The following is a 57,671-nucleotide window of genomic DNA, read 5'->3' on the forward strand; positions in this document are numbered from 1 at the left end:
ACCGGCACCCGCGGTCAAGATCCGCATGTCCCGCCGTCCAATGGGGTACTCGGCACCGGCGTCACGCCGGTTCCAGGCTCTCGACAAACTCCTCCGTTTCGGCGTCCGGCGGCAACGGCTCGAACCGCTTTCGTGCCCCGAACATGCGCAGTGCGAGGTAGACGATGGGCACAATGCCGCCGACGATGAACAGCACGTCACCCGGCAGACGCAGCCACTCGAAGACACGCACCGCATCCCGCTCGAAGAACGCTGCCGCCCGGGCCTGCGCGTAACCGGAATTCACGGCGTCGTAAAGCTGAATCGCTCCGATGGGGAAGAGATTGACAAAGAGCATCCAGGCCAGGCCGATGTTCAGGCTCCAGAAGCAGAGCTTCATCGCCCGCTCCCTCCCCCGGTCACGCGGGAGAAAATAGCTCGCCACGAACATGAAGAACCCCACCGCAAGCATCCCGTACACGCCCATCATCGCCCCATGGCCGTGATTCGCCGTGAATTGCGTGCCGATCTCGTAGTAGCTCACAATCGGCAGATTGATGAGAAACCCGAAAACGCCGGCGCCGAGGAAGTTCCAGAAGCCTACGGCGATCAGAAACAGCACCGCCCACTTGTGCGGAAACGTCTCGCTGCTGACGTCAAACACGGACTTCTTCGGCTTGGGACTGCCCAGCCGCATGAACCGCCACGCCTCGTACGTCAGGAGCACGAGCGGAACGACTTCCATCGCCGAGAAGAAAGCTCCCAGCGCCATGTGCACCGCCGGGGCGCCGCTGAAGTACAGATGATGCATCGTACCGATGACACCGCCGACCGAATACAGAATGATGTCGAGATAAATCACCCGCGTCGCCGTCTCCATCCGAACCATGCGAAGCAGAACGAAAATGTACGCCACCATGATCGTGGTGAAGAGTTCGAGAAAATCCTCCACCCACAAATGGACCACCCAGAAACGCCAGAAATCGGCCACCGCAAAGTTCACGACTTTGCCGAAGACCATTCCCGCGGAATAAAAGAGCGGTATGGACAGCGCGCTGTAAATAAACAACCACGGCATGTTGCCCGGGTGTTCTTTACGCAGGCGCGGCCACATGCCGCGCAGCAAGATCACCAGCCACAGCACCATGCCTGCCGTCAGAAGAATCTGCCACATTCGACCCAGGTCGACATATTCCCATCCCTGAGCCCCCACCCAGAACCACGGCCCTTTCACCGAGATCAGGTCTCGCAGGCTCGCCGCCTCACCCAGCAGACTCCCCACCACCACCAGCACCAGCGCACCGAAAAGGACAATCGCCAGCTTGTCCTGGTGCTTGGGCTCACGCCGCGCGATCATCGGCGCCAGGAAGATTCCCATGGCCAGGTATGCGGATGCAACGAAGAAGATGGCGAGTTGCAGGTGCCACATCCGCGTGAGGTTGTAAGGAAACCACGAGGCGATATTGATGCCATAGAAGCCTTCCCGTTCGACGTGGTAGTGGGCGTTCGCACCGCCCAGCAATCCTTGAAAGAGGAAGAGCCCCGCCACGACCAGGAAATACCATGCGGTCGCCCGCTGCGCCGGTGTCAGCCGCACCTCGTGCGGGGCGCGGAACTTCACCGTCTCCCCCGGACCCTCCTCCGATCGATGCCAGCCCAGAACGTCATAACGACCGAACACAAAGAAGATAAGCCCGATGCCGCCGAGCAGTGCGATGAGACTGAAGACGCTCCACAGCATGGCGTCGGCCGTCGGTCGATTGCCCGCGATCGGAGCGGGAGGCCAGTTGTTCGTGTACGAGTAGTTCTCCCCGGGCCGTTTGGCAGTCCCCACCCAGGCCGCCCACGAGAAATACGCCGCCAGATCACGGACCTGATCCTGGTCCGCGATGTGCGGACGCCGCAAACCCTCCTGCTGCTCGGATGGACCGAACCACGTCGCGTAAAACGACACCATCTGCTCGAAGGCATACGCCTCGGCCGCCGTGTACGTCAGCGCTTTCGTCTGCTCATCGTAGCGGTTGGCCTTGAAGTCCTCCTGGACCCTGGCTCGGTCCGCTGGCGATGGCTCGCCGCCTCCGGCGTAGAATGCCAGCATGGCCTCGCCGGCCTGTTCGATATGCTGCGCGGTAAAATCCGGTCCCAGGTAGGCACCGTGGCCGAACAGCGTGCCGTACTGCATCAGTCCGTATTTCTGAAACAGGTGCTGACCGGCCATGATGTCCTCGGCCGAGAACAACACCTTGCCATTCGGATCGACGACCTGCTCCGGGATGGGCGGATGCTCCCGTCCGATCTTGACGGCCAGATAGCCCAAGACGGTGAATCCCGCGATGAATGTTGTGACAGCCGTCACGGCCCAGCGCGGTGAAATCACCATCTGGTTCATTGCACGACTCCTTGAAGACTTGGGAACAAACTCGGGAGGGACTGTGGCTGCTTGATCGAAAAAAGGGCGCGGACGTCGAATGGAGGCGCGCAGGTCCGATGCGCAGGCGTTTGGTCAGGACAATCTTTCATGACTGCCGACCTTGTCTTGACAAATTTTCTTTTCCAATCGTCGCTGTAATCAGCCGTACAGCACGAATTGATTGCAGAGTTCCAGAACCTCGCCGCGGACTTTCTTGAGGACGTTCTCATCCCCGCCGCTGCGCAGGGCGCGATCGATAAGTCCTGCGATGGCCGTCATTTGCGGTTCTTTCATCCCCCGCGTGGTCACCGCCGGTGTGCCGAGGCGCAAACCGCTTGTCTGCGTGGGTTTACGCTCGTCGAAGGGAATCATGTTCTTGTTCACCACGATGCCCGCGACGCCCAGCCACTCCTCCGCTTGCTTGCCCGTTACATCCGGATAGGCTGGCCGCAAGTCCAGCAGCATCAGATGGTTATCCGTTCCACCGGAGACCAGTCGATTCCCCTTCGCTACCAGCCCCTCCGCCAGCGCTTTCGCATTATCCAGAATCTGTTGCTGGTACGTCCTGAACTCGGGCTTGAGCGATTCGGCGAACCCAACTGCTTTGGCTGCAATACAATGCATCAGCGGGCCGCCCTGAGTCCCCGGAAAAACACGGGAGTCGATGGTCTTGGCGAACTGCTCCTTGCACATGATCATGCCGCCGCGCGGACCGCGGAGGGTCTTGTGCGTCGTGGTCGTGACGATGCCCGCCGTCGGGACAGGGCTGGGGTGAAGACCGACGGCCACCATTCCGGCAATATGGGCAATGTCGGCCATGTGCACCGCGCCGACCTCTTCTGCAATTTCTGAGAACTTCTGAAAGTCAATCGTGCGAGGATAGGCCGAGGCGCCGCTGATAATCAGCTTGGGTTTGTGCTCGCGGGCGAGGCGCCGGATCTCCGCGAAGTCGAACTGCTCGGTTTTTCGATCCACGCCGTAGGCCACGATGTTGTAGAGCAGGCCGCTCATGTTCACCTTGAGCCCGTGGGAGAGGTGTCCGCCGTGGGCAAGGTCGAGCGAGAGGATCGTGTCGCCGGGCTGGAGGACGGCCAGGTAGACCGCGGCGTTGGCTTGACTGCCGGAATGCGGCTGGACGTTGGCGTGGTCGCAGCCGAACAGCTTCTTGGCCCGCTCGCGGGCGAGGTTCTCCACCCCGTCCATGTTCTCGCAGCCGCCGTAGTAGCGCTTGCCGGGATAGCCTTCGGCGTACTTGTTGGTGAAAACCGACCCCAGCGTCTCCAGCACGGCCTGAGAAACGTGATTCTCCGAGGCAATGAGCTCGATGGTCTCCTGCTGCCGCCGGACCTCGTCCAGAAGGAACGGCATGATTTCGGGATCGACGGAAGCAACGGTCTTGAAGGTAGCGCGGTTGGCGACGGTCATGATGGCGTCTCGGCTTATGGGCTGGCGGCTCCGGGCGGTCTGCTCACGACCTCCGCCGGGCCGGAACCTGCTGCACTTGGGAAAATTAGAGAATAGCCCGCCCGCGCGGGCGGATCAAACGGGGCGAGTCGCCCCGGACGACCGGTCATGCAATCGCGGTGCCGCGCTGGAGAATGCGGAATGGGAGTGGGAAGCGACGTCAGGGCGGCTTAAAGAGCATGGCGGCGCTCGATCGGCTCCGCCTTCCGAGCTTGGCCATGCCACCCGACCGTGGGGCGGCCGCAGGCTGTTCAGGACGCGTGTTGTGGCGGATACTGGATGGAAGAAGCCACGAAGCGACGAAGCCACGGAGCCACGAAGGGAAGAGAAGACCGGCACGGAGGCACGAAGGCACGGAGCAGCAAGAGGCCACGGAGGCACGAAGGGGAAGTGGAAGGCAATAGGCAATGGGCAACAGGCAACGGGGAAAAAGCACGTGGGCACTGAACTGGGGGAAGGCGGCTCAGAGCGGTCGCTTAACCGCGCAGAACCCCGCCTGTCCATCACGAATAAACAACCGCAACTGATGGGGAGACATGGCATGACTCGGCAGCATCTTCGGCTCGCACTTGCATTATTGGGATCGGTGGCTTTTTGCGGCGCGGCTTCCGCCCAGACGGTTCCATGGGTGGTCTACGACGATCCCTTCTCCACGTCCGTCTGCGACGTGGTCAACACGTCCGAGGCCGAGCTCGTGGTCATTGCGGAGGCCGATCCCGGCGTGGACCGCTTCGCCATCGTCACCGGCTCGGACATCATCCTTCAGGACACGGAGGTGCTGCTTTCGGGCGAGGTGCTCTACCTGGGCCAGCCGGCCGGGACGATCGCGTTCGCAACCGACGGCGACGGGCTTCGCTCGCTGTGGTGGCTTTCGCTGGACGGGCGGGTGATCCAGGTGAACACGCTCTCGCGTCCGGGCGAGCCGACGGTGACGGACACGCGCCCGGAGGACTATCGCGGCGTGCCCTGCGACGCGTGCGAATTCTGGGACGACCAGAGCGTGTGTGTGGACTTCGACTCGGACGACGATGGGGTTCCCAACGACGAGGACAACTGCCCGCTGACGGCCAACGCCAACCAGCGTGACGGCGACGATGACGGCGTGGGCGACGTGTGCGACAACTGTCCGCAGGTGCCTAACAACAGCCAGGCGGACATCGACCGCGACGGATTCGGTGACGCGTGCGACGCGGTGGACGACCGGCCGGCGATCCGCCTGTGCGGCGCGGACATCGTCGTGGGGATGATGATGAGCGTGCTGGGGATGGGGGTGCTGGGGTTGAGGAGGAGGAGGTAGAGCGTCGCCAATCGCGAGGTGGAGAGACGGCGAGTCGGGCGGTAGCGGCGAAGGATTTCACCGAGCTTGGCGATACGAACGAATTCTGCCGTGAAGAAGTCTACCTCAGATTTTCGCTCGCTGGTTTTTGTTGAGCACTCAACTCTTACACGGATAGATTACGACTCAATTGCGATGCTTCTGCTGTTAATCGGATTGATCGCCGGCTGTCCGAGAAGTGGCCACGATTCAGGCTTATCGCGACTCCGCGAAGCGCTGAAATCCCCTGGACAATTCTCCGCACACGAGCTTGCCCAATACTGCGAAAAGGCGGGACCACAGGGCGCTGAGATTGTTCGATCTGCGGTTCTTACCGCCGAGAATGCAAATGACAGGCACCTTCTTCTAAGGGCACTCCTGAAGTGCGACGTTGACGGGCAACTTCCCTTCGTAATCGGGAAATTGGCGCGCCCACGGCCGAGTCAGGGCACCGTTCAGAAGGTAATGGAAAGGTGCCTGGTTCCCGCGTCGCGGCGATTTCTCCAAGAACGCGTGACGACCGCTACAGGCGATGAGTTGGTGGTAGTGCTTGGTGCGCTCGCGCTCGTCGCGGACGACCGGGAATCGCTGGAACTGGCAAAACAACAATTCCATCGACCGGATCTGGATCCTGAGACAACGATCGCGGCCCTGCACTTCCTGGCACACGCCGCGCACTTCAACCGGGATGAAAGCGCTGCTAGCGAAGTCCGCGGTTATCTTTATTCCGAAGACGGTGGAATTCGAATGCACGCAGTTCTCGCTCTTTCCATGATTCCAGGAAAAGAAGCTGATTCCCTGCTGGCAGAGGCGCTGTCGGACCCTGCCCAAGGATATGCCGCCGCATTTCGCGACGGGGTCCTGAAGAATCGGAAGAGCATGTTGGAAACCGAGTCATACACTCCTCCAGGATGGGCGGCTGCGGTTCAGGGGAAGGACAAATGACAAAGCTCTACTTCGGCGGCGTCTGTGGGAATTCGGCAAAGTTCGGCCGACCAACCAGAAGCCGGTGTTTGCGCTGAGATAGCCGGCGTGCAACTCGCAGGCAAATCGGACCAGGTGACCCGACGCATCCTGCGCCAGCGGCTGTTGTTCATGGTGGCCGCGGGCGCTCTCGTGACTTGTATTCGCGCTGCCCTGAACGAGACGCCGTTGGGGGCGCATGTGTGGGCCGTAACCAGCGCCCAATTGGTATGCCTCGTCGCGGTAACCATCGTGGGCTCCTGGCCGCTCACTTCCTACCGAATCGCCGGGCAGATGGGGTTGGCGGGCGTGATCGGCTTCACTGGCACGGGCATTGCTATCTCTTGGTTTCGGGATTGGCCCTCCTATCCCATTGGGTTCATCGTCATCGGTTTGTTGACCACATGGCTGGCACTCTGCACGGTGGTTGTCGGTCTCGTGTGTCTCGCGACCTTGCTTCGTCGCTGGTACTGGCCGGTTTACCCCGAAGGGCATTGCCAGAAGTGCGGATACAACCTGTTTGGCCTGGAAGAGCGGCGGTGCCCGGAATGCGGAAGGCCGTTTGAGGCTGACGTTTCAGGGAATCGGCGCGAAGAAGGGAGTGGATTAAGTGGTCAGTAACATAGTCTATACGGCTGCTATTGGTGTCATTTTACTCGCGGGATGCGATCGAAACCCGTATTCGGGTCCCCCCGGTCAGCAGTCGCCACTCGCTCTTCGGTATGAGGCCGGGCTCGCGGAGGCGGAGCGGCAGGCCGCAGAGAGCGCCAGACAAATGAAGATCGTGGAGGAGCAAGTCGATAGATACGACCAGCTACTTCAAAAATGGGAGCGCCAAGAGGAGAGGATTAGCCAGCTAATTGATCGATGGGAGACTACGCTGGAGCGAGTCAATCGAATCTTGGACGGAGTCGAGACAGCGCACACATCAGACAAATAGGAGCGTGCAACGAAGAATGTTCGGGGGAACTACTGGAAGATTGAATGCGTCTCGCTCGTTTCACTTGATCGCAATCTCGGCCGCCGCAATGCTATTGTGGGGGTGCGCGACGCAGGAGGCTGGATGTCGGCAGCGGGTGTCCGGGTCGGCGCCTGGGTTGGAGAATAGCTCGGCGGCCAAGAGTGGAACGACTCTGCGCATCCTCTGCGATATTCCTTCCGAGATCGGGCCCGATGAGCAGGTCTATGCGGGGAGGATCGACTGGGCCCACGGCAGCGAGTCATTTGCGTTCCGGCTGTCGCGGGAGGACGTGGACATTCCGCTGGCCGGGGTGGTGACGTTCGAAGAGCCGGTGCACGTTTACCTCTTCGTGGACAGGAAGCCGCCGGGCTCGAAGAAGTTCCACGAAGGAGAGTGGTCCGCCTGGGTGCGGTATCCCTGGGCACGCTCGGTAGCATGCTACGATCGATTGTGCGTACGCCTGTCGGGATTTCGGGATGCCCAAGAATGGGCATGGAGCTTCCGGCCGTGAGACTGGATCGCAGGCAAGAGGTGCATCGAGATGCACCCCACGCTGGATTCCGGCGTTCGCCGGATTGACGGCGAGCAAACCAGGCAATCAGGACGCAAAGAGCATGTCCACGGGGCGTGGACATGGCACTCGAATAAGAGGTGCGTCGGGGACGCACCCTACAAAGACTATCCGCACGGCGGGCCCTGCTTGGAAGAAGCCGCGAAGCGACCTTTGACGAGGACATCAAGGACAGGCTCCGCCACGAAGCCACGGAGGACGGAAGAGGAACGGAGAACCGAGATTCGAATACAGCGCATTAAACTGAAATAGTCCAGCGAGTCCAAGCCATGGCAACAATCACGGAAATATCGGCCGGGGTGCATCGGATCAGCGTTCTGTATCGCGAGATCAATCTGCAGTTCAACCACTTCCTGGTGGTTGATGACGAGCCGCTGCTCTACCACACGGGCATGCGGCGGATGTTTCCCGAGGTGGTGGAGGCGGTGAAGCGGATCATCGATCCGGCGAAGCTGCGCTGGATCGGATTCAGCCACTTCGAGGTGGACGAGTGCGGGTCGCTCAACAACTGGCTGACGATCGCGCCACATGCACAGGCCGTGTTGGGCGTGGTGGGATCGATGGTGAATCTGAACGACTACGCCGATCGGCCGCCGCGGGCGCTCAATCAGGACGAAGTGTTCAGTACGGGGAAGTTGCGGTTCAAGTATCGATCGACGCCGCATCTGCCGCACGGCTGGGACGCGGGCGTGCTGTTCGAGGAGACGCAGCGGGTGCTGTTCTGCTCGGACCTGTTCACGCACAACGGGGACGTGGAAGCGATTACGGAGTCGGACATTCTGGGGCGGACGCGGCAGTCGCTGGTGGATTTCCAGGCGGGGCCGCTGATGGACTACATGCCCTATACGCCGAACACGCGGCGGTTGCTGGAGGGGCTGGCACGGCTGGAACCGCGCGTGCTGGCGACGATGCACGGTAGTTCGTTTGCGGGAGATGGCGCGAAGGCGCTGATTGATCTTGACGGGGTGATGAAGGAGATGCTGGGGAAGCCGTCGAGGTGAGGAAAGCACTGTTCAAGAGCAGTGGCACACCGAAAGAGAGGCTGCGGGGCGGGTCCTGCGGGAGACGAAGCCACTTTGATGAACGTTGCCGAGTCAGAAGCCAAACCGGCATTTGAGTGTTGCGTGCGGTGTCGGTACTCTCTAAAAGGGCTGCCTGCCCGGCATGCCTGTCCGGAATGTGGCCTTCGCTTCGATGAGAAGTGCGCCTTATATCGAGCCACCAACGCTCGACAGGTACTCATCCTCTGGTGTGTAATCCTCGGCGGGGGCTGGGTAAGCCTGCGGAATCTCCCCGCGTTCTTCAAGTCGGGCAGATTATCGGCTTGGGACGCCGTGGGCGCGATTGCGGCCGCGCTTTGGATCGTCTTCGTGGTTGTCGGAGTTCTGTTCGTGTTCCGCCGTTATCGCCAGGGGTACAAGGTGGCCGTCATGACAGACGGTTTGATCGTCCATCTCCCCGGATTTTCGGAGAACCTGGTTCCCTGGAAGGACGTTCTCAGTGCTTCCATCAAGGATCGGCCCACGGCCAAACGGCTGGGCGTCAAGATCGAGCTCAAGGATGGAAAGAGACTGGAGATTGGTGGCATGGTGAACCTGTTTCCGCATCTTGACGTTGCGAAACGGTTCGTTGAGCAAGTTGAGGCGAGAGTCTCCGGCCACGAGATTTCTTAATCAGCATCGTGGCGCCTCGCGTACCCGTTCAAGAGCACACGTTATGGCCACGTAAGTCGAATTCTATCTTTGCCGTCGAGCCGAAAACGGCGCCGCAACCATCAGTGCTGCGGATGGCGGAGCGTCAATCCCAGTAATAGCTTGATCCGATCGTTGCGGACGCGCTTGCCGCGCGGGGAGGTGTTGCCGTCCGTCCAGGTGACGGGCGGCAGGCCGGCGGCGGCGAGGAGGCGATCGTAGTATTCGCGGCGGAGCATGGGGCGATCGCCGGAAAGGTTGAGCACGCCGTGGTGGTCGGTGTCGAGCAAGGCCACGAGTGCCGTGATGATGTCATCGCGATGGACCATGTTGACGTAGGCGTTGCCGTCGTCGCGGGTGGCGCCGGCCGCGCTGTGGATGCGAGCGAGGTGGTCGCGGCTGGGGCCGTAGATCCCGGTGAGGCGGACGACGCTAACGCTGAGAGGACGGTTTGCGGGTCGGGCGGCGGGGATGCCCAGCAGGACTTTTTCCGCTTCGACGAGGACTTTGCCGCCCTCGCGGGCGCCCTCGGCCGGGGAATCTTCGTCGACCCAGGAGGCGTCATTCTGGGCGTAGACGGAAGTTGAGGACGTGTAGATGAGACGGCGGACGGGGGCGTCGGGCAGGACTTCGGCGAGGCTCTGGGCGGCGCGGAGGTAGACGGCGCGGTAGTCGGCGTCGTAAGCGCCGGCGGCGACGGTGAGGAAGACGGCGTGGCGGTCGGCGAGGAGGGAGCGCATGGCGGCGACGTCGACAACGTCGAGCACGGCGGGGCGGAGGCCGAGGGCGGAGAGGTCGGGTAAGCGGTCGCGCGAGCGGGTGGTGGCGAGAACGTCGTGACCGGCGGCGGCGAGATGTTTACCCAGAGCCGAGCCGACGTATCCGCAGCCGATGATGGCGATGTTGGTGGGCATGGTCATGCTCCGCTTGTTTGAGTGTCGTGTCCGTGGCAGAGAAGTGGCGCGTCGGGGGACGCGCCCCACTGAAGCCACGCGGCCCAGAGTTTGCTTCGCGCCGCGCGTTCGATGATACACGTCCAATGGTAAAGGCACGCGAACCGCGTGTCATGCGACACGCGAACCGCACCATCTACATTCCGCTGTGCATGGTCGGGCCGGGAGGTTGGGCGACGATGATTTCGGCCTCGGCATTGAGCATCTGGCTCCAGCGGCGGTCGATGCCCTTTGCACCGGGAAGGCCACGAGCAAGGCTGATGAAGCTCTCGTAGTGGCCGGCTTCTGAGGCGTAGAGCCCGCGGTAGAGGCGGGCGAGCTCGCGGTCCGGGCAGTGTTCGGCGAGGAGGGCGAAGCGTTCGCAGGAGCGGGCCTCGATCAGGGCGCTGATCATGAGGCGGTCGATGAGCTCCTCCGGACCGCGGCCGCGGCGGACGAGGGCGTGGAGGTCGGCAGCGTAGCGGTTGCGGTGCATGCGGGTCAGTCGTCCTCCGCGACGGGCAAGGAGTCGGACAACGACGGCCAGGTGCTCGACCTCGTCGCGGGCGACGGCGGTCATGACCTTGACCCAGTTTTCCGGCGGATTGGGCTCGGGCCAGCGGTTGAGCAATTCGAGGGCGTTGGCGGCGGCCTTCTTTTCCAGGTGCGCATGGTCGTTGAGAAGGAGGAGCGGCTCGCGCAGGACACCGGCGGCCCATTCGGGAGGAGTGACGTAGCGAAGGGGAAGGTCGACGGCGATTGGCTGGTGCGTTTTGCTCATAGGGCGATTCGGAATCGGGCGCCAGGGACTCAGTTTTCTACGGCAGGTTCATTCTAACAGCCTGGCAAGATCGGCTGCCAGTCGTGGATTGAGGCGTTGGAGCGTAGGGAGAATCTTCCGGGCCTCTTCGTACCGCCCGAGGGAAGCCAACGTTCCACCCAGGTTGTACCAGGCGGTGGCAAAATCGGGGTCGAGATCGACTGCGAGGCGGAATGCGGCGACCGCCTCCTTCGGTCGTCCCGTGGCGAGCAGCGCGGAGCCAAGGCTGTTGTGGGCGTCGGCCTGGTTGGGGCGGAGGCGGATGGCTTCGCGCAAATGCACGATGGCGTCTTGCGGTCGGCTTTCCAGCAGATCGACCATACCAAGCCCGAGGTACGCGGGCGCGAAAGCAGGGTCGAGCTTGATTACGCCGGTAAAACCACGTCGCGCTTCCGGCAGGTCGCCGGCATCGAGTCTCGCGCGGGACTCGTTGTAGTAGAAGCGGATGAAGACAGGATCGGCGGCGTAGGCCCGGCCGGCGAGTTGCACGCCCAATTCGAACAACAAGGCAAGACTCATGGCGGCGCAGAGCAAGTCGAATGCGCGGAAGCGCAGCCCGGCGATCCGCAACGGTGATAACTTGGCGGACAGCGACGTGGCAAGCCAGAGCAGCGCGAATACCACGGGCAAGACGAGCGATAGCAGGAAGCGATCGCCGTAGGCCACCGGAACGTACCAGGCATACGCGAAGAGATAGCCTGCGAGCATCACGCCGGTGAACACGGCCGGGAAAGCGTACCTGGCGAGCCACGCACGAACTCTGCCCGGACTGCGGAACCCGAGGACCACGGCGGCCAGCGCCAGAACAAGCAGGTACTTGAGCCATGCGCTATGCAGGGCCATCGCTCCCAGCGTCTGAAGGCCATAGGCGAGGCGGTGAACCATCTGGCCAAACGTGTGTGTCCGCCAGTAGTTGAGTGGGCCGGGAATGCGATCGGAGGAAGCCTCGGGATAGTGCTCATTGATTTCATAGGCTCGCGCGAACTGCTCGGCCTCGGTCCAGTTGTCGCACCACATGAAAAACGTCGAATTCACGTTGTAGAAGACTTGGCCGAAATGCGTGTAGTTCGCGAATAGGTACGGGGATGTCAGCAGGAGGAATGTGAACTTCACGACCAGCGCCGCCAGGAAGGACTGAAAGCGCGAGGGCCTTCGAAAGAGAGAGTGGCGTGATGTATTCCGCGCGTCCGTGTCGCGAGCCTGGGTCTTATCCCCCTCGCGCGTCGGAGAGGACGCCGAAGTCGAGTGAAAATGGCGGACAACCGCGCGAAGCACGAGCGTTACAACAAGGGCGATCCAGAGGGGTGCGGCCGATGACTTGGTCAAATAGGCCAGGGCGAGCAAGACACCTCCAACCACCGCCCATCCCAATTTCGGCCGCAGGAGCAAGCGGCAGAAGACAAGCCAGGTCCCAAAGAAGAGCGTGTAGAACGCAAGTTCGGCCTGGACGAAGGAAGCCTTGGGCAGGAAAATCGTTACGGCAGTGAGCAGCCCGAAGAGCGTCGCGGCGGCGGGCGGAAGCGTGGCGTACGCGACCGCGCCGATAGCCAGGAGGAGCACGGCGGAAATCAGAATGGAGATCGCCGTGGCACGACGGAAAAATACCGTTAGATCGGTGTCATAGGCCATCGCGGTGAGGGCGGGGATCAGCGGCATGCGGTTGCGATCGCCGAAGTAATCGGTAATGCCTTCCTCCGCTATCCCCTTTGCGTAGGCCAGGTAGGGGAATTGCCCGCCGGCCGTGGGGCTGAGGTTGAGGCGCTGCCGCTGGAGGAACGCGGCGCCCAGAAACGCGCCGCCCGCAGCGCACCAGAGAACGACCAGCAGAACGATGACCCGTGAAGACCGCATGTACGTCGCCCGCGTGTAAGCACGCATCGTGCGGCGTTGGCGCCGGGCCGTCAACGGCGGACAAGGACGCGTCGTTCACGGGCCGGTCCTGGGGCTGATCGTCGGCCGGACCGCGTGACATTGCAGGATCAAAAGGGAGTGCCTCCGGGGAACATCAGAAACGGAGCTTCGTCATGAAATTCCTGTTTGGATCGGTCGTCGTGATCGGTTTGGCGCTGGCGGGCGTGTACTATGCGGGCGGATTTGCCACGTTCGATCCCGATGAGCAGGGGCGTCAGGTCCGCGCCTCCATCGCGCCGGGAATGTCCTGGGAAGCGGTCGTCGACACCGCGGGCGAGCCGAAGCATTACCAGCCGATCCTTCGGTCGGTTCAGAAATTCCCCGGCGGCGGAGAAGTCGAATTCTTCAAGCCCGGTCCCAAGAATCCGTTCCGTCGCGAATCGGTACAGTCCCGCGTTCAGGAAGGCAGCCTCCCCCACGGTTTTCTCATTGCCTATGTGTATTCGGCGTCAACGGCGTTCACCGTTCGCTTTGACGGGTCGGGTGCGGTTCATTCGATCGACGATGCAATGACGATGAACGATCTCCTCCAAATGCCGCGCGATTGATCGCGCCAAGCTGCGTGTTCCCAGAATGCTTCGCCAGCGGACGGCCATCCGAGCACGGACAGGTTTGCTGGACAAGTCTGACGCGCCCACTAGACTGGCCTTGCGGTACGAACCGACCGCGGGAGCTTGGCCTTGGATTCCACGGACAAACCGACTCGAACCGTTCCCCGACGGATGAAGGGGTTCCGGGATATTACCGCGGGGGAGATGCTCGCCCGTGAGCGCATGATCGGCCGCATTCGGGAGGTGTACGAGCGCTACGGATTCGTACCCCTGGAGACACCGGGGCTGGAATACGTTGATGTGCTCGGGAAGTACCTTCCCGAAGCGGATCAGCCCGACGGAGGCATTTTTGCGTTCCGCGACGAGGATCAGGAATGGGTCGCGTTGCGCTACGACCTGACCGCGCCGCTCTCCCGATACGTGGCGATGAACCCCGATTTGCCACTGCCATTCCGTCGGTATCAGATCGGGCCGGTGTATCGCGTCGAGAAACCCGGGCCGGGGCGCTTTCGCGAATTCTACCAGTGCGACTTCGACTCGGTCGGCACGAATTCGATGCTGGCCGACGCGGAGTGCTGCATGGTCATGTGCGATACGCTGGAGGCGCTGGGCATCCGCCGCGGTGACTACCGTATCAACATCAACAACCGCAAGGTGCTCAACGGCGTGCTGGAGGCGATCGGCGGCGGCGCGGATCTGTCCGAGCGCGGGTCGCTCAATGTTCTTCGGGCGATCGACAAGCTCGATCGCGTGGGACTCGAAGGCGTGCGACAATTGCTTGGCGCGGGTCGGCGCGATGAATCCGGTGACTTCACCAAGGGTGCCGGACTGGAAGGCACACAGACCGACGTGGTGTTGCGATACCTTGCCGTCCAGGGCGCGAATCGTGCTACGGTTTGTGACGAGCTCGAGCGTCTTGTTGGCGAGAGTGCGGTCGGCCGGGAAGGCGTAGACGAATTGCGCCAGATCGGCCAGGCGCTGCATGACGCGGACTATCGCGAAGACCGTGTGGTCATCGACCCGACAGTCGTTCGCGGACTGGCCTACTATACCGGACCGGTGTTCGAAGGCGTGCTTACCTTTGACATCGTGGATGAATCGGGGGCAAAGCGACAATTCGGCAGCGTGTTCGGCGGAGGTCGCTACGACGATCTCGTCGAACGGTTCACCGGCCAGCGCGTGCCCGCGACCGGCGCGTCGATCGGCGTTGATCGCCTGCTTGCGGCGCTGGTGGCCCTCGACAAGGTCGAGATGACCACGGCCACGGCTCCGGTGCTGGTAACCCGCCTGGACAAGAGCATGACGCGGGAGTACCAGAATATCGCCTTTGAGCTTCGCTCGGCAGGCATCAACGCGGAGCTATACGTCGGCACGCAGGGCATCGGCAAGCAGTTCAAGTACGCCAGCGACAGCGGAAAAACGGTGGCCGTCATCGTCGGTGAGGACGAGTTGAACTCAGGGCAGGTGTCGATCAAGGACCTTCGCCTGGGGCGGGAGCTGGGGGCGCAGGTCGGTGCGGATCGGCGGAAATGGCTCGAAGAGCAGCCGGCGCAGTTTTCGGCCCCGCGCGGCGAGCTCGTGACGGCGGTGCAGCGCGTGCTGGGGCGGTACTCGATCGGGTAATGCGCATGTATCGAATAGCACGGGTCCGCATGCGGTTCCCAGCCGGACTGGTAAGATCCTTCTGTGCGGCTTGAATGCAATTGGTTCCACACCTCCCTATAGATCCCTGAGAACGACTGATGAATTCATCGAAACCGGTAAGCCTGAACCTGAACGTGCGGGGGATGGGCGCCTCGGCCACCCTGGCCATCAAAGAGGTTTGCCGCCGCCTGCGCGGGCAAGGTAAGCACATCTACGACTTCGGCCTGGGACAGTCGCCATTTCCTGTACCGGGAACCGTCGTGGATGCGCTGCGACACTCGGCCCACGAGAAGGATTATCTCCCGGTGCAGGGCCTACCGGCACTGCGCGAAGCGGTGGCGGAGTTTCATCGACGGAGGGACCACATCGCCGTGGACCCGTCGCGCGTGCTGATCGGTCCGGGCTCGAAGGAGTTGATGTTCCTCCTGCAGCTCAGCTTCTACGGGGAGATCGTACTGCGAACGCCGTGTTGGGTTTCGTATCTGCCCCAGGCGCGGATTATCGGCCGGCAGATCAATCTGATGCACACGAGTTTCGAAACGGGATGGAAGATTCGCCCAGAGCAGCTTCTGGAGCGACTCGAAGGGGAACAGGACGATCTCCGCCCGCGTCTGTTCATCCTCAATTATCCGAGCAATCCGACCGGGCACACGTACACGGCGGACGAGTTGAAGGAACTGGCCGAGGTTGCGCGGCGATTCCAGCTCATCATTCTTTCCGACGAGATCTACGGGCAATTGCACTATCAGGGCGAACACGTATCGATCGCTCGGTTCTACCCGGAGCGGACCATCGTCAGCTCGGGGCTGTCCAAGTGGTGCGGCGCGGGAGGTTGGCGCCTAGGGACGTTCACGTTTCCGGAGGAGCTTCAGTGGCTGCTGGAGTCGATGGCGGCCGTGGCGAGCGAAACGTACACTTCCGTTTGCGCGCCGGTGCAGTACGCCGCCGTGGAGGCTTTTCATTGCGGGGTTTCCGTGGAGCGCTATCTATGGCATGTGCGCCGGATTCTCTCCGCGATGGCTCAGCGATGCGTGAGCACCCTTCATGACGCCGGGATTGCGCTGCATCCTCCGGCGGGATCATTTTACCTTTATCCGGATCTTTCGCCGCTGAAGGAGCGCGCCGCCGCACGGGGGATTCGCAGCGGCGCGGTTCTCTGCCGGCGCCTGCTCGAGGAAACCGGCGTGGCCGTGCTTCCGGGCTCATCCTTCGCCCGGCCGGCGGAGGAACTCACGCTGCGGTTGTCGTTCGTGGATTTTGACGGCGCGTCGGCGCTGGCGGCCAGCGAGAACGTCCCCCTTGACCAGCCGCTGCCCGAGGCCACGCTGGAGCGCTGCTGCAGAAATGTATTTGAGGGTGTGGAGCGCGTCGCGGCGTGGGCGAAGGCGCTGTAATCGGGTCTTGCCCCTTGTTGGATTTGGACGACGACGATCCCCTCTCAACTTGAATCAACATGTTCCTGACGGCCTGGTCCATCCTCTGCGAGTCGGCCGTGTTCATTCTGTTCGGCTTTCTGCTGGCTGGACTCCTGGACGCAGCGCTGACCACGGCGCGGGTGATTCCCTTGTTGTCTCGCCGTCGGGCGCGGTCGGTATTCTGGGCGACCATCGTAGGACTACCGCTGCCGCTGTGCTCATGCGGCGTGCTGCCCACGGCGTTGACATTGCGGCGGCGAGGCGCCAGCAAAGGCGCCACGCTTTCCTTTCTCATTTCGACACCGGAGACGAGCGTTACGTCGGTGCTGCTGACGTACGCCCTGCTCGGACCGGTCATGGCGGTGTTCCGGCCCATTGCGGCGTGCGTAACGGCCCTGGTCGCGGGACTCATCGAGAACGCCCGGGGCGGGGAGGAGGAGACCAAGTCATCCGTTCCTGTGGCGGACGTACCGCCGGCTATGGTCTCGCTTACCGTCATGGGACAGCCGGCGCCGCTGGAAGAGACCTGTTGCGCCACGGAGTCGAAGCTGGCCGAAGCGCCGGCGGGCGAAAGTCTGCGAGGGCGAATCGACAAGGGCATGCGATTCGCGTTCGTCGACCTCTTCGACGACATCTTCGCGTGGGTGCTCGTGGGGATTGTGGTCGCAGCGGCGATCCAGGTATTTCTGCCGCCTGACGTACTCCAGCGCATCGCGGGCGGGCCGTTTCAGGCATCGCTGCTCATGGTTCTGATCGGCGTTCCGCTGTATGTTTGCGCGGAAGCCTCCACCCCCATTGCCGCCGTACTGATCGCCCAGGGGCTTAATCCCGGCGCGGCGCTCGTCTTCCTGCTGGTCGGACCGGCCACCAATATCGGGTCGCTGGGCGTGCTGCGCAAGGAGCTGGGGACGCGGACAATCGTCATCTATCTGGCCTCCATCGTGGTCGTTTCGCTGCTGATGGGCGGTGTGCTCAACGACACGCTGGCCAATTCAAGCTGGGACCTTTCGATCCGTCCACTCGACGAGCCGCTCGTCCCCGCATGGCTCAAGACCGCCGGGGCGCTGCTGTTCCTGATCATGGGCCTCGGAGCCGCGCGGCGGCAGCGCTATCTCTCCCGGCTCAGTTCCTGGCTGAGCGCGAGGCTTCCGGTGCGATTCACGCCGAGGCGCCTGCTGGGAATCGCAATCGTGGCCCCGCTCGCCGGGTACGCGCTCTCCGGCATTTTCGTAGTTCGCGCCGGCGAGTCGGGCATCGTGCGTCGCTTCGGGGCGGTGCAGCGGATTGGTCTGGAGCCCGGTCTGCACTTCGCCTGGCCATACCCCATTGACCGGGTGAATAGGGTGAGATCGCTCGAGACGCGGCGCCTGACGCTGGGTGTACCGCTTGAGCCGGATTCGGGTGCCATGGACCTCACCGAGGGCTGGCAACTCGTCGGCGACGAAAACATCGCCGACGTTCAAGTCGCGGTGCACTGGGGCGCCAAGCCGGACGCCGTCATCGACTATCAATTCGCCGTGGCGCAACGCGAAGCACTGGTTCGTGGCGTCGTGCTGGCTGCGATTCGCGAGGTGGTCGGCGGTCTACCCGTGGATCGCGTGCTCACCGTGGGGCGCGGGCAGGTCGAGGAAGACATCGAACGTTTGAGCCGGCAGCGATTGGAGGCGTATGGCAGCGGAATTCGCATCGACGCCGTTCGGATGCTGGATGCGCACGCGCCGCCCGATGTCCACGCCGCGTTTCGAGATGTGGCCAGCGCGCTGGAGGACCGCGCAACCTACGTCGATCAGGCGCGGACGATGGAGGCGCGGATCCTGCCGCTGGCGCGATCCCAGGCTGTGGAACGGCGTGAGCAGACGGCGGCACAGGCCGATTCCCTCGTTCGCTCGGCACGAGGCGAAGCCCATCGGTTCCTAGCGTTGCTGGAAGCCTATTCCCGGGCACCGGAAGTCACGCGGCGGCGCCTGGAGCTGGAGACGCTGGAGAGCGTGTTGCCCGGCGTTCGCAAATACATCAAGCCGCCCGCGGATTCCGGCGGCGAAGTCGAAATATGGTTCGTTGAGAAGGGCGAATTGCGTCGCGCTCAACCGTTCATGGAGAATTGAGCGAAACGCGGGAGGTAAAGGGCCATGCGCATCATTGTTATTGCGGCGATCGTTGCCGGGATCCTGGCTGAGTCCGTCTCCTGCTTCTTTGTCGTCGACCAGACCGAATATGCCGTGCAGATGCGCTTCGGCGAGCCCATCCGTTCGATCGTCGAGCCGGGCCTGTACGTCAAGGCACCGTTCCCTGTCGACAGTGTGCGGCGGTTCGACAACCGTTTGATGATTCTGGAGAACCCCGGACCGGACCAACCCGATCGGGAATATCTCACGCAGGACGAACAGAGCGGCATCGGCAAGAACGTGGTCGTGACGACCTATACGTGCTGGCGGATTCGCCACAGCGGAGACGCCGTATTGCGCTTCCTGGAGACCATGGGTGATACCGAGTCGGCTGCGGCGCGCATCGGCGATATCGTCGTGTCAGAGCTCGGAGCCGCTCTGGGTCGAAACGACTTTTCCGTGCTGATCTCCACCGACTCCGCCACGCGGCGCTGGACGCAATTCGCAGCGGGGCTTCGCGAGGCCTGCGCCGCGCGGCTCGAGCAGGCCTACGGACTCGATATCGTGGATGTGCAGATCCAGCGGATCAACTTCCCCGAGCAGAACCGTCGAAACGTCTTCGAGCGCATGCGCGCCGAGCGGGAGACGATCGCCGCACGGTACCGCTCCGAAGGCGAGGAGCAGGCGGCGGGAATCCGTGCCGCGGCCAATCGTCAACGGACGGAAATCCTGGCCGCCGCCTACGAAGAGGCCCAGCGGGTCCGGGGGCAGGCCGATGCCGAAGCCGCGCGAATCTATGCCGAAGCATACGGGAAGGATCCCGACTTCTACGCCTTCACACGGACGCTCGAGGCCTATGGCAAGACGTTGACTCAGGGAACGGTGGCGGTGCTCTCCGGCGGCAGCGCGTTTCTGCGACTGCTCAACAGACCGGGTGACGCGACGTCATCCAGCGCGCCGGCACCCGACGCAACGATGTCGAGTGAGGCGCGGCGGGCGAATACCGACAGGCAACAGGAAAAGAATGAGAACGTGACGCGATAACGCGATTGTCCCCCATGGAACCCGTAACATCCAATTCGGCAGCGCGGATTTCCTGGAGGCGGTGGGCGGTGGTCGCCGGCTTCGCAGGGGTGGTCATCTACGCGCTGAGCGGCACCTACTTTGTGGAGCCACATCAGCGCGGGGTGGTTCGCTGGTTCGGGCGCATTCCGCCGGCGTATCGCAGCGTGCAGCCGGGTCTGCACTACGCCCTGCCGTGGCCTTTCTGCCGGGTGGACACGCCGGCCGTGACCGAGGTTCGTCGCCTCTACGTTGGCCTGACGCCCGACGAACGGCAGGAAATCACGAAGGGTGAACCGGACGCGATCGAGCGCAGCCCGGACTCGGATATGCTCTCGGGCGACGTCAATATCCTGAAGGCAAACCTGGTTATCCAGTACAAGATACACGATCCCCCCGCGTTTCTTTTTTCGACGGACGATCCCAATCGTATCGTTCACAACACCGTCCGGGCCACGCTCGTTGAGTCGCTGGCGGGCATGTCGGTGGACCAGTCGCTGACGGTGGGGAAGGCCGCCCTTCAGGCCGAGGTGCTGACAACGGCCCAGGCACGTCTTGATCGCTACGGCATGGGCGTGCAACTGCTCTCGGCCGACGTGGAGACCATTGAACCACCCAGGGCAATCATCGACGCCTTTCAGGACGTGGTCAGCGCCAAGAAAGACGGTGAGAAGGCCGTGGACTACGCCGTCGCGGAGGCCAACCGGATTCTCCCCCGGTCACGCGGTGAAGCGGCGCAGACGCGGGAGGAAGCGCTTGCAAACGCCAAGGAGCGCGTCAGCCGCGCACGGGGAGACGCAGATCGCTTCGAGAGCATCCTGGTTGAATACCACCGCAGCCCGGGCATTCTGCGGCAGCGAATGCTCCTGCAGACGCTGGAAGAGATCCTACCGAAGATGCAGATCTATATTCTGGATGAATCGCCCGGAGATGCGCCGAGCAGGGTCCGGATCATCGACACGGCAGGTTAGCCGAGATCCACTTTCGCGAAGAACGCCATGATCCGGAAACCGCCTATTACGCTCATTGACCTGGATATTCAGGCGGCGTCTCTGATCCTGGCCGATCCCGCCCGATTCGAGAGGAGCTGTCATGTCACATTCGGAGACTTGAAGGTCACCTGCCGGGAGATTGCCGACCAGACAGCCATCATGTTGACGAGATCGCCCCGGGAAAAGCCGTGGGGTGCGTATTGGGCCGTCAACGCCGTGGCCCGGCAGGTTGTCGGAACGTGTGCATTCAAGAACGGTCCGGATGCTCAGGGAAACGTGGAGATCGCCTACTTCACACTTCCACCCTTTGAAGGCCGAGGCATTGGCACGGCCATGGCTGCGGCGCTCGTCGACGTGGCGCGGCACGCACCGACCAGACCTCGCGTCATCGCCCATACACTCCCCGAGGAGAATGCATCGACGAAGATCCTGCGCAAGCTCGAATTCACGCTGGAAGGAACCGTGCAGGATCCCGAGGATGGAGCGATCTGGCGATGGGCGCTCAAATGACCCGGGTCTGCGGAGAATCAGCCTGTCGCATCGCTGCTCTCGAAGAAGTGGTGTACAAGGCGATCATCGTCGAGAATGAATGAACCCCGGAAGGTCTCTCGGCGAAGCATCCGCGGCATCCAGAATCGGTCATCGGCCCACATGGCGTCGTAAGGAATTTCACCGAGATTTACCCACATGGGCGATGCCTCCTCCGTTTCACAAGGTTCGCCCTCCACGCCGTCTCCACGATACACGTGCACGAGCATGGAGAATCCGCTGGTAAACTGAAATCGAAGATCGCCCGCCCACACGAGGCCGATGGGCCTGGTCAGCAATTCCTCCTCGAATTCCCGGGCGGCGCATGCCAAGGCATCTTCGCCGTCTTCCACGCGCCCACCGGGTCCGTTGATTTTCCCGGCACCAATGCCCCGCTTCTTGCGAATGAGCAGGATTTGCCCGTCGCGAACGATGAAAACCAGTGTGGCCACTTCCTGCGGCGACCAGCCGGTCCAATCGAAGGTTGCCCGGTCGGCCGATTCGATCGGCGCCATCATGCCCTCGCTTTCGTCTGGGCGGTGAGCGGCAGTTGAATGTCCTCGATATACCCGCGCTTGAGGAAGTGTTCCATCGCCTCGGCCACGCTGCGGAAGACCTTCGTGGCCGTTTCGGTAACGAACGGCGACGGCTCAGAAGGCGACCGCCAAACCACGAACACTTCCTTGGTGCATTCGTGGGCGTGCTGCAACTCGCGCTCGACGCCGGAAGAAAGGCAGGGCCTGCCATCCGTGAACGCCGGAATCAAGCTGACGATCATGTCCGACTGCTCGATGAGCTTGAAGTCGCGGGCGTAAATCTGGGCGTCGATATCCTTGGCCACCTGCACGACATCGGCGACGCGATACGTCATGTCCCGGCCGTTGATGTTGACGGTCATCGTCTCCTTGCCCTGTGCGGCGGCTTCCGAGGCGGCTTTCTGGAGGTGACTGTCTTCCAGGTCGGCCGGGTCGAAGGCGACGAAATGCTCGGCCATCACGCGCCGGAATTCGTTGACCTCCTCCCGAAGATGCGGATTCGACATGATGTGGGTCATGGGGAACGACGGGTACACCTTGCGGTGGCGATGGAAGATCAGGCGGTACAAGGCAAGCATGGAGAGATCTTCCTCGCCGCGGGCCAGGATGTAGAACGAGCCGTGGCCGCGGATAACGTTGGCGAGGACTTCCGTCGCGAGAATCTCCTCCTCGCGCCAGACGAGGATGTCCTTGAGCGTGTGACGAATGTGGTGCTCGCGGTCGAGGCGCTCGTGCACTGCATCCACGTTGTCAATCAGGGTGACGTAGAGGTCGGCGTCGAGCTGGAGCATCTGGTCGTGGTCGAACGCGGGAAACAGGCCGTGCTTCCAGCGAAAAGCCGCGTGCGTGTTCACAATCACCGTTTCGTGCGTGTGCACCTGCGAAAGGACTTCCTTGAATACCGACCGCCGCAGCGTGTTCAGCCTTCCGAGGGAGACGTCCAGAATCCGGCCCGGTGCGACATCCGGCGCTTCGGCGTACATCATGTCGCCGACGTTGAACAGCCGGGCGGAGTGGCCCCGGCCCGCGGCGTATTCCACCAGCCGCTCGAGGAAGGGCTTCTTATCGACGCCCACCGGACCGGTGACGACGACACGGAAGTTCTCGTGCGAACCGGCACGGAAAAGGGGCGTCCTGGTCATGATTCTCTCCAAAGCGCAGGCCTTCGCGCCAAACGTATAGTCAACCGTTACTCCTGCCTGAGTCGGGTTCCGGAGAGCATACACTTCACGCGGGTTCCGCTTTCAGGCTCTCGCAGGAATGAGGCGTTGCCGCTCGTGCTTTGGCGGTTGACCGGTTACCGCTGGGCCAATTCACGAACGCGATCGTATTTCTCCCGATAGAAACGCCGCCAATCCCGCACAAGGTCGCGCGTGGTCCGCCCGCCTTCATTCAACTTGGCGGCGACCTCGCCGGTTTTCTCCTCGGACACGGGCATGCGCCGCCATTCGGCCATCGCATCCTCGGGGAATCCCGCGGCGATGAGAGCCCGCCACGCCCGCACGAGATCGTCGTGCTGATCGACGATGGCCGCACCCATCAATTCCGAGACCAGCAGCAAACGCGCGCTGTGAAGCGACGGATCGAATTTCTCCATGGGCTTGGCCTGGGTGTAGTCGAAGAAGCGATCCGCGGGAATCGACGCCCGGAATCGTTCAAAAAGATCGGGGCGGACCGACGTGCGATATAGATTATGCTTCAATGGTCCACCCGAGGTTCCGGGAGGAAGCACCCACAACTGCTGCCCGGCGTCACTCAGGGTGAAGGCGATAAAGTCCTCGGCGAGTTTCCGGTGCGGCGGATTGCGAAGCAGCGAGATAGGGTCGGGCGTCACGGCCGTACCGCCTTCGGGAAGGACGTAACCCAGAATGTCCGAACCAGCCTGTTCGATCCGCGCATGCGCGTAGAAATCGATGCACGGGCCCGCCAGGGCGTTGCCCGTTCCCACCTCGTTGGGGACTCCGCTGCTGCTGTCGGCGATCAGGCGCGAATTGCCGCCCATTTCCATGAGCAGCTCGAAGCCCTTTTCCCAACCGTACTGCTGGAGCACGGCCTCGTAGCAGACTTGCACACTCGCCGATTTGCGCGGGTCTGCCAAGACCACCCAGCTCTCCATCCGCGGATCGGCCAAGTCCGCCCAGGCGTGAACCGCCGGCAGCTTGTTGGTCTCAAGTCCGCGCTTGTTCACCAGAATACCGAACGTCGACAATGCCGTAGCGAACCACCGCTTGTCATTATCCAGCAGGTGGTAACCGCCGATTTCCTTGGGGATCGGCTGAAGCACCTTGTCGTCAATGTTCGCAGACGAGAGGTAGCCGCGCGACGCCGCCAGCAAGTGGTCGGCCATGCCGCCTCCGAAAAAAACATCGATTCCGAAGGACTTTCCGGGATCGGTCCTGTCCTTGGCATCGAGCAGTTGGATCAGCTCGCTGGTGCCCTGCTTGATCCATCGAATATGGACGGGCCTGCCAAGGTATCGATGGAAGCCGGCTTCGAACTCTTCCTGAATGTGAATGTTGTGCGGCGTAATGACGACCAGCTCATCCTCTTCGGCCCGGGCGGCACCGACGGCGGCGCACAGACAGAGCAAGCTTAGCGGAATAATTCTGTTCATTCAGCAATCTCCCTGATGTATTTCAGGATGGCGGCAGCAGGACAAGATCATTCGGGTCAACGGTCCACGTTGTGCCGTTGATGTCGGCGTCCGTCAGGGGTGTCGCCGATTCCGGCCGGGTCACCTTGAGGTCGGTGTCCCCGCTCCGCAACATGAGGATCGACGCCGACCCGAGATAGGTCCGCCCATCGAGAACCGCGCGGAAGACATTGATCGCCGACTGACCGTTCAGCGGCACGATGGATTCGGGTCGAACGGCCAGAATGCACTGCTTCGCCGGCGGCTCTCCGCCGTTGCGCGCAACAGCCAGCACGCCCATCGGCGTGCGGACCTTGATCCACATTCCCTCGGCGTTCTCCACCGTGGCCGGCACCAGGTTCACATCACCGAGAAACTCCGCCACCATCTTCGACGCGGGTCGTCGATAGAGCTCCCGGGGCGCGCCCACTTGCGCGATTCGGCCCGCGTTCATGATCGCGATTCGATCGGCTATGGACAAGGCCTCTTTTTGGTCGTGTGTAACATACACGGCCGTGACGTCCGCCTCCTTGCAGATCGCGCGAATCTCCATCCGCATATCGTCACGGAGTTTCGCGTCCAGGTTGCTCAGGGGCTCGTCGAGGAGCAGGATGCGCGGGCGCACCGCCAGCGACCGCGCGAGCGCCACACGCTGCTGCTGGCCGCCCGAAAGCTGGCTGGGGCGCCGAGCCCCCAGGTCGCCCAGTCGAACCGTTTCGAGCGATTCCTGCACCCGTTGGCGGATTTCTCCCCGTGGCATCCGCTGGGATCGCAGACCGAAGGCGACGTTTTGCGCCACGGTCATGTGAGGCCAGATGGCGTAATTCTGGAACACCAGCGCCGTGGGTCGGCGCTGCGGAGGCCAGCCGGTCACATCCTGATCGCCCATGAGAATGCGCCCGCGGTCCGGCTGGGCGAAGCCGGAGAGCAGGCGAAGCAGTGTCGTCTTCCCGCAGCCCGACGGACCCAGAAGAAAGAAAATTTCCCCCGGCGCAACGGACATGGAGATGCCCTCCAGAACGCGCGTCGTTCCGTAGGACTTGTTTACTGCTTCGACCGTAAGGGACACACCCATCGAATCTGCACTCCGACCGGTCCACTAAATGCGGAACAATGCGCCCAGCCGTTTCCCCAGCAGGAAGGTCCCGCCTCCGAACGTCACCGCAAGCAGAATCATCCCCACGACGCCCAGCGCTGATGCCGTTTGCACGCCGTCCTGCGGAATTGCCGCCAGCGCCCAAATGGCCTTGGTCATGGGATAGGACGACGGATCAAACGCCAGGAGCAGACTATCGGACACTTCCAGCATCGAACGGCTGAAGACCAGCAGCGTGCCCGCCAGGAGATTCGCGGCGAGCAGGGGAATGACGACCCGGACCAGCGTGCGAACCTTTCCTGCGCCGAGATCGGCCGCCGCTTCTTCCATCGCCTGGGGAAGCTGCTGCAATCCGGCGCTGCACGCCCGAACGAGAAACGGCAGACGCCGAATCGCGTAGGCGATGGCCAGGATCGTTATGGGGCTGTGCTCCAGCGGGTTGAGGAACGACAGCGGGCCGGTCTGCGTAATGGCGAAGTATCCAAAGGCCATGACCAACCCCGGAACCGCCAGGGGCAACATCGCCAGGGAGTCGATAAGCCGCGTGAGCGGGCTCGCGTGCCTCACAACGAGATACGCGATGGTCAAACCCAGCACCAGATCAATACCCGTCGCAAGAACGGAGTAGGCGGCGCTGTTCGCGATACTCTGGGCGGCCATCGAGCCCACCGCCGACTCCGATGCCGTGGTCATGTTGCGGATCAGCTCAGCATAGTGCTCGAACGTGATCCATTGGAGATTGGCTTCGATAATGCCTGATCGCGACAGGCTCGTCAGAATCACGCCGACATGGGGAATGACGGCGAATACAAAAACGACCATAAACGGCACGGAGGCGAGGACAGCGCGCCAGCCGGAAAGGCGCCGCAGCGGAACCGCCGTCGTCCCGCGGGACATGGACGCATCCGAACCGCCGCCGAAGAGAACCCGCCCCACAAGATAAACGCCTACGCTGACCACCATGAGGACAACGACCAGCGCGTAGGCGTCGCCTTCCGGACGGGTCGTCTGTAACGCGTCGAAAACCTGCACGGCCGTCAGTTTCCGAATACCGAGCATCAGCGGCGTGCCCAATTCGGTGAACGACCAGATGAACACCAGGGCACAGCCGGCAAACGCGCCGGGGCGAACGAGCGGAAGCACGATCGTCCACAGACGGCGAATCGGGCCGGCACCCAGGTCCTTCGCCGCCTCGCGCAGCGCAGGATCAATGTTCGCCAGCGCCGCCATCAGGTTCAGCAGGATGATCGGATAAAGATAAAGACTCTCCAGTACGACGCACGTCGCAAACGGATAGGCCATGAAGTCGATGGGTGATCCGGGATCGATGATTCCCCACGATGCCAGCAGGGCGTTGATGCCGCCGTTGCGCGACAGCAATCCCTTCGCACCGATAGCACCGACGAAAGGCGGAAGAATCAATGGAATCTGGGCCGCGGCGGTAAGGAGCATTCGCCCGCGGAATTCGTAAACGTCCGCGATCAGGGCCAGGGGAAGCGCCAGAACCAACGAGAGCAACGTCACCGACGCCGCGATGATTAAACCGTTGACCAGCCCTTCCCGATAGAGGGGGTCTTCGAGAACTACCCGGAACCAATACAGCGTGAACTCGCCGGCGTCCTCGAATCCGCGGCGTACCACAGAGACAATCGGCACGATCAGCAGCACCACCAGCACCGCCAGCACGAGCAGCGAGACGAAGTGATGCGAGCGAACGCGGAGTGCCATGGCGGGCCCGTCAAGACCAGAGAAACGTGGAAAGAGAAAGCCGGCACTCGGCGACCGGGCACGGCCAACAAGAAGAATTCGCCGCAGAAAGGTACGGGATTCGGATAAGCGCCGCAACCGTTCGTACGTAAAGCGGGCAGCCACCTGCGCTCCGCACAGTTCGCTCGCCTCCCGGAATCGGGTGGCATGAAACAATAGGGGCGGGACGCAGCCGGATCCGGCCGCTCCCGCCCCCCGATTCTTAGAAAGCTAAGCTAAGACCCTCGGGCTCTTAGACCTCGCTGCGGCCGAAGGCCACCTTCGAAGCCACCAGCATGCACAGCGCCAGGACCATCAGGCCCCACTCCGAGGCGGCCGGGATCGCCCCGACACAACCGGGAGCGAACACCGCATCGTCCGCGCCGTTGCACTGGTCAACGCAGTTGATGACGCCGTCGCCGTCGTCATCGCCCGTCGCGCCCTGCTGGCCGTCATCGGCACCGGGGCACTGATCGCAGCCGTCCGGAACGCCGTCACCGTCGGCATCGGCGTTGTCGTCGAAGCCGGGGCATATGTCGCAGGCGTTGCCATTGCCGTCGCCGTCGCTGTCCGTCTGCGAGGCATTGGCATTGTCCGGGCAGTTATCGCACACATTCCCGACGCCGTCGGAATCGGCGTCGGCCTGATCTTCGTTGGTCGTGATCGGACAATTGTCACAGACATCGCCAAACGTGTCACCGTCGGCATCGGCCTGATCCTCGTTGTCCACGGCCGGGCAGTTGTCGCAGGCGTCGCCGAGCGAATCGGCATCGCCGTTTTCCTGGCCCGAATTTGCGATCAGATCGCAGTTGTCGACGCAATCGGCAACGCTGTCACCATCGGAGTCGGTATCAGGATTGCCGCAGCCGCACTGACCGGGTTCGGTCTTGAACTCGTCCGCCGGGCAGCCATCGCACGCGTCCACCGAGCCGTCGTTGTCGCTGTCGGCCTGGTTCTGGCAGAATTCGCCGTCGCCGAGGTAGCTTCCGCCCGCATCGGTGCAGTCATTCACGTCGATATTCGCACAGGTCGCATCGGGCAGGCAGCAACCGCCGCAGCCGTTGGCCACGCCGGGCGTGTCCTGAGCGCCCGTCGGGGCGAACGGGCCGATGATCCAATTGCCGGTCGTGTCTTCGCAACGCAGCACGTGACCGGGAACGAAGGAGCCGTCCGGACCGACCACAACGACGCAATACAGCGCATCGCCCGGGAAGCCCTCGAGCAGCGAGACGCAATCGAGGATGGACGTCCACGGAGCCACATCGAGAATGCCGTCATCGTTCGTGTCCAGATCGTCGCCATCGGCACCGGTGAATCCGCTGACCAGGAGGTGCGTTACGTTGTCTGAGTTCTCGAAATTCAGACCATTGCTGGCCGACGAGAGAACGAGGTCCGGAGAACCGCCCAACGTAAACGTATCTTCAACGGCCAGGAAATGGCCGTCAGCGGGAAGGCTCAGACCCGTCAGGTCCACAACAGCTTCAATCGTGCCGCTGCCACCCGCGCCGTCTCCGATGACGATATACGTCAATCCGTCCAGATTCGTTCCCGGAGCGCCCGAGAGCTCGAAATACTCGTCGTCGTCGTTACCGACCTGATCGATACGCATCTCGTTGATGACCACGCCCGAGGGGGCCGGACAGCCGGCGTCACAGGTCGAATCATCGCCCTGATACGAACCGCCGCTGGCGACACAGGCCGCCGCCGTCACGTCCGCAACGCAAGTGCCCGTCAGGCAGCAGGCGCCGGTCGGAACCGTGCAGTCAACCTGAGTGCAATTCATCCCGGGGGTGAAGACCTCGGTCGCGCCGGTGCAATCGGCCGTCAGCGTCTCGACGCAATTGCCCGTCGCCGTATCGCAGCAGGCGCCGGCATCGATCGTGCAACCCACCGCTCCGCAATCGGTTTCACCGAATGTCCAGACGTCAAAGGGATCGGCGCAATCCGCGGCGAGCTCCAGCGTGCAAAGCCCCGTGAACAGATCACAGCAGGCGTAAGGAACCGGGGCACAACCCGGATCATCGAACGTGTGGGTACCGGGGAACGTCACGGTGGGAAGGTCAGCCTGGGTGACCGGGTCAAGGGCGTTGGGTCCACCGAAAGTCCACTCGGCCGCGTTGAACACGCCGGCGTTGCCCGTCAGCACGTTGGCGTTGCGCCGGGCCCAACTATCCAAGTACTCCCAAGCCGTCCCGGTACCGTCAACGCCGATCTCGCCGAGCTGGTCGACAATGGTCGCGCCGTCGAACAGCACGATCGTGTCGTCACCGTTGATCGATGCGCCAGGCGTGAAATCGTCGGGATCGAACCCGTACGTGTTGAAGAACACGCCGACGCCCGGGCCGTCACCATTCTCGTACGAAGCGACGTAGGAGAAACCGGGCGCCAGGACGCCCGCCAACGGATAAGTGTTCGTCGCCGTAGTCCCTCCGTTGTTGTAGTTGACCAGGCTGTACGTCGAAAGATCAACCGGATTGCAGCCGACGTTGGTCAGCTCCACAAACTTCGGCAAACCGCCCGACAGGTTCGCATCAACGACTTCGCTGATGATCACCTGCCCGAACGACGGTGCGGCCAGCGCAGCGCAAAGCACCGCGCCTGCAAACGCAGTCGCCCGATTTCCGTACTTCGAACCCGTCCCTTGCATTAGAACCCTCCCTTTTGCTGACGCCTCGGTCCCCAATCGTGAACCAGCTACGAATCAGTAACGCTTGCTTGCCGGGGGAAGCCTCTTTGAACAGAGCGGCCGCGCCGTGCCAACAGAACACGCCGTCGCTTGCGCCGCTCATTCATCGTCGTTGGATGTGCCCCTCCGGATCGCTCTCTTCCGCGCCAATTCCAAGCGCCTCGCGAGGCGCTGGAAAAGAGACTCGGCGCGCGCCGCGCCTAGCCGAGCCATCAGTGTACGAAAGCGAGGCGGGCGGACAAAGTTAAAGCTGTGTAAAAAATGCGCTAGCCTGGACGGCTTGAAGCCAAGATCGACAGATTTCACCCCGCGATTGTGAGTTGTTGAGATGGAGAAATCGGTCCGTTCTCCTTAGCGCAAGATTTACGTGAGATTAGTAATCACGTCATATTCCCCGCTCCTGTGGTCGCTACACTACTCGCAATTGTGCGCGGCCGTGGTTGCGGTCAACGACGGTACGCGCGCCGAGTTTCAGATTGCCTAAACATGTCGGGAAAAATCCGAGTCATCGGCGGAATCGTCCTCGCCGTCGCGGTAGCGCTGTTGCTCGTGTGGTGGTTGAGCAAGCCTTCGACGGGACTGCCGAGCCGCTTCGAGTTCGTATGTGTCGAGACGGGCAAGGTCTACAACCTTACCCGTGCGGAAGCCGCCGGCGTTCTGCCGCTGAAAAACCCCGATACCGGCCGGCGAAGTCTTTTCCCTTTAACCGTGCGCGATGGAAAGCAGTTCATCGACCAACGTTACCGGGACTCTCTGGAGCAGATGAAGGATGAGAACAAGTTCTTCGATACGACGACGATGGCACGCAAACAGTAAGTCGGCGCGACCGGCCCCGCGGTATACTACCGCCTTCACCCTTATCGAAGTTCTGGTCGTCGTCGCCATCATCGCGTTGCTGGTGTCGATCCTTCTGCCAAGCCTGCAGGCTGCCAGGGGCTACGCCAAAGAAGTCGTGTGCGGCTCCCAGGAGCGCATCTGGGGCGTGGGTCTGGGCAACTATTCCTACGTATCGAAGGACTGGATTCCGGGCGTCAATACGTCGGGCGTCGCATTACGGCGACTCCAACATTCGCCCGCGGACGCATTTCGAGAGGGAATCCTGCCCGTTCAGAGTTTCGATTGGATGACACCGCTTCTCGACAGCCAGGAACTGCCCTCGCGCCGCGCCGATCGCTTTGCCTTTCTTTTGGATCAATACAAGTGCCCGGCGCTGCTGGATCTGCCGTCCATTCTGTACGGGTCTGCGCCGGACAAGGATGACTTCGAAGAGATCGAGCACTGGTCACCCGTCAGCTATCTGATGCCGGCGTTTTTCCAGTACTGGGGTGAAAAAGAGAAAAACAAGGAACTGGCACGTAACGCTCGCCTCGCGGCACTGAAGGTCCTTTCCCTTGTGCCGCCCGAGCCTACCCAGGACAACGTGGAGATGCCCACCTACGTCTCCAAGCTGAATCGAATCGGAACGCCGGCAGGCAAGGTGTTCATCGCCGAAGGTACGCGCTATCTCGACGACAAGGGCGCTTTGGACTTCGACTTCAACCCGCTTCCAAATTTCTTTGGCGCGTTTACCAGCGGGGGCGCCTGGTGGGCAGGCGAAACCGCTTACGGCGTCAAAGCACAGACTCCGAACTGGGACGGCGTACCGACGGCAGTTGAACCTCCGGCGAAGGGGAAGAACCTGTTTCTTTCTTATCGCCATCGCGTCACCCGCGCAGGCAATGGCTCCGCGCAGGATAACAAGGGTATGCTCAACATGCTCTTTTATGATGGGCACGTTGAACTTCTCAACGACCCCGATTCCCGTCGAATTGACTACTGGTATCCCAAGGGATGCATCGTAAGGAACGGCACAAGCGGACAGGGACTAACGGAAGTGGAGAATGGCACGGTCATCCCGTAGCGGGGTGGATGGCAGGCTCGTTTGTACTCAGCAGGAGGGTAAAGAATGAAGCGGGTGGGAGTGTATCTTGTTTTTGCCTCGGCGGCTGTTGCCGCCATCGGGAACGCCGCCTGGGCGCAGGACAGTGTTTCCAACACGGGCTGCTTACCGGGCGACGGCGTATCCCCCTGGGATACGACCGAGTTGAAGAACGATTATGTCGTCGACCTCGTTCCCCTGACCACGTCGTGGGGTACACGTTTCGGCATCGCACCGCTGATCAAGGCCAGCAAAGCCGACGCCACCTTCTTCGGCAGCTTGACCGGCGCGCAGTCGATGAGCCGCACACAGCTCACCAATACGGCGCTGAGCGGCACGTTCGACCTTTGGACCACGGCCGGCGAGGGCATCAACGCGGCGGAGAATGATGCCCCGGCAAGCTCGGTAGATCTCACCGGGCTGCAAGGCAACCAATTTTCCGTTGCGTTTACGGAGTTTTCGAACAGCTATAACGGTGTCATTGGTGCTATCGTCCAATATGAGGCGGAGAACCCAGGCCGTCTTTACGTCTCGCGAATCGCCGCCGCTTCGAACTCGTGCGACGCGACCACGAACCTGTCGCAGTACGGCATGGGCACGGTCGATGCCGCCGGCAACATTCACATCCGTACGGACGATTTCGGTGTCGCTGACGGCTGTGGTCAGCTTCGCCTGGCCGAAGAAAACCTGCTTCGCGTCAATATGTCCCTCCGCGATCCCGCAAAGATAAACCTCACCAGCAACTACCGTTGCGGAGGGACAGGCGCCGCTTGCAACGAGGACGCCGATTGCGGGGCCATGACCTGCGATCCACCGTCGACGGCTGATGCCGGCGCAACCGATTGGCTCATCCGCAATTCGACCGAAGGTCGCTGCGGTGACGGTGCTGTCTGCGACGTCGTCAGCGCTCCGAGTTGTGTGGTCGGGACCTGTCAGCAGGTCACCTACGGCGGTCCCAACATCCTCCCCGGGAGTTCGCCTCCGGTCTACTTCGGGCTGAATTCCGGAACGGAGTACGCCCGCGGTACCACGAATACCACGATCGTCAAGGATGCAAGCCACTTTGCCGCTGGTGTCGTGGATCAGCGCGGCAGCATGGGCTACACGCATGAGCAGTGTGCTTGGCTCAACTCGACGGCGGGCGTTGCCGCTCACCTCGGCCGTAGTGCCGCCGGGCTGACGGACCGTATCAACGTCGTCGGGCTCGACGCCAACGGCGAAGTCACGGGAACGCTCAACCTCATACTTCCGGCGGTGGTGAAGGACAACAAGTCCGGCTTCTGTGACGGCACCGTAACCGCCAACCTCGATACACCCTGTTTCGATTTCGTCGGCAGCACCGATTGTCCAGCGGGTGAGCTTTGCGAACAATTCACCAACCTGACCCAGGCTCCGGACGTCAACGAGTTCGACCACTATCACTCCCAGGTGGCTTTCCGCGGTGGGAACAGCCAGGTCGCTCTGGGCGTCGATGCCGACGGCAATCTTCTCGTTGCGGCCGTCGTCGACCAGCCGTTCGCGGTTTCGGCGTCGCCCTACGATTGGCCCTGCCACTACATCGCTGTTGCTCGCGTCAATTGCGACACGGGCTCCTCGGAATGGACCATGGCCGGCTTCAACGACATCATTAACAGCCGCGGGAAGCCCATTCTCGACGGACCGAGCCCTGCGGGCACGCCGGTGGGTCGCCTTGGGTTCCTTTATGAGGTGACGGGCGGAACGCCCCAAGGTCCGAGCTTCACTTCTCCCATGATGGACTCGGCCGGCAACATCTGGTTCCTTGCAGCGACCGAGACATTCGGCGCCATGGACCCGTTTGATACCGCGCTGATCCGCGCCGTCTATGACAAGGACAACTTCGGCTACGATCTCGAGCGTGTGTTCCAGCAGGGTTTCACGTTCCGAGGCGCCAACTCGGATCGCCGATGGCAGATCGGCTTCATGAATTTAGCGGACAGCAATTCAATTGATTCAGGCACGGCTTGGTCGCAAAACATCAGCGGCGTGGCCGTTGGCAACGAAGATCCCGCCACGTTGGCCGCCCGCGATCCTCGCACCCTCGGTGGCGTGATCATCAATGCCGAGATCACGTACGACTGGGACGACAACGGTATGTACGAATTCGATTGCAGCCTGAGTGGAAGCAACGACCAGGAGTATCGCGCCATCCTCTACGTCGGTTCGATCACCCGTCCCGCTCAGACGCCCAGCACCATTACGTCCTATCCGCACGGCGCCCTGAAGCAGCGGTACATCTCCTTCCGTCCGGACCAGGCCAGCGCCGGCCTGCCGCACGGTTATCAGGTTACGGACGTCGGAAGCGGGCAGTCCTACTACATCAGCTCGCCACGTACCACGCCGGCATCGATCGCCGGACAGGGACTCACCTTCCTTGTTTCGGACGGCACGCCGCCTCTGGCTGATTTTGGTGCGCTGCCCTTTGTTCACGTTGGCGGTTGCATGATTGCCCCGGGTGATGCGGACGCGGCCGTTGGTCGTGCGTACGAGGTGCGTGCCACGCAGGACGGCTTGACGTTCACCGCACCGCTGACGGTTTACACGGCTGCCCGCCCGACCACGGCCAATGCCCGTCTGTGGGCTGACGTTGTCGGTGGGTTCTCGGCCGGTGGCGACGGTTCGACCACGCCGCCCACGCCGGCGAATTCCTGGACGCCGCCGAACCGGAACGTGAGCGGATTCGATATTTCCGCCACGCTCCAGGGTGTTTCTTCGCTGCCGTCCGCACCGCACTTCACGTGGTGTGACGTGAATCCGGAGCGAACCGACCGCGTCGTCATCGGTCCGGACGTACTCCGCGTCGTGAATGCCTTCAGCGTCGGCTCGGGACGCGAGTACTATCCGTACGCGTATCCCCAGACGCCCACGGTCATTCACGCACCCACGCCGCCGACTCCGGCGGTCTGCCCGGCTCCGCCGCTGGAGTCCGCGCTGACTCCGTGATGTGATGGTTTCCAGGTGGGGAGCGGCCTTATGGGTCGCTCCCCACCTTGTTTTTTTTTGCCCGTACAGAACAAGCGAATGCAGAAATTGGGGGACCCCAGGGAATGACCGCTTCACGTCTCGCGTATCCGCAACGATATGTCTCCGCCTGTCTTACGATCATGGCCGTGGCCGGGTTTCTCACGCCACGAGCTGCGGGGTGGAATCCATCGTCCGGCGACTGGTCCAAGTCCGATCCGAATCATGTCCGCGTCATGACCTGGAATGTTCAGGATGACATTCGATCCGGCACGACAAAAACGGAAGGGTTCAATGCCTGGACGGCCCTGGCGCGCATCGTAGCGGTCATCAAACCCGACGTTCTGCTGCTCCAGGAAGCGGGCGACAATGGGACCTTCAACGGCGTGGACAGTGTTTCAACGCTCACGACCGTGATCGATCAGTTCTTTCACGGAGGGTCGGGCGTCACCGCGTACGTGCAGAAATACGCCCCGGGATACGATCTTCCCTATATCTTCGTCAGCAATGGCACCGACGGATACAACCGCAACGTGATCGTCAGCGCATTCCCATTTGCCGACCTCAACGGTGACACGCGCAGCCAGTACTCTGACATCCCCTTTATTCTCTCCGATTTGTATGCCCCCGGCGGCAACGGGGGCATTCGCGGATTCATGTTCGCGGAGCTGAACTTGACAGACCTCGTCTACGAGGGAGATCTCATCGTCGGGTGCGCTCACCTCAAATCCGGCAGTGGTTCGAGTGACCTGGCGGACCGGCTCGAGGCCGCGCAGAACGTCGCTTACTTCGTCGATTACTTCTACAACGGCGGCGGACTCGGCTCGCCCGATCCGCGGAGCCGTATTTCCGACAGCCCCCAGGCCACGATACTCCCGAATGCCGACACGCCGGTCATTCTCGGTGGCGACTGGAACGAAGACGAGCAGAACAACGGCCGACGAGGTCCGGCGGATTGGCTGACCCAGGCCGAGTTCCTCGGCGGCACGGATGGAACCGATCGCGACCGTACGGACATGACCTACGATTCCGCAACCGACGTGTTCAACGGCAGCCGCAACACGCTGGGCTCGAGCAAGCTCGACTACATCGCCGTCCAGGACAACATCGTGACGGTCATTCGCCAGTTCGTATTCAACTCCGCAACGATCCCCGGCGGGAATTACCCCGCCGAACTCATTGGTTTTTCCGCTCCGAGCGTGGCAAGTTCTGTCGCCTCGGACCACAGGCCGGTCGTTTTGGATCTCGAATTGCCCATCTCCGGCGGCTGCCTGAACAACCAGGATTGCAGCAACGGTGTCTTCTGCGACGGCGAGGAGATCTGCAACGCCGGCGTTTGCGGCCCCGGCACCCCCGTCGATTGCACGGATGCCATCCCCTGCACGGCCGATTCCTGCAACGAGTCGCTCGACCAATGCGACCATACGCCCAACGACTTTGCGTGCGACGACTTCCAGTTCTGCAACGGCTCGGAGGTCTGCGACCCGCTCCAGGGTTGCATCGCAGGCCAGCCCGAGACCTGCGATGACGGTGTTGCGTGCACGGTGGACAGTTGCGACGAGAATCTCGATGTCTGTCGCCACGATGTTGACGACGCCCTTTGCTCCAACGGGCAGTTCTGCGACGGAGCGGAAACCTGCGATCTGTTTGCCGGGTGCCAGCCGGGTACTCCCCCGGACTGCTCGGACGACGGTATTGCCTGCACCATCAACGACACCTGCAACGAAGCCCTCGACCGGTGCGAAGGTACGCCCGACGATCAACTCTGCGGACAGGATGAAACGTGCATTGCCGGCGTCGGGTGCGTGAACGGATCGCTTGCCCCGCCCCTTCCGGCCAACGGTTACCCGCACGCCGCGCTCAAAAACCGATACATCTCGTTCTCCCCTTCCCCGACGCTCGCAGGCATCAGTCACGGCTACCTCGTGACTCACGTCGACTCGCAGGTCTCATGGTTCATCAGCACGCCGCGCACGACACCGGCAGCGATTGCCGGACAGGGACTGACCTTTCTCGTCAGTGACGCCGCTCCGCCTCTCGCCGACTTCGCCGCGCTGCCCGTTATTCACGTCGGCGGCTGCCTGATCGCCACCGACGAAACCTACGAAATCCAGGCGACGTTCGACGGCGTGAATCTCTCCGCCCCGTTGACGGTCTCCACGGCCGAGCGCCCGACCAATTCCCGGTTCTGGGCGGATGTCGTGGGAATGTTCAGCGCCGCCGGAAACGGTTCCACCGTCCCCCCAACGCCGGCCAATGCCTGGGAGCCCCCCAACGGGGCGGTGAGCGGATTCGACATCTCCGCCGTCCTCCTGGCAGTCGCCGCCGGGGCATCGCCGCCCCCCCTTACCTGGGCGGACGTAAATGGAGAAGCACCGGACCGCACGGTTACCGGTGGCGACGTGCTCCGCGTGGTCAATGCATTCTCCATCGGTAGCGGTCGCGAGTTTTATCCCTACGCCCACCCTGATCCGGTGGTACCATGTGACATCTGCGACCCGGTGTCAGCAGCCCAGTGTGGAACACCTCCCTTGCAGAGCGCGCTCCTGCCCTAGGCGGGTGGCTTGGCTGCCACGAATTGCAGGAAGGTCTCAGTCAATGCCTCTGGAAAGGAATCAAAGCATGCAATCTTCCCGGACCTGTCTGGTGTTGTCGATTCTGCTCGCCGCCCCGGTGGCCTTGGCCACAGATCATTCGCAGTCCCCCATCGGTGCGGACGAGGGTCGCCCCCGCATCATGGCAGAGGACGCCGGCCGGTTTCATGGGGAGATCGCGTTCGTTCATGGGCAGGTATCCGGGTTCGTGCGCAAGGGTCGCATGAACCTTCTTTCCTTCGGACCGGAAGACCAGCCCTACTTCGAGCTTGCCATCGCAGAGCCTGTTGCCCGACGTTTCGACGAACCGTTGGAATCCTACATCGGCAAGAACGTCCGCGTCCGGGGATGGATCTCCGATTACGCCGGCCGACCCCAGATTCGCATCACCGAACCAGGCCAGATTGAAGTGCTCGATGCGCTTCCGAAACTCGAGCCGCCTGCCAACAGGAGCGCTACGTCCGCAGCCGGCTTCAAGGTCGCGTCGTTCAACATCCTCAACCTGTTTGACGACGTGGACGACCCTTACACAAGCGACGAGACGACGCCGGCCAAGTCCCGCGACGAAATGAAGCACGTGGCCGAGGCGATTCGACGGATCAACCCCGATGTCATCGCCCTGCAGGAAGTGGAGAACCGCGGATACCTCCAGCGATTCGTCGACGTATTCCTCGGCGATATGGGCTACGAGAATGTCGTGCTTCTGGATGGGCCCGACCCGCGGGGCATCGACGTGGCGCTCGTTTCGCGACTCCCCGTAGGCCCGGTCACCAGCTACCAGTATGCTCGATTCCCCAGCGCGGGAGAGACGCGCACCTTCGAACGGGACTTGCTGTCCGTACGGATCGAGCCGCCGGGACACGAGTCCTTCGAAGTTTGGGTCGTCCACCTCAAGAGCAATTATGACGGGCGGAAGTACGCGGAACCGATCCGAATTGCAGAAGCACGCAAAGTACGGGAAGTACTCGATGCCCGGCTGGCCGATGACCCCAACGCCCGCATCGTTCTCTGCGGCGACTTCAACGACACGCAGGACAGCGCCACGTTGAAGACCATCCTCGGTTCCGGCTCGACGGCCATGTTCGATACGGCCTCCGCCCTGCCGGACGAAAACCGAGTTACCTACAACCGCGAACCCTACCGCACGCAGATCGATTTCCTGCTGCTCAGCCCGGCATTGAAGGAGCGATATGTACCCGGGTCGTTCGACATTCTCCAGGGATCGGTGGAGACCACCGGCTCGGACCACAATCCGATCAGCATCATGCTGAATCTCAGCTCGGCCTCAACGCGCTGAGCCACGGCGTGCCCCGTCAGGCCCGCCGGTCGTTATCCTACTTCCCCGGGGATGGCTGCTGCTCGGAATGCGCCATGCCGGCATCGACGTCCACCGCGCGGGCCACGCGGCCTACGGATCCGCGCGGCACCAGGTAGACATCCACTCGCCGGTTCTGCTGCGCGCCGGCCTCCGACGTGTTGTCGGCCACGGGGCGATACTCGCCATAGCCCATCAACCCGATCCTCGCCGGATCGTAGCCGCTTTCTTTCAAGACCTTCGCTACGGCGATTGCCCGATGCGTCGACAGGTGCCAGTTGCTGGGATGCAAAGCGCGGGTCTCCGCCCGCGCGATGGGACGATTGTCCGTATGCCCCACCACCACGACCTCGAAGTCTGCGGCAGCCGGAGACTTGAGCACGTCGGCGAAGCCGCGCAGTGCCGACATCGAAGAATCCTTGACGACGTCACTGCCCAGAGCAAACAACAGGTCGGACTTCCACTTGACGATCCCCTGCTCGGCGTCATATTCCACCTCGCCGGGATGCGCCTGGGCGAAATTCTTCAGCGCGCTGTCGAGCTGGGGCGGCAGCTTTGGACCGGAGATGATCACGCTGCCCAGCCGGCCGCGCATGTCCTCGAGCTGCTGGAGGGCGACCTTCCGTGACTGGCTGAGCAGCTCGGTCTCCTCGCGAAGGTTGTTGATCAGCTCGTCTTTGGCGGCCAACTCCCGCTGCTGCAGGTCGATCTGCTGGCGAAGCGACCCGGACCCGTGCCGCAGATCGAAAAGCTCCTGAGCCAGTGCCTCCTTTTCCGCCTTCGTGTTGCGAAGGCTGGCATCCAGCCGCCGGTACTTGTCCAGACTGACACAACCCGACGCGGATCCCAACCCCAGAACGCCGACCAATCCAAGCAGCAAGCACCCTCTTCGCATCGCCACGACTCCCATCCTTCGAACGCCTCAATTCCAAATAACCCAGGATATTCCCGATCTGCCCCCTGAATACAAGTTTGCGTTGCGTCGGCATGTCCCGTGGCGGGCCATTCCTCTCCCGCACACCCGTAACTGCGCAACGCCCGCCGCAATGACAACCAGCGAAATGACGACCGCACCACCTGATCCGGATTCCGCGCGGGACCGGCACGGCCGCAAATGCGAAATCCTATTTCGACCGCTTCACCACGAAGAACGTAATACCTGCGGCGATCGCGGCCACGCCGACCGCCGCGCCGGCGAAGATCACCAGATTGGCATAGACCGTCGTCAGCAGACCGGGCACAAACCCACGCAACATTGCCGTCGCGCCCAGCGCCGCAACCCAAAGAACCGCCAGCGCCACGACCATCGTCGCGGTCAATGCCGAGGAAACAGCATCGCCAGCGTACGCTTCCTCGCCGACATATGCCGCCTGCCGCGTGCGGGCGGCCGCCTTGCCGCCGGCGGGAGGCGCAGCAACCGGCTCCGCCGATTCTTCTTCGCCGATCTCCGCAACTTCGGTGAGGGCCTCATCCATCCCGGCGCGCGTCGCTTCGCCGGCGGGCTCGGCCTCTTCTTCCGCTTCCTCGTCCTTGTCGGTGTAGATCTCTTCCAGCAGCTCCGAGCCGAGCGACGTATCGTCGCTCTCGCGCGTCAGTTCGAGAATCCCCGAGCCGCTGCCGCTGCCTTCCAGCCCGAGTCCGCCCACGTCGGTCACCGCGGTCTGGGCCAGCGGATCAACCATTTCGTCGAGTTCGTCGTCGTCGAAAACGTTGATGCCCGCAGAAGGAACCGATGTCCCGCCGGTCGAGGCCTCCTTCTTCGCACCCGGACGCCCCGCAGCCGTGTCCTCCGACTCTGCGGAAGCCAGGCTCAGCACGTCACTTCCGCCCAGCCCTGTATCCAGTTCGTCGCCATCATCCGCGGGCTCCAGCACGATCTCCCCGCTGGCGGACGCGCTGGAGGCATCCGGCGGCGGTGCCGGAGGCAACGTTGAGGCCAGCTTCTCGACATCCTCAACCTTATACGCCGCAGCCCCGCCGTCCCGAAACTCGCGCAGCTTGCCCTCGCGTACCAGCGTCTTGATGCCGTCCGTCGACCGCTGAAGTTTCTTGGCCGCCTCGTCTGTAGAGTAAAACGTCTTCGCCATGTCTCGTCAGTATCCCTCGTCAGGGTTCCTGTTGAACGTCTTCGCCGGCTCCCTCAATCCGATAGCGGCGCTGCTCCTCGACGATTCGCTCCACGTCCTCGGGAGACAGTCCGCAGTTGTTGTAGTTTTCCAGGTACCGATCATATCGCCACGTCCGGGCGGCAGCCAGCCGCATGCAACTCTTCTGCGGCTCGTACTCGTACGCCCACATGGTCATGGCGTCCACGTCGACGACGTACACGCCAAACGTGTTCTTGGTCATCTGCCCGGTGAACGCGAATACGCCACGCGATCCGCCGCTGGCAACCGGCTGGGCCCAGGCCCGACTATCCAGCACCGGCGCCCCGCCGCCGAGCTTATCCACCGCGTACGTCACCGCCAGAGCCGAAAGCGCCACGCCGATCAGCCACAGTGCCGCCGTGCGCATTCCGTCCGGACCGCCAGGCCGGGAAGCTCTTGTTTCCACGTCGGTTACGGAGTTCATACGCTTCCGCGGATCATCATCTCGGGCTTGGAACACTTGCGGTGCGGGCAATTGCCGGCCCGCCAATCCTGCGATTATAGGCCTGTTCCGAGGTCGCCACAAGCCGACGGAATCCCGCGGGAATCGCCCGACATACTCATACAACGCAATCGCCGCCCGCGCGATGATCGTGCTACACTCCCGATGCGATCCATGGCCGCCCCCCGCACCCGAACGCGCGCCTGTCGCGGGTTCGAAAACCGAAGGTGTTGGCCCGGCGCGACTTGTGGGCGTACCCTTGTCGCGGAAACCGCGAGGGAGATTCCGGAATGCGCTATCCGATTCCAGTTCTGACGGCAGTTCTTGTCGCGATGGCCTCGCCCGCCTGTGTCCCCTTGACTGGTGGTAACACCGGCGGCGAGGGCTTACCCATGGCGAGCATCGCGATCGGCGACGACATTTTCACGGTCGAGGTGGCCGCCACCGCCGCGGCCCAACGCCAAGGGCTGATGGGGCGCACGGAGCTGGCCGAAGACGCGGGCATGCTCTTCGTCTTCGACCACCCCATCGTCCCGTCCTTTTGGATGCTGAATACACTGATCCCGCTCGACATCGCCTTCATTCGAGAAGACGGCACGATCGCATCCGTCGATACGATGCAGCCCCAGACCCTGGATTCCCATGTCCCCCCTGAGCCCGTCCTGTATGCCTTGGAAGTACCGGCCGGGCAGCTCGAGGCGCGCGGGATCGGCCCGGGCGACGCCGTAACCATCGCCTACAACGAACCGTAATCCAGTCTTCCAGGTACGAATGGACTGTTCGAAAACGCCGGTGCCGGGTTCAGCGCGCCCTACGCGCCAAGCTTCCTGCTCTGCGCTCGAGATCGCTCCCTGAAGGCCTCGTGCAGGCGCAGCGTAACGGGGCCGACCTTTCCGTCGCCCACGGGCTTGCCATCCACCGAGGTTGCCCCCAGGACCTGAAGCGTCGTGCTGGAGAGGAAGAGTTCGTCAGCCCGGAAAAGGTCCGACGCCGGGAACCGCTCTTCGCGAACGGGCACGGCAATGGCCTCGGCACATTCCATGATGAACTGCTGCGTGATCCCGTGGAGCACGGACACATCCCGGGTGGGCATAAACAAGGTGCTGTCGCGAACCATGAAGATGTTGGCCGCGGTGCACTCGCGAACTTCGCCCGAAGGGCTGATGAAGACGGCATCGTCGTAGCCCTCGCGCAAGGCCTGATCCTTGGCCAGGACGTTGGGCAGAAGCGTGACCGCCTTGATGAAGCAGCGTGCCCAGCGCTCGTCGCGCACGGCCTTGAGTCGCATGCCGCGGCGGCGCAATTCCTCCGGCACCGGCTTGAGCGGGCGGAACGTCATGACCAGGGTCGGTTCCAGCCCCTGGGGAATCCCATGCGCGCGCGGGGCTACCCCCCGCGTAAGCTGGATGTATACAAGCGTGTCCCCCTCCCCGCGCCGGGCGATACCCTCGGCGATGATCGGCTCCAGCGGGCGCTTGTGGAACGGATAGTTCAGGCCGATCGCGTCGCAACTGCGGCGCAGGCGCTGCAGGTGCGGTTCAATGAGGAAAGGACGACCGTCATAAGCCACGACCACCTCGTAGACGCTGTCGCCGAACTGGAAACCGCGGTCTTCGACGGAGACGACGGCTTTCTCGATGGGCACGAAAACACCGTTGACGAACGCGAGCTCTTTCATAGTCACCTCGTTGGAGTGAGATCCGGCTTGTTCGCTCTCTTTCATCGGCGCGCGTTCGTCTTTCGCCTCAGTCATTTCCGTGTGTGCTTCTGCGGTTGCGCGAACGAAACTTCCCTCGACTATCCGTTGCCGTTTCCCAGCGATTGCCGTACCTGATGCAGCCATTCCGCGCACTGCCTGCGGCGACTTTCATCTTGGAGTAGTGATTCCGCCTCCGCAAGCTGCTTCTCGGCGCGCGTCGGATCGCCTAGATCACGAGCGAAAATGATCCCCAGCAGCAACCGCACGCTCCCGCCCTCGACGGACTGCGGATAGCATTCGAGAAATCGCTCGAAAGCGGCCGCCGCTTCCTGGAAGCGGCGCTGCTCGTACAGGACGCGGGCGACCGCAAGCTGATCTCGCTCCGACAGGCATTGTCGTGCGTCCAATCCCAGCAGTGCTTCGTGGGCGCGAACGACACCCTCTTGGTCCCTCCGAAGCAAGGCCGCTGCGACGGCCTCCCGCGCGGCCGAGATTCGATCAAGGTGCTGATCCTCCTCCGCGCGACGCTTGGCGTTTTCCGGGATGACCCGACCCAGCGCGCCGTATTGTGCCCGTTCCACCGACTGCGGATTGGCCATGACCGCCGCCAGCGCCCGCCGCTGGTTCCAGCGCTTCCAGAGTGCCACGATATCGAACTGATCGCGGGGCAGCGCCCGCACAAGGAGCAGGAAGATCACCGCGGCCAACCCGAAGAAGTAGCCCGCGAGATGCGCACCGTGGGCCACCTGGTTGGCGCCCCCGATCCCCGGCGCGACGATGTTGTCCCAGACGATGATCTTCAGCCCGATGAGCACCATGGCCGGCAATTCGAACACATAGATGACCAGAAACCAGAGAACACAGGTCACCCGGCTTCGCGGAAACAGGGCGAGGTAGGCCGTCGTGACCGCCGCGATCGAACCCGAGGCGCCGATCAGCGTGAAGAACTCGGGTTTGCTCACCGCGTACCCCCAGGCGGAGAACACCCCGCCGGAGAGATAGAAGCACAGGTACGGCAGGTCGCCCATCTTGCCGTTGACGGCGTTGCCGAATACCCAAAGAAAGAGCATGTTGCCCCCGACGTGCCAGACGTCGGCATGCATGAACTGGTAGGTGAAAAACTCGTGCAGGGCCGGCGCGGCCGAGTGAAACTCCAGCCAGCCCGACATCCGCTCCCGGTACTGCCCCAGAATCCCACTGTTGAACAGCAAGAAGAACAGCAGGTTCAGGCCGATCAGGAGGTGATTCGCGTGCGGCGCCTTCCGCACCGCCGCCTCTGTACGAATGGGGATAATCATTGAACCATCGGTGCGCTTTGGTGTGTGACAGTCATCTGTAGCGAGCCGCAGGATTCAGCCTGCGCGGATGTTCCCGATGAAGGCGACGCCTGGCGCTGTTGCAATCGCCACGTTCGACCGCTTGCCGGTCCGAAGCACAGCTTGCCCTGGAGATTAAACCAGGGACTCCCCCCAACGTCATTCCTGGGCCTGCGGCGACTCAGCCGATCCGGGCGGCGGCCCCTTGACCATGTGAACGTATTGCATCCTGAGTTCGTAGAGCACCGCCCCGAGGACCTTTTTCTCGTCGTCCGACAGGTTCCCCTTGGTTTTTTCCTCGAGGACAGCCAGCAGATCGATGTGGTGCTTGGCTGCGGCGATGTTCGGCGGGATGTTCTCACCGCCCGGCCCCTGGAACCCGCCCAAGGCCACGGCCGCCTGCATCGCCAGAACATTGATGATGTCCATCACCGACGCCGCAGGCTCACCACCCGCACCGGCTCCACGCGCCGCCGCCTCCGCTTCTTTCTCCGCCAGAAGCTCCTTCTCCCGGGCTGCTTCCTCTTTCCAGTCGCTGTCGATGTGAATCCGCCCGGCTTGGCCTTCATCCGTCATAAGCGCGTCCTCCTGCGAAAGTTGCGTTCCCGCTGCCCTGGCTCCTGCGGCGCCGTGTGGTCCGTTGACTCCGGCACTATACCCCAAAATCGTTGATGGTGGGCAGGGCATCCATCATTTGCCGCAGATCTTCCGTGCGGTAGAGCGCAAAGAAGAACTCTCGACCTCGCGTGATCTTCGACTGCTCCTGGAGTCGTTCCACCTGTGCAAGCCGCGATTCCAGCCGTTCGCGCTCGTCCCCGGTCATCTCGGATAACGCGGCGTTCAGGGATCGGATTCTCTCGAATATCTCCCGGCGCCGGGTACGGTTTTCCGGCTCCTCCCGCGCCAGCCGCTGCGACTCGGCCACGAGCTGCTCCCGATCGGCAATCTCCGAATTCCGCTTTCCGATCTTGTCCGAGACGTGCCGCTGCGGGTTCCAATCCAGGTCCCGCAGTTCCTGCTTGACCTCACGCAGTACATCGTCCCGAGGCCTGCTTTCCGCCAGGCCCGGAAATAGCGTTGCCGAGACACAGCCCATCCGCGGAGGCTCAATGTCGAAATAGTCGGCAAAGATCAGGTCACTGATGCGGTCGTACTTGGCCCCGCCGATGCCGTGGATGAAAAAGTCGCTGGCGATGAGCCGCGCCCAGAGCGTCAAAGCGAGCGCCCGCGGACGAATGCGCCAAGGCGCCAAACGCTCCCCCAGGTTCGCCGCCTCACCGTCGGCCACCTCGGACTCGCTCAACTCCGCGATCACAACGTCGTCCGCCAGCAATCGGATTCGATGGCCGTCGCTCTTCGCGAAGACGCGGCGGCGCTGGCCGCGCTCCCGAAAAGCCCACAGCGCAACCTCCGTTCCACGGACCCCATGCTCCAGATCGGGCATGGGCCGTCGAGCGCCGCGGACGCGATGCTCCTCCCGATACCGGGCCAGGGCTCCGTTGTAGCTCGCTGCGAATTGTTCGGCGCGGAGCAGCATGTCCCTTGCCACCGCGTTGCACCAATCGAAGCTGATCCGCCGGTCGGTGACCCGAACGCCCAGCGACTCCTCGACCGACCGCCGCGCCCCGGCCAACTGCTCCACCCAGTCGCCCGCGCCTGCCATCCGTCCCAATTGTTCCAGGAACAAGGGCATGGGCGTGCATTCAAACCGCTCGCCCATCACGCTTCGAATGCGATTCTGCAATTCCGCGATCCGCCTCCCCGTCAGCGCGGGCACTTGCTCAAACAGCGCCGAGGATTGAGCGTCGAAGACAGGAATCCGTTCCACGACGGGGCGCCCACTCTCGAGCGTGGGGACCGTCAAACTGGACGTGTGGACCTGGTCGCTGTCGACCAGAATGTTCAGACCGACCCCGCCCAAACGGCTTGCCAACCGATCGGCGACGACGTACTTGGCCCAGACTCCGGGGTGAATGAATTCCGGCTGATGGCCCAATCCAATGATGGGAACGCCGTCGCCGAAGCCAGCCACTTTGCGGAACTGACTCCGCCATTCAGCAATCGTTCGTCCCGCAACCGGCCGGCGGCACGCATCCAGCATCCGCCGATTCTTCGCGACCGCGTCGACCCACTGGCGCGGATCCGGTTCGACCAGCACGCTGCCATGACCGGGCGGCGCTTTGAGCTTGGAGAAGTCGATCTCGGCCGATCGCACTAGCGGCACGGCAAGAAGCTCACCCCCGAACTGGGCAGGATCGCGGGATTCCTCAACTCGGCACTCAACACGGCCAGGTAATGATCAAGACGAACGGCCGGGTCATCCAGGTGACCGCCGAAGTGACGCGTCGGATCCTTGTAGATCAGTCGGACCGCCAACTCCTCGACACGCAGTCCCGCACGCCACACCTGCACCCACCACTGCATGGGCATGGCGTACCCTGGAACGGTAATCCGGACGCATTTCAACGAGCTCACCCGGTAGGCCTTGAATCCGCAAAAGGCGTCAGTTATTCCCAGCCGGAAAAGGCTGTTGAGGCGCTCGGTGATGACACGATTAATCTCACGCCGGTCCGATGGAACCGATGGATCGGCGACGTGCCCAGCCGGATAGCGCGTGCCGCTGATCACATCGGCCCCGCCAGAATAGGCAGCTTCGATAAACCGGGGAATGTAGGAAGGCTCATGCTGCTCGTCGCAGTCCATGGTCACAAGCCAGTCATAGCCGTGACGCTGGGCGAAGCAAAAGGCGTCCGCGATGCTCTTTCCGTAGCCGCGGTTTTCGGCGTGGGTGACGAGGTGGATGTCCTCGCGGCGGCGAAGCAGCGTCGGGGTTTCGTCGGTCGAGCCGTCATCCACCACGAGGATTTCGTCCGCGTAGCGGCGGACTTCATCGAGAACGGACTCGACATACCGTTCCTCGTTGAAAATCGGTATGGCGATCAAAGTTCGGTGCGGCATACGGATACCCTCTCAGGCCCGGGATCGAGCTTAATGCGAATCCTAGGAGCCTGGCGAGCGAATGACCACCCTGCGGGTCTGTTGCCGTTTTGATACACACACCCCGGATTCGGCGTGCCGGCCGCCGTCGCGGCTGGCATTACCCGACAGGCTGCAGACGGTTGGAGAAGCGAACCAACCGAATCGGTCAGCCCTCGTCGCTCGTTCCGCCCACAATAATCCGCTGAACGCCCCTCAGGGGAATGCGCAGCCATCTCGGGCGATTGGCCGCCTCGTAGCAGATCTCATAGAGGGCCTTCTCCAGGGTAAACAGCTTGATGAGATTCTCCGCATCGCGCTCATCGGCGGGATACGACGGGCAGTCGCCGATGGTATCCCGATAGCCTTCGAGGAATGCCGCCACGGTGCTTTCCTCCCATGCCATGGCCCACGGCTCCGCCGCAGCCTCCGCCTCCGGACGCGACTCCGACAGTCCGAACAATGCAGCCCAGGCGGCGTAGTTGAAGGAGCGCAGCATTCCCGCAACATCGCGCAATGGCGAGTGCTTGATCCGCCGATCCTCCAGGGAACGCGCCGGTTCCCCCTCGAAGTCGATGATGTAGAAATCGCTCTTCGCGACGATGACCTGACCAAGGTGATAGTCCCCGTGATAGCGAGTCTTGGCAGCATCAAGGCGCTTCGGTAGGAGCTCCTGGATCGTTGACGTGATGCCATCCCACAAGCCCAGTACGGAGCGGACTTCCTCGGCAATATCGTCGGCCAAGTCCCCCAGACATTTCCGCAGCGCTGCCTGCGCGTCGCCTGCCTGACGCACCACCCAGTCCTTCCAAAGCGCCAAGTCCTTCACGCCGACCGGCTCCGCCTGGAACGCCGGATTGTCCGTCTCGACGGCAAATGCGCGGTGCATCTCGGCAGTCCGCTGGCCTAACGTCTTTGCGAGCGACTCGAAGGCCGAATGCGGTTCTTCCTGGTTCTCGGGGGTCTCGGACCGCGCCCCGGCTTCCTCCAGATGGCGGTCCAGATAGTCCACGCTATAGCTCCAGCCGTCGCCCTGGTTCGGCACAAACTCCTGCAAAATCGCCAGGACGCAGTGGGACCCGTCCCCGTCCTGGGCCTCCATCGTTCCGTAGAATGCCGGCGTGTTCTCGAAGTGTGCCACTTCGGTCAGATGACGACCAATTTCCGCCTCGGGATGCTCTCCCGCCTCCACCTTGCGAAACGCCTTCATGATCATGCGGTCGCCGATGAGCAGCGAGGAATTGCTCTGCTCGCGCCCCAGACGACGAATCTCCAGTTCGGCCAGGTCGTCCGATCGCTCCATCAGCGCAGACGTGGAGCGGAAACGCAGCGAGCCCCCCAACGGAGAGTCGATCTCGTCGTTGCCGCGGATCAGTGCAATGATCCGCCGCGCAAAATCCGGATCGGCGATCGCATCGTAGAGCCCGCCGAGCTGCGCCCCCTTGCGCACGCGACCCAGCGCATAAGCCAGTCGCGACACCAGGGGATCATCATTGTTCTTTTCCCAATCGATCGCCAGCGGTAGAAAATAGCGCTGCGACTGGCCGTTCCGCAGTCTGGCCCGCCACGTCGCCACGAGCCATCCGCCGCCATCGCGGGGAAGTTGCGAGGCCGATGCCAGCTCCACGCGCTCAACCCCGACATCCTTCGCCGCGAACCATCGCTGGTTGCCCAGGAATTCGGGCAGGATCTTCCGCTCGAGCCTTTCCCTGGGCTGGTGCTCGATCAGGCTGGCGAACCCCTGCGGAATCACCAGCGTCTGGAATTCCGGCAGGGAGGGCGCGAACGGTTCATGCCAGCTTGGTGCCTCCGCCTCTTTCGCGAGGATGAACCAATAGAAACCGTACGTCGGCAGGGTAATGAAGTACGGCAACTGGCCGATCGGGGGAAAACGACTTCGACCCAGGAGCTCGATCGGAACGCAGCCTTCGAAATCGCCCAGGCGCAGCTCCACCGGCTGGGGCGCATGAGAGAGGTTGGCGATGCAGAGAATGCTCTCTTCCTCCGTCTCCCGAACGAACGCCAGCACCTTCCTGTTTCCGGGATAGAAGAAGCGGATGGTTCCGCGACCGAATGCGGAGTGGTTCTTTCGAATGTTGATGACTTTCCTCATCCAGTTCAGCAGCGATGACGGATTGCGACTCTCCGCTTCGACGTTGACCGCCTCATAGCCGTAGACCGGGTCCATGATCGCGGGAAGATACAGCATCGCGGGATCCGCTCGGGAGAACCCGCCGTTGCGATCCGGGCTCCATTGCATGGGCGTTCGCACCCCGTCACGGTCACCGAGGTACACATTGTCCCCCATTCCGATCTCGTCGCCGTAGTAGAGTACGGGTGTGCCGGGCATGGACAGCAGGAGACTGTTCAGCAGCTTGATCTTCTGGATATCGTTCTCCACCAGTGGGGCGAGGCGCCGGCGAATCCCGATGTTGATGCGCATGCGCCGGTCCGCCGCATAGAAGTTCCACAGGTAGTCCCGCTCCCGGTCCGTCACCATTTCCAGCGTCAGTTCGTCATGGTTGCGCAGGAAGACCGCCCATTGGCAGTTCTCGGGAATATCAGGCGTTTGATCCATGATGTCCGTGATCGGATGCCGGTCCTCCTGGGCCATGGCCATGTACATCCTGGGCATCAACGGAAAATGAAAGGCCATGTGACACTCATCCCCGTTGCCGAAGTATGGCAGGACATCCTCGGGCCACTGGTTCGCTTCGCCCAGCAGCATCTTCCCGTCGTAGTTCTCGTCGATCACCGCGCGCAGCTTGCGGATGATGGCGTGCGTCTCCGGCAGATTCTCGTTATTCGTGCCTTCACGCTCACAGAGATAAGGAATGGCGTCCAGCCGCAGCCCGTCCACCCCCAGATCGAGCCAGAAGCGCATGGTCCGGATGACTTCCTCGAGAACGTGAGGGTTGTCGAAGTTGAGATCGGGCTGATGGGAGAAGAAGCGATGCCAGTAATACGCTTCGGCTTCAGGGTCCCATGACCAGTTGGATTTCTCCGTATCCGTGAAGATGATTCGCGTCCCCTGGTATTTCTGGTCGCTGTCGCTCCAGACATAGTAGTTACGCCACTTGGATCCCGGCTTCGCACGACGGGCCCGCTGAAACCAGGGATGCTGGTCGGACGTATGGTTGACAACCAGCTCCGTGATGACCTTCAGGCCCCGGGCGTGAGCGGCACGCACGAACCGGCGAAAATCACGAATGTTGCCGTAAGCGGGATGCACGGACCTGTAGTCTGCAATGTCGTAACCATCGTCGCGGAGCGGTGAAGGATAGAAGGGCAGGAGCCAGACGGCTGTCACGCCGAGACTCTGAATATAGTCCAGCTTCGTCGTCAACCCGGCAAAATCGCCGATCCCGTTATCGTTGGAATCGAAGAACGTCTTTACGTGAAGCTGATAGATAACGGCGTCTTTGTACCACAGGTGGTCGACAGGCATATTCTTTACCTTGCATCTTGCACGGCCGGTTGTTCCCAGCACGACTTCAACAACATCCAGCTCAGTCAGGCGACTTGTGTACCGGGCCGATCGGATCCTTGCGGCGCCGTTCTTGCGATGTGCACAATTTGGCGGCGATCGCTAGCCTGCTCGCCCCGGCATGGTCAGACAGACCGCTTCGTCTCAATACCGAAGATTGTGCGCCAAGAACCGCGAATCTTCAACTTTCGCTATTGCGCGGGAATGTTTGTGCGCGGACTCCTGTCATCAGGATGTCATCCGGATTACAGGCGAGTATGCGCAGCGATGCCGTCAAGAGTTGATGAAAAGGGACTGCCCGTATGGTGCACGGCGGTCCGCCCGACCATCAGAAGGAACAAGTCTGACACGGCATGGGCGAAATCACCGGTGTGCGCAAAGTGCCCTTGTCGGTTACGATTCCGCTCCAACTACCGTACCGCATTGAGCTTCGCGAGTGCATCTTTCGCTCGGAGGGGAACCGCCAGTTCCGGATCAATCTGCTCGAGCGCTTCAAGCACCGGACCCACGATATCCGCCAACTCATTGCGGTTGAGGACGCGCAGCACATGGTGCGCACCGTCACGGAGTTCGGCCGATTCGGCACTCACCATAAGTGTTCTCAGTATGGGACGCAGGGCGGCTTCTCCCAGGCCGATCATTGCTTCCGCCGCGACCCAGCGCACGTCGGGATCTTCGTCACCGAGGGTCCGGGCCAATGCCGGCGCCGCCGCGGGCGCGTGAAGCTCCGTAAATGTCTTGGCCGCTTCCCATCGCACCAGCGAGTGCTCCGAGGACAGCGCTTCGACCACAGGTCCCACCGCCGCCTGCCCGAGCCCCACAAGCGATTCCCGCGCCTGCTGCCTCTCCACGCTGTTGCGACTGCCCAGTCGTTTCACCCAGTCCGCCGCCACCAGATTCAGCGGGTCGCTCCCGGTCAGTTCTTCATGCTTCGTAACACGCATACCTCCAGCCTCCCTTTCTCATGTTGCATGGACCGGCGAAGCACGGCGCGGGTCCCGCGCCGTACTTCGCACGATGGAACGCGACGATGCGGCGACGAAGAACGGGCTACGCCGTTGCGTGCGCTTGCACCGGTTCTGCCGCATTCGTCTCGCGATGGACATTCAACTCTTCCGCTCCCGTGGCCTTGAACATTCCACGAGCCCGTTCGACCTGGTCAGCGGTTCCATGCACAATCACCAGGTATTTTCCGCCTCGGACGTGCTCCTCATACTTGAGGATGTGCTTCTTCGAAACGCCCCATCCCAACAGCGCGCCGAGCAGGCCGCCTCCGGCGGCACCCGCCGCGGCACCCTCCAGGCCGCCGAGAATCGCGGCCGAGAGCGGCCCGGCCACGAGGAGGGGCCCGAATCCGGGTACCCAGAGGAAGGCGACGCCCCAGAGGAGACCGAAAAAACCGCCCAACCAGGCTCCGGTCCCTGCGCCGCCCTTGGCGATGTCGCCGGCATTTACGTAGCCGTGCACCGCCTTCTCGCTCTCGAGGTCCTTCGCCACGATCGACACGTGCTTGATGGGAAAACCGGACTGGTCCAGTTCATCAATGGCCCGTTCCGCCTTGGAAAGGACATCGTACACGCCCACAACACTTTGCTCGTTCATGACATGACTCCCTTCAGAAAGAAATGACCCACGACGACTCCGCAATTCTTGACGCTATTTGCCGTTGCTCTGCAGGAGGATGAAACGCTGCATATCCCCCGAGCGAATCGCCAGTCGAACACCGGAGGACAGATCATGTTCCTTGAGCTCCCGCTCGAACTGGGACACGCTGGTCACCGGTGTGCCCTGCACGTCCACAATGACATTGCCGGGCTCGATGCCCGCCATGTAGGCTAATCCGTTCGGATCGACCCGGGTCACGACGACACCCTTCGTTCCCGACTCGACGCCGAGCGCGTGCGCTTCACGCGTATCGGGGTCGGCCACGCTCAATCCCAGTTCATCCGCCATGTCATTCGTCGACCCCATCGCCACGCTCGATTCGCGCTGGGACACGCGCACGCCGAGCGTCATGGTCTTGCCGTCTCGAATCACATCGACCTTGACCTTGGTTCCGGGCTCGGTCGCCGCCGCCAGGTTGCGCAGCTGATTGACGTCTTGGATCGGGGTCCCGTCGTACTTCACGATGATGTCACCGGCATTCAGGCCTGCATCGGCCGCGGGACCGTCCGGTAATACCTGGCCCACGAGGACCCCTTCCGTCGATCCATACCCGAAGGACTTCGCCAGCCCCTCGTTCAGCGGTTGAATGGATATGCCCAGCCACCCGCGCACGACCCGGCCCTTGTGGATGAGACTGTCCATGATCGACTTCGCCATGTTGACGGGAATCGCAAAACCGACGCCCTCGTAACGCCCGGTGCGACTGGCGATCGCCGTATTGATGCCCACGACCCGCCCGCGCAGATCGACCAGCGGACCGCCGCTGTTACCCGGATTGATGGCCGCATCGGTCTGGATGAAGTCTTCGTATTCGGCCACACGAACATTCGATCGGCCCTTGGCGCTGACGATGCCCGCCGTCACCGTGTTGCGCAACCCGAACGGGTTTCCCGCGGCCACGACCCACTCGCCGATGCGCAGGTCATCCGAATCGCCCATGGTCGCGGCGGGCAGCGACTTCTCGTTGACGCGAATGACCGCGAGGTCGCTCATGGGATCCGTCCCCACGACGTCCGCGCTGACTTCCCGCCCGTCCTTCATCATCACGGTCACCTCATCCGCTCCCGCGACGACGTGGTTGTTGGTCAGGATATACCCGTCATCGCTGACGATGACGCCGCTGCCCACCCCCTGCTGGGGCGGAAGTTCGCGCGGGAGCTCATCCCCGAAGAACCGCCGCAGGAAATCCTCATTGAACGGAAGGCCCTGTTGCGTCCCCGGAGACTCATTCTCGTAGTGCTGCGCAGGCCTGAAGTGCTTGACCGATTTGATCGTCACCACCGACGGACTGATCTTGTCCGCCGCATTCTCGAACGCGACAGAGAGTGCGTCCGCGTAGCGGATCGCCTCATCCGCAGTCACATCTCTTCCCGTCGTTCCCGCCCATACGGGCTTCGCCACCCATACGGCTGAGGCGAGAATCACCCCCACAAGCCCCAATGTCCTCCATGCTCCCGACCCGACCACTCGATACTGCTTCTTCATCTCACGTCTCCTCGAATACGTTACCGGCCAGGCATCGAAGGTCGTCTCCCTCCGCGCCACCGCGGGTGGGCCTTCACCTGGCTCGTGTTGTTGCGTTCCCGAAGTCGCCATATCGAGGACTATACGCAGCGCACAGCGGAGGGTTTGTCGATGTGACGGGGGAGTTGCACTGACAGCAAGACGCGCTCCGTGCGCCGAATTCATCGGGTTGGAAATTGTGGACGGGAAGTTGCGCCGGTTAAACGATGTTTCAGGAAGGTGTTACCTGGGGTTCATCCCTGTAACGACTCCCATCCCTCCGACAAGCACGCAATGCACGGAGGACCAGACCCCAAGGCTGGGATGGGGTGAAGTGACCGACCCGGCTTGAACTGTGGAGGATTGTGAACACCGGAGGCGTTCGTCCGACGCACCGCCGTTGGCGTCAAGTCGGACGAACGCCCCCGCACCGGCATGATGACGCTTGTCGCGCTTCGCCCGGCGGGATCATCCCGTCACGGCGATCTCGGGCGGGGCATGAACTCGCCCGTTCTTCAGCCCGAACTGCTCCTCCAGATCGTCAACGAGCACGGCCAGGTTCAGTTGCCGCGGGCCCGCCGGCGTCTGCCAGCTTGCCATCTCGTTGCTTTGCAGCATCTTGCTGATGCGCCGCTCCGCGAGGATCACGGTGGAGTGGTTCTTGTTTCCCATGTACCGACCGATCTCCGGATAGCTCATGGCCGTGTGCTTCCGCGCCAGGTACATGGCAATGCCCCGCGCCAGGGCGATCGTCCGCGACTTGCGCGACGTGTGCAGTTCCGCCGTGTTCAGTCCGAAGAAGATCGATACCACGTTCTCGATGTCCGAGAGCATGATGACCGGCGCCGTCTGACGCACCAGGTCCTTGATCGCCCGCTCGGCCAGTGAGAGGGTGATCGGCGACTTGAGCACCTGCGCCTGTGCCACCACCTTCAGCAGCGCACCTTCCAGTTCGCGGATGTTCGACTTGAAATTCTCCGCGATGTAGTTGATCACCGACTCGCTCACATCCGTTTTCATCACGGCCGCGCGCCGTCGAAGAAACTCCGCCCGCACCGACAGGTCGGGTGTGTCGATCCGCACGACCATGCCGGAGACAAAACGGCTCACCAGATGATCCGAAAGATGACCGATGAGCTTGGGATGCGCATCCGAGGAAAGCACAATCTGCTTGGCTCCGGCATCGATCGCCTTGAACGTGTTGAGAAACTCCTCCTGCGTGGCCTTCTTCTGCGCGAAGTAGTGCACGTCATCGATGGCCAGCAGATCCACATCGCGATAGCGCTCGCGGAACGCGTCCTGCTCCCGCGATCGAATGGACTGAACGAAATCGTTGGTAAATTCCTCGCCCGAAACGAACCGGTAGCGCAGTCCGGGGTGCTTCTCCGCCGCCGCAAGGCAGATACCCTGCAGCAGGTGGGTCTTCCCCAACCCGCACCCGCCGTGAACGAAGAGCGGGTTGTACATGCCCCCCGGTGACTCCACGACGCTCACCGCCGCGGCGTACGCCAGCCGGTTGGAAGGACCCACCACAAAGTCCTCCAGGCGCCTCTTCGGACCCTCCGCGCGCGGAAGCGACGTCCTTCCCCCACGCGGGGCCCGAACCGGTGCGTCACCGGCCGCCGCGATCTGCTCCGACTGACGATCCGGCTGACGCTCCGGCTGGGTTCGAGCGAGCTCGGGATCCGTCGTGAATGCCAGATGGAATGTCCGCCCGGTAATCTCCTGCGCAGCTTCGTGGATGGCGTCGGCAAAGTGATCTTCGATCCAGCGACTCACGTGGGAGTTCGGCGCCGCAATGTGCAGGTAGTCTTCGAACAGCAGAAACCTCGTTGAATTCTTGAACCAGACGTTGTGCCGCTGGCTGCCGATTTTGTCCGCAAGTCGCGTTTCAATCTGAGACACTACCTCATCGGCGCGTGTGATCACCGCAGGCCTCCTTTTCCACGGAAAGACCGATACCGCAGATTAACTCGAATTTGTCAAAACGGATGAATGGCGCTGAGCACGATAAGCCTTGAGCGACGGCTGAACGGGTTCATGTTGCCGCGTCGCTTGACGCCATGTCGATCGCGGAAAATATCAGTCTCTTAATGCTGCGTCAACGATTTTTTAATAGCGGATTTCCCTCAAGTTTCGGTGCCTCTGCCTGCGCAAGTAGTTAGCGATCAAAAAAAATGAACCGCCCACCGATTTTCCACCACCGACGCCCGCATGTGGAATTCTCCTGTGCATCGCATCCCTCGGGGGAGCGCAAGCTTATGGCGCGACATTCGTTGCAATCCATGCGGCCCGCTCCAGGCTGCGCTCGAAGCCCCAGCGACGATAGAACGCCAATGCGGGTTCGTTGCGCCGATCTGCGGCAAGTGTCATGATTCTGTCACCTTTTCCCCGCGCCTGCTGCAACGCCCGTCTTAACATTGCGCCGGCCACGCCGCCGCGCCGAAACTTCTTGCTGACACCGAGATAGACCACTTCGCTCGCCGGGGCCGACTCCAGCTCGTTGATCAGCGCAACGCCCGCAACGTCGTTCCCGGACCGGACCACCCACCAACGGTCCGGTGTGAATCGACCGGCCTCGGCGTGTCCGGCGAGCACCTCCTCCGTTCGTCGGAGTCCGGTCAGTTCCGGGCAATCCCCGCTATCCTCATAGCTCGCTTCCAGGGCCTGCAGAAATAGCCCGCGGATGTCTTCGGAATAGCTTGTCCAACTTAAAGTAACCTCCGCCCGAATTCCCTCCGGGTCCGGCTGTTGTACCCATCTCGACATGTAGTGCAGCACGGTGAGCCTTCGAAAACCGGCTTGCTCCAGAATCTCCGCCATCAGCGGCTGATTCGGATCGACCAGTACCTCCAGCAGGGAAATCGACCGGTTGCGACCCCCCTCGACCAAGCGCCGCATGCACCCGGCCGCCCCCTCGATATGCTCCCGGGAGATCTCTTCGCTGGCGAGAATAAGCCCGGCGCGTCCCGCTGTCTCCGTCGCCGCAGCAGCGAAGACCATCTCCCGGCCCTCGCGCACGACGACGACGTGCCCCCACCGTTCGCCCCGAGAGCGTTGTCGATCCACAATAAGTTGTGCTTCGCGGGCCACCTGCTCCCGCGAGCGACCTTGTGTCGAAAGGATGCGGCACAGCGCCTCCCGCCCGCCCGGACCATCGAGAGGCATCTCGAGTATTTCTAAATCACCAGGCGGCAAGAAAGACCCTCCACCCGGCTCCTGTCGGCCGGATTCCAGGACGCAGGTGATCAACTGACGAGTCAGGCAATCGGGCGCGACGCGGCGTACCATCCAGCGGGTGCGGGAGACCTGACCCGCGCCCGATTCGCGCTCCTGCACGGCGGCCTCCGCCGGTGAAATAGTAGGACGCATCGTCTGCTTCGCTTGGCGATGCGTCAACGGACCGGTTACGGGCCCGATTTATCCCCGAAGCCCGCGGTTACAAACGTGCGCCCATGTGGATTCAGCGGCCCAGTTTCGCAATCGGGTTGTTTCCTTCAAACTGCTCGGATGCAGTTTCCTCTCGATGCCCTCATGCAGCTCGGTCCCAGCATTCTCCTGGGCCTGCTGCTGACGTTCTCGGGCTTGGTCACCGGCCATGCTGTCGCGCGCGATCCCCG

46 protein-coding genes (2 of these 46 cut by a window edge) are annotated in these 57,671 nt (G+C 62.4%); 20 read left to right on the top strand and 26 right to left on the bottom strand.

Annotated features, from left to right (window positions below):
- The 3 genes from J5J06_01540 to J5J06_01550 all read right to left on the bottom strand — a co-directional run.
- Nucleotides 1-27: the 5' end (the start) of an FAD-dependent monooxygenase gene (locus J5J06_01540; GenBank protein MCO6435752.1), read on the bottom strand. It extends 1,113 nt beyond the left edge of the window; the window shows 27 of its 1,140 coding nt (coding positions 1-27); its start codon is at nucleotides 25-27; the stop codon falls past the left edge of the window.
- A gap of 34 nt (nucleotides 28-61) precedes the next feature.
- Nucleotides 62-2,368 (bottom strand): cbb3-type cytochrome c oxidase subunit I, encoded by a 2,307-nt coding sequence (locus J5J06_01545; protein ID MCO6435753.1) that lies wholly within the window; start codon nucleotides 2,366-2,368, stop codon nucleotides 62-64.
- A gap of 180 nt (nucleotides 2,369-2,548) precedes the next feature.
- Nucleotides 2,549-3,814, bottom strand: a complete 1,266-nt coding sequence (locus J5J06_01550) for a serine hydroxymethyltransferase (GenBank protein MCO6435754.1) — start codon at nucleotides 3,812-3,814, stop codon at nucleotides 2,549-2,551.
- A gap of 775 nt (nucleotides 3,815-4,589) precedes the next feature.
- Here J5J06_01550 and J5J06_01555 point away from each other — a divergent pair.
- The 6 genes from J5J06_01555 to J5J06_01580 all read left to right on the top strand — a co-directional run bounded on the left by J5J06_01555 (nucleotide 4,590) and on the right by J5J06_01580 (nucleotide 9,336).
- Nucleotides 4,590-5,150: a thrombospondin type 3 repeat-containing protein gene (locus J5J06_01555; protein ID MCO6435755.1), complete on the top strand. Its 561-nt coding sequence runs from the start codon at nucleotides 4,590-4,592 to the stop codon at nucleotides 5,148-5,150.
- Between the two features lie 90 nt (nucleotides 5,151-5,240).
- Complete coding sequence (locus J5J06_01560) at nucleotides 5,241-6,113, top strand: hypothetical protein (GenBank protein ID MCO6435756.1); 873 nt, start codon at nucleotides 5,241-5,243, stop codon at nucleotides 6,111-6,113.
- Between the two features lie 87 nt (nucleotides 6,114-6,200).
- Nucleotides 6,201-6,752, top strand: a complete 552-nt coding sequence (locus tag J5J06_01565; protein MCO6435757.1) for a hypothetical protein — start codon at nucleotides 6,201-6,203, stop codon at nucleotides 6,750-6,752.
- A gap of 476 nt (nucleotides 6,753-7,228) precedes the next feature.
- Complete coding sequence (locus tag J5J06_01570) at nucleotides 7,229-7,603, top strand: hypothetical protein (GenBank protein MCO6435758.1); 375 nt, start codon at nucleotides 7,229-7,231, stop codon at nucleotides 7,601-7,603.
- Between the two features lie 329 nt (nucleotides 7,604-7,932).
- The gene (locus J5J06_01575; GenBank protein MCO6435759.1) at nucleotides 7,933-8,664 is read left to right on the top strand and encodes an MBL fold metallo-hydrolase; all 732 of its coding nucleotides are present in this window, start codon (nucleotides 7,933-7,935) and stop codon (nucleotides 8,662-8,664) included.
- 78 nt (nucleotides 8,665-8,742) lie between these two features.
- Nucleotides 8,743-9,336 (top strand): hypothetical protein, encoded by a 594-nt coding sequence (locus J5J06_01580; protein MCO6435760.1) that lies wholly within the window; start codon nucleotides 8,743-8,745, stop codon nucleotides 9,334-9,336.
- Between the two features lie 101 nt (nucleotides 9,337-9,437).
- On the opposite strand, the gene J5J06_01585 is transcribed toward J5J06_01580, so the two are convergent.
- From J5J06_01585 to J5J06_01595, 3 genes are all read right to left on the bottom strand, one after another.
- On the bottom strand, nucleotides 9,438-10,268 hold the full coding sequence (locus J5J06_01585) for an SDR family oxidoreductase (protein MCO6435761.1): 831 nt from the start codon (nucleotides 10,266-10,268) through the stop codon (nucleotides 9,438-9,440).
- A 175-nt stretch (nucleotides 10,269-10,443) separates the two neighbouring features.
- The gene (locus tag J5J06_01590; protein ID MCO6435762.1) at nucleotides 10,444-11,067 is read right to left on the bottom strand and encodes a tRNA-(ms[2]io[6]A)-hydroxylase; all 624 of its coding nucleotides are present in this window, start codon (nucleotides 11,065-11,067) and stop codon (nucleotides 10,444-10,446) included.
- 48 nt (nucleotides 11,068-11,115) lie between these two features.
- The gene (locus J5J06_01595) at nucleotides 11,116-12,957 is read right to left on the bottom strand and encodes a tetratricopeptide repeat protein (GenBank protein ID MCO6435763.1); all 1,842 of its coding nucleotides are present in this window, start codon (nucleotides 12,955-12,957) and stop codon (nucleotides 11,116-11,118) included.
- A gap of 173 nt (nucleotides 12,958-13,130) precedes the next feature.
- On the opposite strand from J5J06_01595, the gene J5J06_01600 reads away from it, so the two are divergent.
- The 7 genes from J5J06_01600 to J5J06_01630 all read left to right on the top strand — a co-directional run bounded on the left by J5J06_01600 (nucleotide 13,131) and on the right by J5J06_01630 (nucleotide 21,296).
- Nucleotides 13,131-13,565 (top strand): hypothetical protein, encoded by a 435-nt coding sequence (locus tag J5J06_01600; protein MCO6435764.1) that lies wholly within the window; start codon nucleotides 13,131-13,133, stop codon nucleotides 13,563-13,565.
- A gap of 174 nt (nucleotides 13,566-13,739) precedes the next feature.
- Nucleotides 13,740-15,191, top strand: a complete 1,452-nt coding sequence (locus tag J5J06_01605; GenBank protein MCO6435765.1) for a histidine--tRNA ligase — start codon at nucleotides 13,740-13,742, stop codon at nucleotides 15,189-15,191.
- Nucleotides 15,192-15,310: 119 nt separating this feature from the next.
- Nucleotides 15,311-16,606, top strand: a complete 1,296-nt coding sequence (locus J5J06_01610; protein ID MCO6435766.1) for an aminotransferase class I/II-fold pyridoxal phosphate-dependent enzyme — start codon at nucleotides 15,311-15,313, stop codon at nucleotides 16,604-16,606.
- A 59-nt stretch (nucleotides 16,607-16,665) separates the two neighbouring features.
- Nucleotides 16,666-18,732, top strand: coding sequence for an SO_0444 family Cu/Zn efflux transporter (locus tag J5J06_01615; GenBank protein MCO6435767.1), 2,067 nt, complete (start codon nucleotides 16,666-16,668; stop codon nucleotides 18,730-18,732).
- Nucleotides 18,733-18,756: 24 nt separating this feature from the next.
- Nucleotides 18,757-19,776: a protease modulator HflC gene (gene hflC, locus J5J06_01620; protein ID MCO6435768.1), complete on the top strand. Its 1,020-nt coding sequence runs from the start codon at nucleotides 18,757-18,759 to the stop codon at nucleotides 19,774-19,776.
- A 14-nt stretch (nucleotides 19,777-19,790) separates the two neighbouring features.
- The gene (gene hflK, locus J5J06_01625) at nucleotides 19,791-20,765 is read left to right on the top strand and encodes an FtsH protease activity modulator HflK (GenBank protein ID MCO6435769.1); all 975 of its coding nucleotides are present in this window, start codon (nucleotides 19,791-19,793) and stop codon (nucleotides 20,763-20,765) included.
- Between the two features lie 27 nt (nucleotides 20,766-20,792).
- The gene (locus J5J06_01630; GenBank protein ID MCO6435770.1) at nucleotides 20,793-21,296 is read left to right on the top strand and encodes a GNAT family N-acetyltransferase; all 504 of its coding nucleotides are present in this window, start codon (nucleotides 20,793-20,795) and stop codon (nucleotides 21,294-21,296) included.
- 17 nt (nucleotides 21,297-21,313) lie between these two features.
- Here the strand turns inward: J5J06_01630 and J5J06_01635 are convergent, their stop codons facing one another.
- The 6 genes from J5J06_01635 to J5J06_01660 all read right to left on the bottom strand — a co-directional run bounded on the left by J5J06_01635 (nucleotide 21,314) and on the right by J5J06_01660 (nucleotide 29,971).
- Nucleotides 21,314-21,829 carry an 8-oxo-dGTP diphosphatase gene (locus J5J06_01635; protein ID MCO6435771.1) on the bottom strand — a complete coding sequence of 172 codons (516 nt, stop codon included), beginning with the start codon at nucleotides 21,827-21,829 and terminating at the stop codon, nucleotides 21,314-21,316.
- Nucleotides 21,829-22,992, bottom strand: coding sequence for an AAA family ATPase (locus J5J06_01640; GenBank protein MCO6435772.1), 1,164 nt, complete (start codon nucleotides 22,990-22,992; stop codon nucleotides 21,829-21,831). Before J5J06_01640 ends, J5J06_01635 begins: the two co-directional genes overlap by 1 nt.
- Nucleotides 22,993-23,147: 155 nt before the next feature.
- Nucleotides 23,148-24,464, bottom strand: coding sequence for an extracellular solute-binding protein (locus J5J06_01645; protein MCO6435773.1), 1,317 nt, complete (start codon nucleotides 24,462-24,464; stop codon nucleotides 23,148-23,150).
- A gap of 22 nt (nucleotides 24,465-24,486) precedes the next feature.
- Nucleotides 24,487-25,557: an ABC transporter ATP-binding protein gene (locus J5J06_01650; GenBank protein ID MCO6435774.1), complete on the bottom strand. Its 1,071-nt coding sequence runs from the start codon at nucleotides 25,555-25,557 to the stop codon at nucleotides 24,487-24,489.
- Nucleotides 25,558-25,581: 24 nt separating this feature from the next.
- Nucleotides 25,582-27,306, bottom strand: coding sequence for an iron ABC transporter permease (locus tag J5J06_01655; GenBank protein ID MCO6435775.1), 1,725 nt, complete (start codon nucleotides 27,304-27,306; stop codon nucleotides 25,582-25,584).
- A 271-nt stretch (nucleotides 27,307-27,577) separates the two neighbouring features.
- Nucleotides 27,578-29,971 (bottom strand): lamin tail domain-containing protein, encoded by a 2,394-nt coding sequence (locus tag J5J06_01660; GenBank protein MCO6435776.1) that lies wholly within the window; start codon nucleotides 29,969-29,971, stop codon nucleotides 27,578-27,580.
- A gap of 525 nt (nucleotides 29,972-30,496) precedes the next feature.
- Between J5J06_01660 and J5J06_01665 the strand changes: the two genes are divergently transcribed.
- The 5 genes from J5J06_01665 to J5J06_01685 all read left to right on the top strand — a co-directional run bounded on the left by J5J06_01665 (nucleotide 30,497) and on the right by J5J06_01685 (nucleotide 38,798).
- A complete protein-coding gene (locus J5J06_01665; protein MCO6435777.1) occupies nucleotides 30,497-30,826 on the top strand; it encodes a hypothetical protein in 330 nt (109 codons plus the stop codon).
- A complete protein-coding gene (locus J5J06_01670) occupies nucleotides 30,780-31,910 on the top strand; it encodes a type II secretion system protein (GenBank protein MCO6435778.1) in 1,131 nt (376 codons plus the stop codon). Before J5J06_01665 ends, J5J06_01670 begins: the two co-directional genes overlap by 47 nt.
- Nucleotides 31,911-31,955: 45 nt before the next feature.
- Nucleotides 31,956-34,889: a hypothetical protein gene (locus J5J06_01675; GenBank protein MCO6435779.1), complete on the top strand. Its 2,934-nt coding sequence runs from the start codon at nucleotides 31,956-31,958 to the stop codon at nucleotides 34,887-34,889.
- Between the two features lie 104 nt (nucleotides 34,890-34,993).
- Nucleotides 34,994-37,462, top strand: a complete 2,469-nt coding sequence (locus tag J5J06_01680; protein MCO6435780.1) for a hypothetical protein — start codon at nucleotides 34,994-34,996, stop codon at nucleotides 37,460-37,462.
- Nucleotides 37,463-37,529: 67 nt separating this feature from the next.
- Nucleotides 37,530-38,798, top strand: coding sequence for an endonuclease/exonuclease/phosphatase family protein (locus J5J06_01685; protein ID MCO6435781.1), 1,269 nt, complete (start codon nucleotides 37,530-37,532; stop codon nucleotides 38,796-38,798).
- 37 nt (nucleotides 38,799-38,835) lie between these two features.
- On the opposite strand, the gene J5J06_01690 is transcribed toward J5J06_01685, so the two are convergent.
- From J5J06_01690 to J5J06_01700, 3 genes are all read right to left on the bottom strand, one after another.
- Nucleotides 38,836-39,717, bottom strand: coding sequence for an OmpA family protein (locus tag J5J06_01690; protein MCO6435782.1), 882 nt, complete (start codon nucleotides 39,715-39,717; stop codon nucleotides 38,836-38,838).
- A gap of 223 nt (nucleotides 39,718-39,940) precedes the next feature.
- The gene (locus J5J06_01695; GenBank protein ID MCO6435783.1) at nucleotides 39,941-40,903 is read right to left on the bottom strand and encodes a helix-turn-helix domain-containing protein; all 963 of its coding nucleotides are present in this window, start codon (nucleotides 40,901-40,903) and stop codon (nucleotides 39,941-39,943) included.
- Between the two features lie 19 nt (nucleotides 40,904-40,922).
- Nucleotides 40,923-41,387 carry a hypothetical protein gene (locus J5J06_01700; protein ID MCO6435784.1) on the bottom strand — a complete coding sequence of 155 codons (465 nt, stop codon included), beginning with the start codon at nucleotides 41,385-41,387 and terminating at the stop codon, nucleotides 40,923-40,925.
- 308 nt (nucleotides 41,388-41,695) lie between these two features.
- On the opposite strand from J5J06_01700, the gene J5J06_01705 reads away from it, so the two are divergent.
- The gene (locus tag J5J06_01705; GenBank protein ID MCO6435785.1) at nucleotides 41,696-42,157 is read left to right on the top strand and encodes a DUF192 domain-containing protein; all 462 of its coding nucleotides are present in this window, start codon (nucleotides 41,696-41,698) and stop codon (nucleotides 42,155-42,157) included.
- A gap of 59 nt (nucleotides 42,158-42,216) precedes the next feature.
- Here the strand turns inward: J5J06_01705 and J5J06_01710 are convergent, their stop codons facing one another.
- The 11 genes from J5J06_01710 to J5J06_01760 form a co-directional block, all read right to left on the bottom strand.
- The gene (locus J5J06_01710) at nucleotides 42,217-43,083 is read right to left on the bottom strand and encodes an aminotransferase class IV (GenBank protein ID MCO6435786.1); all 867 of its coding nucleotides are present in this window, start codon (nucleotides 43,081-43,083) and stop codon (nucleotides 42,217-42,219) included.
- A gap of 119 nt (nucleotides 43,084-43,202) precedes the next feature.
- Entirely contained in the window at nucleotides 43,203-44,402 is a 1,200-nt protein-coding gene (locus J5J06_01715; GenBank protein MCO6435787.1) for a rhomboid family intramembrane serine protease, read from the bottom strand.
- 177 nt (nucleotides 44,403-44,579) lie between these two features.
- Nucleotides 44,580-44,849, bottom strand: coding sequence for a DUF1844 domain-containing protein (locus tag J5J06_01720; protein MCO6435788.1), 270 nt, complete (start codon nucleotides 44,847-44,849; stop codon nucleotides 44,580-44,582).
- Between the two features lie 223 nt (nucleotides 44,850-45,072).
- Nucleotides 45,073-46,644: a hypothetical protein gene (locus tag J5J06_01725; GenBank protein MCO6435789.1), complete on the bottom strand. Its 1,572-nt coding sequence runs from the start codon at nucleotides 46,642-46,644 to the stop codon at nucleotides 45,073-45,075.
- On the bottom strand, nucleotides 46,635-47,378 hold the full coding sequence (locus tag J5J06_01730) for a glycosyltransferase family 2 protein (protein ID MCO6435790.1): 744 nt from the start codon (nucleotides 47,376-47,378) through the stop codon (nucleotides 46,635-46,637). Before J5J06_01730 ends, J5J06_01725 begins: the two co-directional genes overlap by 10 nt.
- Nucleotides 47,379-47,565: 187 nt before the next feature.
- A complete protein-coding gene (gene treS, locus J5J06_01735; GenBank protein ID MCO6435791.1) occupies nucleotides 47,566-50,844 on the bottom strand; it encodes a maltose alpha-D-glucosyltransferase in 3,279 nt (1,092 codons plus the stop codon).
- Nucleotides 50,845-51,293: 449 nt separating this feature from the next.
- Complete coding sequence (locus J5J06_01740; GenBank protein MCO6435792.1) at nucleotides 51,294-51,827, bottom strand: HEAT repeat domain-containing protein; 534 nt, start codon at nucleotides 51,825-51,827, stop codon at nucleotides 51,294-51,296.
- Between the two features lie 106 nt (nucleotides 51,828-51,933).
- Nucleotides 51,934-52,485, bottom strand: a complete 552-nt coding sequence (locus J5J06_01745) for a DUF1269 domain-containing protein (protein ID MCO6435793.1) — start codon at nucleotides 52,483-52,485, stop codon at nucleotides 51,934-51,936.
- 54 nt (nucleotides 52,486-52,539) lie between these two features.
- On the bottom strand, nucleotides 52,540-54,033 hold the full coding sequence (locus J5J06_01750) for a DegQ family serine endoprotease (GenBank protein ID MCO6435794.1): 1,494 nt from the start codon (nucleotides 54,031-54,033) through the stop codon (nucleotides 52,540-52,542).
- 486 nt (nucleotides 54,034-54,519) lie between these two features.
- Nucleotides 54,520-55,980, bottom strand: a complete 1,461-nt coding sequence (dnaA, locus tag J5J06_01755; GenBank protein ID MCO6435795.1) for a chromosomal replication initiator protein DnaA — start codon at nucleotides 55,978-55,980, stop codon at nucleotides 54,520-54,522.
- Between the two features lie 330 nt (nucleotides 55,981-56,310).
- Nucleotides 56,311-57,423, bottom strand: coding sequence for a GNAT family N-acetyltransferase (locus J5J06_01760; protein ID MCO6435796.1), 1,113 nt, complete (start codon nucleotides 57,421-57,423; stop codon nucleotides 56,311-56,313).
- A gap of 162 nt (nucleotides 57,424-57,585) precedes the next feature.
- Between J5J06_01760 and J5J06_01765 the strand changes: the two genes are divergently transcribed.
- A protein-coding gene (locus tag J5J06_01765; protein ID MCO6435797.1) for a hypothetical protein crosses the window boundary here: on the top strand, nucleotides 57,586-57,671 show its 5' end (the start). 526 nt of this gene lie beyond the right edge of the window; the window shows 86 of its 612 coding nt (coding positions 1-86); its start codon is at nucleotides 57,586-57,588; the stop codon falls past the right edge of the window.

The sequence above is a fragment of the Phycisphaerae bacterium genome (genome assembly GCA_024102815.1).
Taxonomy (GTDB): domain Bacteria; phylum Planctomycetota; class Phycisphaerae; order UBA1845; family UBA1845; genus JAGFJJ01.

Excerpts from the sequence above, each read along its gene's own strand:
- J5J06_01545 (MCO6435753.1), bottom strand. The coding sequence starts at position 2,368 with ATGAACCAGATGGTGATTTCACCGCGCTGGGCCGTGACGGCTGTCACA.
- J5J06_01550 (MCO6435754.1), bottom strand. The coding sequence starts at position 3,814 with ATGACCGTCGCCAACCGCGCTACCTTCAAGACCGTTGCTTCCGTCGAT.
- J5J06_01575 (MCO6435759.1), top strand. The coding sequence starts at position 7,933 with ATGGCAACAATCACGGAAATATCGGCCGGGGTGCATCGGATCAGCGTT.
- J5J06_01580 (MCO6435760.1), top strand. The coding sequence starts at position 8,743 with ATGAACGTTGCCGAGTCAGAAGCCAAACCGGCATTTGAGTGTTGCGTG.
- J5J06_01585 (MCO6435761.1), bottom strand. The coding sequence starts at position 10,268 with ATGCCCACCAACATCGCCATCATCGGCTGCGGATACGTCGGCTCGGCT.
- J5J06_01590 (MCO6435762.1), bottom strand. The coding sequence starts at position 11,067 with ATGAGCAAAACGCACCAGCCAATCGCCGTCGACCTTCCCCTTCGCTAC.
- J5J06_01595 (MCO6435763.1), bottom strand. The coding sequence starts at position 12,957 with ATGCGGTCTTCACGGGTCATCGTTCTGCTGGTCGTTCTCTGGTGCGCT.
- J5J06_01600 (MCO6435764.1), top strand. The coding sequence starts at position 13,131 with ATGAAATTCCTGTTTGGATCGGTCGTCGTGATCGGTTTGGCGCTGGCG.
- J5J06_01605 (MCO6435765.1), top strand. The coding sequence starts at position 13,740 with ATGAAGGGGTTCCGGGATATTACCGCGGGGGAGATGCTCGCCCGTGAG.
- J5J06_01610 (MCO6435766.1), top strand. The coding sequence starts at position 15,311 with ATGAATTCATCGAAACCGGTAAGCCTGAACCTGAACGTGCGGGGGATG.
- J5J06_01615 (MCO6435767.1), top strand. The coding sequence starts at position 16,666 with ATGTTCCTGACGGCCTGGTCCATCCTCTGCGAGTCGGCCGTGTTCATT.
- hflC (MCO6435768.1), top strand. The coding sequence starts at position 18,757 with ATGCGCATCATTGTTATTGCGGCGATCGTTGCCGGGATCCTGGCTGAG.
- hflK (MCO6435769.1), top strand. The coding sequence starts at position 19,791 with ATGGAACCCGTAACATCCAATTCGGCAGCGCGGATTTCCTGGAGGCGG.
- J5J06_01630 (MCO6435770.1), top strand. The coding sequence starts at position 20,793 with ATGATCCGGAAACCGCCTATTACGCTCATTGACCTGGATATTCAGGCG.
- J5J06_01635 (MCO6435771.1), bottom strand. The coding sequence starts at position 21,829 with ATGGCGCCGATCGAATCGGCCGACCGGGCAACCTTCGATTGGACCGGC.
- J5J06_01640 (MCO6435772.1), bottom strand. The coding sequence starts at position 22,992 with ATGACCAGGACGCCCCTTTTCCGTGCCGGTTCGCACGAGAACTTCCGT.
- J5J06_01645 (MCO6435773.1), bottom strand. The coding sequence starts at position 24,464 with ATGAACAGAATTATTCCGCTAAGCTTGCTCTGTCTGTGCGCCGCCGTC.
- J5J06_01650 (MCO6435774.1), bottom strand. The coding sequence starts at position 25,557 with ATGGGTGTGTCCCTTACGGTCGAAGCAGTAAACAAGTCCTACGGAACG.
- J5J06_01655 (MCO6435775.1), bottom strand. The coding sequence starts at position 27,306 with ATGGCACTCCGCGTTCGCTCGCATCACTTCGTCTCGCTGCTCGTGCTG.
- J5J06_01660 (MCO6435776.1), bottom strand. The coding sequence starts at position 29,971 with ATGCAAGGGACGGGTTCGAAGTACGGAAATCGGGCGACTGCGTTTGCA.
- J5J06_01665 (MCO6435777.1), top strand. The coding sequence starts at position 30,497 with ATGTCGGGAAAAATCCGAGTCATCGGCGGAATCGTCCTCGCCGTCGCG.
- J5J06_01670 (MCO6435778.1), top strand. The coding sequence starts at position 30,780 with ATGAGAACAAGTTCTTCGATACGACGACGATGGCACGCAAACAGTAAG.
- J5J06_01675 (MCO6435779.1), top strand. The coding sequence starts at position 31,956 with ATGAAGCGGGTGGGAGTGTATCTTGTTTTTGCCTCGGCGGCTGTTGCC.
- J5J06_01680 (MCO6435780.1), top strand. The coding sequence starts at position 34,994 with ATGACCGCTTCACGTCTCGCGTATCCGCAACGATATGTCTCCGCCTGT.
- J5J06_01685 (MCO6435781.1), top strand. The coding sequence starts at position 37,530 with ATGCAATCTTCCCGGACCTGTCTGGTGTTGTCGATTCTGCTCGCCGCC.
- J5J06_01695 (MCO6435783.1), bottom strand. The coding sequence starts at position 40,903 with ATGGCGAAGACGTTTTACTCTACAGACGAGGCGGCCAAGAAACTTCAG.
- J5J06_01700 (MCO6435784.1), bottom strand. The coding sequence starts at position 41,387 with ATGAACTCCGTAACCGACGTGGAAACAAGAGCTTCCCGGCCTGGCGGT.
- J5J06_01705 (MCO6435785.1), top strand. The coding sequence starts at position 41,696 with ATGCGCTATCCGATTCCAGTTCTGACGGCAGTTCTTGTCGCGATGGCC.
- J5J06_01710 (MCO6435786.1), bottom strand. The coding sequence starts at position 43,083 with ATGAAAGAGCTCGCGTTCGTCAACGGTGTTTTCGTGCCCATCGAGAAA.
- J5J06_01715 (MCO6435787.1), bottom strand. The coding sequence starts at position 44,402 with ATGATTATCCCCATTCGTACAGAGGCGGCGGTGCGGAAGGCGCCGCAC.
- J5J06_01720 (MCO6435788.1), bottom strand. The coding sequence starts at position 44,849 with ATGGACATCATCAATGTTCTGGCGATGCAGGCGGCCGTGGCCTTGGGC.
- J5J06_01730 (MCO6435790.1), bottom strand. The coding sequence starts at position 47,378 with ATGCCGCACCGAACTTTGATCGCCATACCGATTTTCAACGAGGAACGG.
- treS (MCO6435791.1), bottom strand. The coding sequence starts at position 50,844 with ATGCCTGTCGACCACCTGTGGTACAAAGACGCCGTTATCTATCAGCTT.
- J5J06_01740 (MCO6435792.1), bottom strand. The coding sequence starts at position 51,827 with ATGCGTGTTACGAAGCATGAAGAACTGACCGGGAGCGACCCGCTGAAT.
- J5J06_01745 (MCO6435793.1), bottom strand. The coding sequence starts at position 52,485 with ATGAACGAGCAAAGTGTTGTGGGCGTGTACGATGTCCTTTCCAAGGCG.
- J5J06_01750 (MCO6435794.1), bottom strand. The coding sequence starts at position 54,033 with ATGAAGAAGCAGTATCGAGTGGTCGGGTCGGGAGCATGGAGGACATTG.
- J5J06_01760 (MCO6435796.1), bottom strand. The coding sequence starts at position 57,423 with ATGCGTCCTACTATTTCACCGGCGGAGGCCGCCGTGCAGGAGCGCGAA.